At 70.2% G+C, this 56,465-nt stretch carries 50 protein-coding genes and 1 tRNA gene (1 of these 51 only partly in view); 28 read left to right on the forward strand and 23 right to left on the reverse strand.

Annotated features, from left to right (window positions below; all coding sequences use genetic code 11):
• Positions 1 to 583 precede the first annotated feature (583 nt).
• Both CHR28_RS18805 and CHR28_RS18810 read left to right on the forward strand, forming a co-directional pair.
• Positions 584 to 2,854 carry a transglycosylase domain-containing protein gene (locus CHR28_RS18805; RefSeq protein WP_094054926.1) on the forward strand — a complete coding sequence of 757 codons (2,271 nt, stop codon included), beginning with the start codon at positions 584 to 586 and terminating at the stop codon, positions 2,852 to 2,854.
• 119 nt (positions 2,855 to 2,973) lie between these two features.
• Entirely contained in the window at positions 2,974 to 4,485 is a 1,512-nt protein-coding gene (locus CHR28_RS18810) for a glycosyltransferase family 87 protein (RefSeq protein WP_094054811.1), read from the forward strand.
• A gap of 97 nt (positions 4,486 to 4,582) precedes the next feature.
• Here the strand turns inward: CHR28_RS18810 and CHR28_RS18815 are convergent, their stop codons facing one another.
• The 3 genes from CHR28_RS18815 to CHR28_RS18825 all read right to left on the reverse strand — a co-directional run bounded on the left by CHR28_RS18815 (position 4,583) and on the right by CHR28_RS18825 (position 7,323).
• On the reverse strand, positions 4,583 to 5,614 hold the full coding sequence (locus tag CHR28_RS18815) for an alanine racemase (protein ID WP_094054812.1): 1,032 nt from the start codon (positions 5,612 to 5,614) through the stop codon (positions 4,583 to 4,585).
• A 116-nt stretch (positions 5,615 to 5,730) separates the two neighbouring features.
• Entirely contained in the window at positions 5,731 to 6,852 is a 1,122-nt protein-coding gene (femX, locus tag CHR28_RS18820) for a peptidoglycan bridge formation glycyltransferase FemX (RefSeq protein WP_031115197.1), read from the reverse strand.
• A 165-nt stretch (positions 6,853 to 7,017) separates the two neighbouring features.
• Positions 7,018 to 7,323 carry a hypothetical protein gene (locus tag CHR28_RS18825; RefSeq protein WP_094054813.1) on the reverse strand — a complete coding sequence of 102 codons (306 nt, stop codon included), beginning with the start codon at positions 7,321 to 7,323 and terminating at the stop codon, positions 7,018 to 7,020.
• Positions 7,324 to 7,587: 264 nt separating this feature from the next.
• Between CHR28_RS18825 and rpsF the strand changes: the two genes are divergently transcribed.
• From rpsF to rplI, 4 genes are all read left to right on the forward strand, one after another.
• Positions 7,588 to 7,878 (forward strand): 30S ribosomal protein S6, encoded by a 291-nt coding sequence (gene rpsF, locus CHR28_RS18830; RefSeq protein ID WP_030237450.1) that lies wholly within the window; start codon positions 7,588 to 7,590, stop codon positions 7,876 to 7,878.
• Between the two features lie 71 nt (positions 7,879 to 7,949).
• A complete protein-coding gene (locus CHR28_RS18835) occupies positions 7,950 to 8,534 on the forward strand; it encodes a single-stranded DNA-binding protein (RefSeq protein WP_094054814.1) in 585 nt (194 codons plus the stop codon).
• Between the two features lie 45 nt (positions 8,535 to 8,579).
• The gene (rpsR, locus tag CHR28_RS18840) at positions 8,580 to 8,816 is read left to right on the forward strand and encodes a 30S ribosomal protein S18 (RefSeq protein ID WP_003949403.1); all 237 of its coding nucleotides are present in this window, start codon (positions 8,580 to 8,582) and stop codon (positions 8,814 to 8,816) included.
• An 18-nt stretch (positions 8,817 to 8,834) separates the two neighbouring features.
• Entirely contained in the window at positions 8,835 to 9,281 is a 447-nt protein-coding gene (gene rplI, locus CHR28_RS18845; RefSeq protein WP_094054815.1) for a 50S ribosomal protein L9, read from the forward strand.
• A gap of 210 nt (positions 9,282 to 9,491) precedes the next feature.
• Here rplI and CHR28_RS18850 read toward each other — a convergent pair whose 3' ends face one another.
• The gene (locus tag CHR28_RS18850; RefSeq protein ID WP_094054816.1) at positions 9,492 to 10,829 is read right to left on the reverse strand and encodes an MATE family efflux transporter; all 1,338 of its coding nucleotides are present in this window, start codon (positions 10,827 to 10,829) and stop codon (positions 9,492 to 9,494) included.
• Between the two features lie 460 nt (positions 10,830 to 11,289).
• Here CHR28_RS18850 and dnaB point away from each other — a divergent pair, with 460 nt between their 5' ends.
• Both dnaB and CHR28_RS18860 read left to right on the forward strand, forming a co-directional pair.
• Positions 11,290 to 12,771: a replicative DNA helicase gene (dnaB, locus tag CHR28_RS18855; RefSeq protein WP_094054817.1), complete on the forward strand. Its 1,482-nt coding sequence runs from the start codon at positions 11,290 to 11,292 to the stop codon at positions 12,769 to 12,771.
• Positions 12,772 to 12,830: 59 nt separating this feature from the next.
• Positions 12,831 to 14,216 carry a serine hydrolase domain-containing protein gene (locus tag CHR28_RS18860; protein ID WP_094054818.1) on the forward strand — a complete coding sequence of 462 codons (1,386 nt, stop codon included), beginning with the start codon at positions 12,831 to 12,833 and terminating at the stop codon, positions 14,214 to 14,216.
• A gap of 125 nt (positions 14,217 to 14,341) precedes the next feature.
• Here CHR28_RS18860 and CHR28_RS18865 read toward each other — a convergent pair whose 3' ends face one another.
• Both CHR28_RS18865 and CHR28_RS18870 read right to left on the reverse strand, forming a co-directional pair.
• A complete protein-coding gene (locus CHR28_RS18865) occupies positions 14,342 to 14,794 on the reverse strand; it encodes a GNAT family N-acetyltransferase (protein ID WP_094054819.1) in 453 nt (150 codons plus the stop codon).
• 32 nt (positions 14,795 to 14,826) lie between these two features.
• Positions 14,827 to 15,291, reverse strand: coding sequence for a MarR family winged helix-turn-helix transcriptional regulator (locus tag CHR28_RS18870; protein WP_094054820.1), 465 nt, complete (start codon positions 15,289 to 15,291; stop codon positions 14,827 to 14,829).
• A gap of 142 nt (positions 15,292 to 15,433) precedes the next feature.
• Between CHR28_RS18870 and CHR28_RS18875 the strand changes: the two genes are divergently transcribed.
• On the forward strand, positions 15,434 to 16,642 hold the full coding sequence (locus CHR28_RS18875) for an MFS transporter (RefSeq protein ID WP_094054821.1): 1,209 nt from the start codon (positions 15,434 to 15,436) through the stop codon (positions 16,640 to 16,642).
• A gap of 74 nt (positions 16,643 to 16,716) precedes the next feature.
• A complete protein-coding gene (locus CHR28_RS18880; RefSeq protein ID WP_094054822.1) occupies positions 16,717 to 17,139 on the forward strand; it encodes a GlcG/HbpS family heme-binding protein in 423 nt (140 codons plus the stop codon).
• A 150-nt stretch (positions 17,140 to 17,289) separates the two neighbouring features.
• Here CHR28_RS18880 and CHR28_RS18885 read toward each other — a convergent pair whose 3' ends face one another.
• Entirely contained in the window at positions 17,290 to 18,156 is an 867-nt protein-coding gene (locus tag CHR28_RS18885; protein ID WP_094054927.1) for a GNAT family N-acetyltransferase, read from the reverse strand.
• Between the two features lie 593 nt (positions 18,157 to 18,749).
• On the opposite strand from CHR28_RS18885, the gene CHR28_RS18890 reads away from it, so the two are divergent.
• The gene (locus CHR28_RS18890; protein ID WP_256984299.1) at positions 18,750 to 20,282 is read left to right on the forward strand and encodes a globin domain-containing protein; all 1,533 of its coding nucleotides are present in this window, start codon (positions 18,750 to 18,752) and stop codon (positions 20,280 to 20,282) included.
• 13 nt (positions 20,283 to 20,295) lie between these two features.
• Here the strand turns inward: CHR28_RS18890 and CHR28_RS18895 are convergent, their stop codons facing one another.
• The 5 genes from CHR28_RS18895 to CHR28_RS18915 all read right to left on the reverse strand — a co-directional run bounded on the left by CHR28_RS18895 (position 20,296) and on the right by CHR28_RS18915 (position 24,028).
• Complete coding sequence (locus CHR28_RS18895) at positions 20,296 to 20,778, reverse strand: NUDIX domain-containing protein (protein WP_094054824.1); 483 nt, start codon at positions 20,776 to 20,778, stop codon at positions 20,296 to 20,298.
• Between the two features lie 90 nt (positions 20,779 to 20,868).
• A complete protein-coding gene (locus CHR28_RS18900) occupies positions 20,869 to 21,774 on the reverse strand; it encodes a LysR family transcriptional regulator (protein ID WP_094054825.1) in 906 nt (301 codons plus the stop codon).
• A gap of 197 nt (positions 21,775 to 21,971) precedes the next feature.
• On the reverse strand, positions 21,972 to 23,156 hold the full coding sequence (locus CHR28_RS18905; protein WP_094054826.1) for a cystathionine gamma-lyase: 1,185 nt from the start codon (positions 23,154 to 23,156) through the stop codon (positions 21,972 to 21,974).
• On the reverse strand, positions 23,153 to 23,644 hold the full coding sequence (locus tag CHR28_RS18910) for a low molecular weight protein-tyrosine-phosphatase (RefSeq protein ID WP_094054827.1): 492 nt from the start codon (positions 23,642 to 23,644) through the stop codon (positions 23,153 to 23,155). Before CHR28_RS18910 ends, CHR28_RS18905 begins: the two co-directional genes overlap by 4 nt.
• A 6-nt stretch (positions 23,645 to 23,650) precedes the next feature.
• Positions 23,651 to 24,028 (reverse strand): phage holin family protein, encoded by a 378-nt coding sequence (locus CHR28_RS18915; RefSeq protein WP_094054828.1) that lies wholly within the window; start codon positions 24,026 to 24,028, stop codon positions 23,651 to 23,653.
• 60 nt (positions 24,029 to 24,088) lie between these two features.
• Between CHR28_RS18915 and CHR28_RS18920 the strand changes: the two genes are divergently transcribed.
• The 4 genes from CHR28_RS18920 (at position 24,089) to CHR28_RS18935 (ending at position 26,342) form a co-directional block, all read left to right on the forward strand.
• Positions 24,089 to 24,406, forward strand: coding sequence for a cupin domain-containing protein (locus tag CHR28_RS18920; protein WP_094054829.1), 318 nt, complete (start codon positions 24,089 to 24,091; stop codon positions 24,404 to 24,406).
• A gap of 155 nt (positions 24,407 to 24,561) precedes the next feature.
• Positions 24,562 to 24,774: a DUF5326 family protein gene (locus CHR28_RS18925; RefSeq protein ID WP_094054830.1), complete on the forward strand. Its 213-nt coding sequence runs from the start codon at positions 24,562 to 24,564 to the stop codon at positions 24,772 to 24,774.
• A 320-nt stretch (positions 24,775 to 25,094) separates the two neighbouring features.
• On the forward strand, positions 25,095 to 25,808 hold the full coding sequence (locus tag CHR28_RS18930; protein WP_094054831.1) for an IclR family transcriptional regulator: 714 nt from the start codon (positions 25,095 to 25,097) through the stop codon (positions 25,806 to 25,808).
• Between the two features lie 99 nt (positions 25,809 to 25,907).
• The gene (locus tag CHR28_RS18935) at positions 25,908 to 26,342 is read left to right on the forward strand and encodes an SsgA family sporulation/cell division regulator (protein ID WP_094054832.1); all 435 of its coding nucleotides are present in this window, start codon (positions 25,908 to 25,910) and stop codon (positions 26,340 to 26,342) included.
• 145 nt (positions 26,343 to 26,487) lie between these two features.
• On the opposite strand, the gene CHR28_RS18940 is transcribed toward CHR28_RS18935, so the two are convergent.
• Positions 26,488 to 28,131 (reverse strand): YibE/F family protein, encoded by a 1,644-nt coding sequence (locus CHR28_RS18940; RefSeq protein ID WP_094054833.1) that lies wholly within the window; start codon positions 28,129 to 28,131, stop codon positions 26,488 to 26,490.
• 254 nt (positions 28,132 to 28,385) lie between these two features.
• Between CHR28_RS18940 and thiC the strand changes: the two genes are divergently transcribed.
• Positions 28,386 to 30,188 carry a phosphomethylpyrimidine synthase ThiC gene (gene thiC / locus CHR28_RS18945; RefSeq protein WP_094054834.1) on the forward strand — a complete coding sequence of 601 codons (1,803 nt, stop codon included), beginning with the start codon at positions 28,386 to 28,388 and terminating at the stop codon, positions 30,186 to 30,188.
• Between the two features lie 303 nt (positions 30,189 to 30,491).
• Here the strand turns inward: thiC and CHR28_RS18950 are convergent, their stop codons facing one another.
• Positions 30,492 to 31,295: a hypothetical protein gene (locus tag CHR28_RS18950; RefSeq protein WP_143655859.1), complete on the reverse strand. Its 804-nt coding sequence runs from the start codon at positions 31,293 to 31,295 to the stop codon at positions 30,492 to 30,494.
• A 1,287-nt stretch (positions 31,296 to 32,582) separates the two neighbouring features.
• Here CHR28_RS18950 and CHR28_RS38405 point away from each other — a divergent pair.
• The gene (locus CHR28_RS38405) at positions 32,583 to 32,819 is read left to right on the forward strand and encodes a hypothetical protein (protein ID WP_256984301.1); all 237 of its coding nucleotides are present in this window, start codon (positions 32,583 to 32,585) and stop codon (positions 32,817 to 32,819) included.
• A gap of 83 nt (positions 32,820 to 32,902) precedes the next feature.
• On the opposite strand, the gene CHR28_RS18960 is transcribed toward CHR28_RS38405, so the two are convergent.
• The 3 genes from CHR28_RS18960 to CHR28_RS18970 form a co-directional block, all read right to left on the reverse strand.
• Positions 32,903 to 33,772: a hypothetical protein gene (locus tag CHR28_RS18960; RefSeq protein ID WP_094054836.1), complete on the reverse strand. Its 870-nt coding sequence runs from the start codon at positions 33,770 to 33,772 to the stop codon at positions 32,903 to 32,905.
• Positions 33,773 to 33,955: 183 nt separating this feature from the next.
• Positions 33,956 to 35,047 carry a metallophosphoesterase gene (locus tag CHR28_RS18965; protein ID WP_094054837.1) on the reverse strand — a complete coding sequence of 364 codons (1,092 nt, stop codon included), beginning with the start codon at positions 35,045 to 35,047 and terminating at the stop codon, positions 33,956 to 33,958.
• Positions 35,048 to 35,325: 278 nt separating this feature from the next.
• A complete protein-coding gene (locus tag CHR28_RS18970) occupies positions 35,326 to 36,438 on the reverse strand; it encodes a LacI family DNA-binding transcriptional regulator (RefSeq protein ID WP_094054838.1) in 1,113 nt (370 codons plus the stop codon).
• Between the two features lie 431 nt (positions 36,439 to 36,869).
• On the opposite strand from CHR28_RS18970, the gene hisC reads away from it, so the two are divergent.
• The 5 genes from hisC to CHR28_RS18995 all read left to right on the forward strand — a co-directional run bounded on the left by hisC (position 36,870) and on the right by CHR28_RS18995 (position 45,548).
• Entirely contained in the window at positions 36,870 to 37,949 is a 1,080-nt protein-coding gene (gene hisC, locus CHR28_RS18975) for a histidinol-phosphate transaminase (protein ID WP_094054839.1), read from the forward strand.
• 241 nt (positions 37,950 to 38,190) lie between these two features.
• On the forward strand, positions 38,191 to 39,696 hold the full coding sequence (locus CHR28_RS18980; protein WP_094054840.1) for a cytochrome ubiquinol oxidase subunit I: 1,506 nt from the start codon (positions 38,191 to 38,193) through the stop codon (positions 39,694 to 39,696).
• 20 nt (positions 39,697 to 39,716) lie between these two features.
• Positions 39,717 to 40,721 (forward strand): cytochrome d ubiquinol oxidase subunit II, encoded by a 1,005-nt coding sequence (gene cydB / locus CHR28_RS18985; protein WP_094054841.1) that lies wholly within the window; start codon positions 39,717 to 39,719, stop codon positions 40,719 to 40,721.
• Between the two features lie 37 nt (positions 40,722 to 40,758).
• Positions 40,759 to 44,253, forward strand: a complete 3,495-nt coding sequence (gene cydD / locus CHR28_RS18990) for a thiol reductant ABC exporter subunit CydD (RefSeq protein ID WP_094054842.1) — start codon at positions 40,759 to 40,761, stop codon at positions 44,251 to 44,253.
• A gap of 212 nt (positions 44,254 to 44,465) precedes the next feature.
• Entirely contained in the window at positions 44,466 to 45,548 is a 1,083-nt protein-coding gene (locus CHR28_RS18995; RefSeq protein ID WP_094054928.1) for a M23 family metallopeptidase, read from the forward strand.
• 4 nt (positions 45,549 to 45,552) lie between these two features.
• Here the strand turns inward: CHR28_RS18995 and CHR28_RS19000 are convergent, their stop codons facing one another.
• The 4 genes from CHR28_RS19000 to CHR28_RS19015 all read right to left on the reverse strand — a co-directional run bounded on the left by CHR28_RS19000 (position 45,553) and on the right by CHR28_RS19015 (position 50,011).
• A complete protein-coding gene (locus CHR28_RS19000; protein WP_179272489.1) occupies positions 45,553 to 46,452 on the reverse strand; it encodes an HAD-IIB family hydrolase in 900 nt (299 codons plus the stop codon).
• An 86-nt stretch (positions 46,453 to 46,538) separates the two neighbouring features.
• The gene (locus CHR28_RS19005; protein ID WP_094054844.1) at positions 46,539 to 47,441 is read right to left on the reverse strand and encodes an LLM class flavin-dependent oxidoreductase; all 903 of its coding nucleotides are present in this window, start codon (positions 47,439 to 47,441) and stop codon (positions 46,539 to 46,541) included.
• Between the two features lie 84 nt (positions 47,442 to 47,525).
• Complete coding sequence (locus CHR28_RS19010; protein WP_094054845.1) at positions 47,526 to 48,074, reverse strand: RNA 2'-phosphotransferase; 549 nt, start codon at positions 48,072 to 48,074, stop codon at positions 47,526 to 47,528.
• A gap of 179 nt (positions 48,075 to 48,253) precedes the next feature.
• Entirely contained in the window at positions 48,254 to 50,011 is a 1,758-nt protein-coding gene (locus CHR28_RS19015) for an SDR family oxidoreductase (RefSeq protein WP_094054846.1), read from the reverse strand.
• Positions 50,012 to 50,179: 168 nt separating this feature from the next.
• On the opposite strand from CHR28_RS19015, the gene CHR28_RS19020 reads away from it, so the two are divergent.
• The 6 genes from CHR28_RS19020 to CHR28_RS19045 all read left to right on the forward strand — a co-directional run bounded on the left by CHR28_RS19020 (position 50,180) and on the right by CHR28_RS19045 (position 54,570).
• Complete coding sequence (locus CHR28_RS19020; RefSeq protein ID WP_094054847.1) at positions 50,180 to 51,148, forward strand: ABC transporter ATP-binding protein; 969 nt, start codon at positions 50,180 to 50,182, stop codon at positions 51,146 to 51,148.
• The gene (locus tag CHR28_RS19025) at positions 51,138 to 52,055 is read left to right on the forward strand and encodes a hypothetical protein (protein WP_094054848.1); all 918 of its coding nucleotides are present in this window, start codon (positions 51,138 to 51,140) and stop codon (positions 52,053 to 52,055) included. Before CHR28_RS19020 ends, CHR28_RS19025 begins: the two co-directional genes overlap by 11 nt.
• A complete protein-coding gene (locus tag CHR28_RS19030; protein WP_094054849.1) occupies positions 52,052 to 52,963 on the forward strand; it encodes an ABC transporter ATP-binding protein in 912 nt (303 codons plus the stop codon). The genes CHR28_RS19025 and CHR28_RS19030 overlap by 4 nt, the downstream gene beginning before the upstream one ends.
• A 9-nt stretch (positions 52,964 to 52,972) precedes the next feature.
• Positions 52,973 to 53,692 carry an ABC transporter permease subunit gene (locus tag CHR28_RS19035; RefSeq protein WP_094054850.1) on the forward strand — a complete coding sequence of 240 codons (720 nt, stop codon included), beginning with the start codon at positions 52,973 to 52,975 and terminating at the stop codon, positions 53,690 to 53,692.
• Between the two features lie 113 nt (positions 53,693 to 53,805).
• The gene (locus CHR28_RS19040; RefSeq protein WP_094054851.1) at positions 53,806 to 54,060 is read left to right on the forward strand and encodes an SGM_3592 family protein; all 255 of its coding nucleotides are present in this window, start codon (positions 53,806 to 53,808) and stop codon (positions 54,058 to 54,060) included.
• Between the two features lie 423 nt (positions 54,061 to 54,483).
• Positions 54,484 to 54,570, forward strand: a tRNA-Ser gene (locus CHR28_RS19045).
• A 20-nt stretch (positions 54,571 to 54,590) separates the two neighbouring features.
• Here the strand turns inward: CHR28_RS19045 and CHR28_RS19050 are convergent.
• Both CHR28_RS19050 and serS read right to left on the reverse strand, forming a co-directional pair.
• Positions 54,591 to 55,409 carry an HAD family hydrolase gene (locus tag CHR28_RS19050; RefSeq protein ID WP_094054852.1) on the reverse strand — a complete coding sequence of 273 codons (819 nt, stop codon included), beginning with the start codon at positions 55,407 to 55,409 and terminating at the stop codon, positions 54,591 to 54,593.
• Positions 55,406 to 56,465: the 3' portion of a serine--tRNA ligase gene (gene serS / locus CHR28_RS19055; protein WP_094054853.1), read on the reverse strand. The gene runs 218 nt beyond the window's last position; the window shows 1,060 of its 1,278 coding nt (coding positions 219-1,278); its start codon lies beyond the right edge, outside the window — the gene reads right to left on this strand; the stop codon is at positions 55,406 to 55,408. The genes CHR28_RS19050 and serS overlap by 4 nt, the downstream gene beginning before the upstream one ends.

Genomic DNA, 56,465 nt, shown 5'->3' on the forward strand with positions numbered 1-56,465 from the left:
GTGCGTAGTCTGTGCGCCATGCACATCACCGGGAACCGAGTGACGCCCGAGAGCGTCGTGGTCTTCGGTGTAGTACGGGTGCATGCGGGACCGATGAATGCGGAGCCGACCGCATCCGTACTTCGGGGGGACCGGAAACCAGCCGCCGTTTCCAGGCGCGCAGGAGTGCGCCTGCCCGAGGAGTAGTCGTTCGATGAGCGAGCACCGTCGCAAACCGCCGCAGCCGCAGGAAGGCGGACGTGCCGCGGCCCGACGCGGCCAGTCCGGCTCGTCCTCCGGCCGCCGCGCGGCACCGCGAGGCGCCACCGGGTCTCCGTCCGACTCCTATGGGTCGGACTCCTACGGCTCAGGGGGTGAAGAGCGTTCGTACGGCGGCCGTGCCGAGGCCCGGCGTGCGGCGCAGAGAAGTGGGGGCGGCCGGCGGAGAGCGGCCGACCCGCCGCGAGGCGGCCGGCGTGGCGCCGCCATGGGCGCCGCCGGGGCTGCGGCCGCCGGCCGGGGCCGGGGACGCGCGGCCGCCGTCCCCGACAAGAAGAGGCTGATCGACTATCCGCGGGCCGGCAAGTACGGCTGGCAGCGCTGGATGCCGTCCTGGAAGCTCGTCTCCGGTCTGTGCATCGGCTTCTTCGGCAGCCTGGTGGCCGTGGCCGGCATCGGGTACGCCATGGTGGGCGTCCCGAACGAGGAGAACGCGGCGGCCCTGTCGCAGAACAACGTCTACTACTGGTCCAACGGCCAGCAGATGGTCGCGACGGGCAGTGGCCAGAACCGGCAGAACGTCACGATCGACCGGATCCCGAAGGCCATGCAGGAGGCCGTGATCTCGGCCGAGAACAAGACCTTCTACGAGGACTCGGGCGTCGACCCCATGGGCATCGCGCGAGCCCTGGCGAACATGGCCCGGGGCGGTGACACGCAGGGTGGATCGACGATCACCCAGCAGTTCGTGAAGAACACGTACCTGAGCCAGGAGCAGACGGTCTCCCGGAAGTTCAAGGAGATGTTCATCTCCATCAAGGTGGGCACGAAGCTCACCAAGCAGGAGATCCTCCAGGGCTACCTCAACACCTCGTACTACGGGCGGGGCGCCTACGGCATCCAGGCCGCTGCCCAGACGTACTACGGCAAGGACGCCCACGAGCTCGAGCCGAGCGAGTGCGCCTTCCTCGCCGCCCTGCTCAAGGGCCCGACATACTACGACCCCGCGGGCAACGCGAGCCTCGACTCGTCGGCGAGCGCCAAGGCCAACCGCAAGCGGTCGGAGGAGCGCTGGGGCTGGATCCTCGAGCAGATGCACAACGACGACAAGCTCACGGACGCCCAGTACCAGAAAGCGATCAAGAAGTACCCCGAGCCGCAGGGCCGCAAGGCGACCAAGGGCATGAGCGGCCAGATCAGCTACCTGGTGGACACGGCCAAGAAGTACGTCCTGAATCACTCCGACATCACGGAGCAGCAGTTCGACCAGGGCGGCTACCAGATCCGGACGACCTTCGAGAAGAGCAAGGTCGAGGCGCTGGCCAAGGCCGTCAAGAAGGTCGAGAAGGAGAAGCTGGACCCGGAGAAGCGTGAGCTGGACAAGCACGTCCAGTTCGGCGCGGCGTCGGTGAAGCCCAAGGACGGTGCGATCGTCGCCCTCTACGGTGGCGCCGGCTACGAGAACGGCCACTTCAACAACAACGCGGACACCTCGGGTGTCCCCGTCGGTTCGACGTGGAAGCCGTTCGTGCTCGCCGCCGCCATGGAGTACGGGACCTACCGCAGCGACGGTCCGCTCTCACCGATGAGCAAGTACAACGGCAACGACCGCCTGAAGGTCCTGAACAACGACGGCTCGTACGTCCTGAAGAAGGACAACACGCCGTTCCTGCAGAAGAACGAGAGCGACCGCGCCTGGGGCTACATCACCTTGCGCAAGGCGATGGAGCAGTCCGTCAACACGCCGTTCGTGCAGCTCGGCATGGACGTGGGGATGAGGAACGTGCGGGACGTGGCCGAGAAGGCCGGGATCCTGGACGGCAGCTTCGCCACGCTCAACCCGTCGTTCGCGCTCGGTACCTCCACCCCCAGCGCGATCCGCATGGCCGACGCCTACGCCACGTTCGCCGCAGCCGGCAAGCAGGCCGCTCCGTACTCGGTGACCAGCGTCAAGTTCAACGGGCAGGAGATCGACGGCTTCGACAAGCCGAGGATCACGCAGGCGATGCCCGAGAACGTGGCGAATAACGTCACCGACGTCCTGGAGAACGTCATCCAGAACGGTACGGGTAAGAACGCGCTGTCCCTCGGCCGTACGGCGGCCGGCAAGACCGGTACGACGGACGAGAACAAGTCGGCCTGGTTCGTCGGCTACACCCAGCAGCTGTCGACCTCGGTCGCGATGTTCCGCGAGGACCCCAAGAGCGCCAGGCTGCTGTCCATGAACGGCACGGCGGGCGAGGAGTCCATCCACGGTGGTGACGTCCCGACGCTGGTGTGGACCGAGTACATGAAGGCCGCGCTCAAGGGCAAGCCCGACCTCGGCTTCCCGGAGGCCGAGCCGATCGGTGACGTCCAGGACGCGGTGGGTGCCCCGTCGCCGACGCCGACTCCCAGTGAGACGCCGAGCGAGACGCCGAGCGAGACTCCCAGTGAGACGCCCAGCGAGACCCCGACCGCTCCGTCGCCGTCGCCGAGCGACACCTGTGGCTTCTTCGGCTGCGAGGAGGACAACGGCGGACAGAACGGTGGTGCGGACAACGGGGGCACGGACGGAGGAGCAAGTACCGAGCCCACGCCGACCGATACGAATCTGGACGGCGGCAGCACCAGAGGAAACGGCAACGGAGGCATCTTCGGAGGCCCCGCCGGATAGCCGGCCGATCGCCCGGCTTGGGTGTTTCACGTGAAACACGCCGTTTCACGTGAAACAAGGGCCGCCGTACCCGCTCGGGTACGGCGGCCCTCGCCGTTTTGCCGGACACGTACGGCAGGATGTGCGACATGCCCAGTGCAGAAACGACGCCAGGGAGCGTCCACGAGCCGGACACGGTGCGGCCGACCCAGGAGGACAAGGTCGCCGCGGCCGGCAGCGAGCTGATCGGCGGCCCGCTCGGGCGGCGCGCCCTGCTCGGGGCGTCCTGGTGGACTCCCGTCCGGGTGATCGCCCTGGTGGCGATCGGGATGTTCGCCCTCGGCCTGGTCCAGAAGGCGCCCTGCTACAACGGCGCCTGGTTCTTCGGCGCCAGCTCGCAGTACACGCACGCCTGCTACTCGGACATCCCGCACCTCTATCAGGGGCGCGGTTTCGCCGACGGGCTCGTGCCGTACTTCGACCGGCTCCCCGGCGACATGCAGTACCTGGAGTACCCGGTGCTGACCGGTGTCTTCATGGAGGTCGCGTCCTGGCTCACGCCCGGCAGCGGCACCATCCAGGACCAGGAGCAGTGGTACTGGATGGTCAACGCCGGGATGCTCATGGTCTGCGCGGCGGTCATCGCCGTCTGCGTGACCCGCACCCATGCCCGGCGTCCCTGGGACGGCCTCCTGGTCGCCCTGGCGCCCGCTTTCGCGCTGACGGCGACGATCAACTGGGACCTGCTGGCGGTCGCTCTGACGGCCGCGGCGATGCTGATGTGGTCCCGGGGCCGCTCCCTCGCCTTCGGCGTCCTGCTGGGGCTCGCCACGGCCGCCAAGCTCTATCCCTTCCTGCTGCTCGGGCCGCTGCTGGTGCTGTGCTGGCGGGCCGGCCGATGGCGGGAGTTCGCCACGGCCGTGGGCGGGGCGGCCATCGCCTGGGTCGTCGTGAACGGGCCGGTGATGCTCTTCGCCTTCGAGGGCTGGTCGAAGTTCTACACGTTCAGCCAGGAACGGGGCGTCGACTTCGGCTCCTTCTGGCTGATCATGGCCCAGAACTCGGACGACCCGCTCGCCACCGACACCGTCAACACCCTCGCCACTCTGCTGATGCTGGTGTGCTGCGCGGGAGTCGCGGCCCTCGCCCTGACCGCTCCACGCCGTCCCCGGTTCGCCCAGCTCGCCTTCCTGATCGTCGCGGCGTTCATCCTCACCAACAAGGTCTACTCGCCGCAGTACGTGCTGTGGCTCGTTCCGCTGGCCGCCCTCGCCCGGCCCAAGTGGCGGGACTTCCTGATCTGGCAGGCCTGCGAGGTGGCGTACTTCCTGGGGATCTGGCTGTACCTCGCGTACACGACCAGCGGGGACGCTCACAAGGGGCTGCCCACCGACGGCTACCACTGGGCCATCGCGCTGCACCTGCTGGGCACGCTCTATCTCTGCGTGATGGTCGTGCGGGACATCTTCCTGCCGGAGCGGGATCCGGTGCGCCGCTCCGGGGACGACGACCCTTCGGGCGGGGTGCTCGACGGTGCCGAGGATGTCTTCGTCCTCGGACCCGCGGCCCGCTCCCGGCGCCAGGCGACCGCGCACTTCACGGAGCAGCCCATCGAGTGGGGCAAGCAAGGCACCGCGGGCGGTTCACTCTGAGCGAACGGTGCCGGGTGTCCGCCCGACGCCGCCCCCCAGTCAGACGGAAGGCCGTACAGGGAGACCCCTGTACGGCCTTCTCGCTGTACTCCGGCGGTCAGCGGTCCACGAGCCGGTCGAACTGCGTGGTGGTGTGCCGCAGATGGGCCACCAGCTCCTCACCGACCTGCGGCTCGGGCGCGTCCGCGGGCACGAACAGGATCGACACCTGCATGTGCGGCGGTTCGGCGAACCAGCGCTGCTTGCCGGCCCAGACGAAGGGAGAAAGGTTCCGGTTCACCGTGGCGAGGCCGGCGCGAGCGACGCCCTTGGCGCGCGGCATGACGCCGTGCAGCGCCTTGGGGGCCTCCAGACCCACCCCGTGCGACGTTCCGCCCGCCACGACCACCAGGAAGCCGTCCGAGGCCGCCTTCTGCTGCCGGTAGCCGAAGCGGTCGCCCTTGGCGACGCGGGTGACGTCCAGGACGGCGCCGCGGTACTCGGTGGCGTCGTGGTCCCCCAGCCACAGCCGCGTGCCGATGCGGGCCCGGAACCGGGTCTGCGGGAACTGCTGCTGGAGCCGGACGAGCTCCTCGGACTTCAGATGGCTGACGAACATCGTGTGCAGGGGCAGCCGGGCCGCGCGCAGCCGGTCCATCCAGCCGATGACCTCCTCGACCGCGTCCGAGCCGTCGGTGCGGTCCAGGGGCAGGTGGAGGGCGAAACCCTCCAGGCGGACGTTCTCGATGGCGGCGTGCAGCTGGGCCAGGTCCTGCTCGCTGATGCCGTGCCGCTTCATCGAGGACATCACCTCGATCACCACACGGGCACCGACGAGGCCGTACACACCGTCTATCGAAGACACCGAGCGGATCACCCGGTCCGGCAGCGGCACCGGCTCCTCACCGCGCCGGTAGGGCGTCAGCACCAGCAGGTCCCCGCCGAACCAGTCCTTGATCCGGGCGGCTTCGTACGTCGTGCCGACGGCGAGGACGTCCGAGCCCAGCCGCGTGGCCTCCTCCGCCAGCCGCTCGTGCCCGAAGCCGTAGCCGTTGCCCTTGCAGACCGGCACGAGGCCGGGGAACTGCTCCTGCACGTGCTTGTGGTGCGCCCGCCAGCGCGCGGTGTCGACGTAGAGCGTGAGCGCCATGGCCGGACCTGGAACCTTTCTCGTGGTTGCCGTGAATCAGCGGTTGCCGTGTGTCAGCGGTTGCCGTGTGTCAGCGGTTGCCGTGTGTCAGAGGTATAGAAGCACTGAACGGGACATCAGCGACGCGACATGTAGATGTCGAGCGCCTTGTGCAGCAGCTTGTTGAGCGGGAAGTCCCACTCGCCGAGGTACTCGGCGGCCTGGCCGCCCGTGCCCACCTTGAACTGGATCAGGCCGAAGAGGTGGTCGGTCTCGTCCAGCGAGTCGGAGATGCCGCGCAGGTCGTAGACGGTCGCGCCGAGCGCGTAGGCGTCGCGCAGCATCCGCCACTGCATGGCGTTCGACGGCCGGACCTCGCGGCCGATGTTGTCGGAGGCGCCGTAGGAGTACCAGACGTGGCCGCCGACGATCAGCATCGTCGCCGCCGACAGGTTCACGCCGTTGTGCCGGGCGAAGTACAGCCGCATCCGGTTGGGGTCCTCGCTGTTGAGGGCCGTCCACATGCGCTGGAAGTACGACAGCGGGCGCGGCCGGAAGTGGTCGCGCACGGCCGTGATCTCGTACAGCCGCTGCCATTCCTCGAGGTCCTGGTAGCCGCCCTGGACGACCTCGACACCGGCCTTCTCGGCCTTCTTGATGTTGCGGCGCCACAGCTGGTTGAAGTTCTTGTGGACCTCTTCCAGGGAACGGTTCGCCAGCGGCACCTGGTAGACGTAGCGCGGCTGGACGTCGCCGAAGCCGGCGCCGCCGTCCTCGCCCTGCTGCCAGCCCATGCGGCGCAGCTTGTCGGCCACCTCGAAGGCACGCGGCTCGATGTGGTCCGCCTCGATGTCCCGCAGGCGCTTGACGTCCGGGTTCTGGATGCCCTGCTTGATGGAGGCGGCCTCCCAGCGGCGGATGATCACCGGCGGGCCCATCTTGACCGAGAAGGCACCCTGCTGCTTCAGGTGCGCCAGCATCGGCTCGATCCATTCCTGCAGATTCGGCGAGAACCAGTTGATGACCGGGCCCTCGGGCAGGTAGGCGAGGTACCGCTTGATCTTGGGAAGCTGCCGGTAGAGGACCAGACCCACGCCGACCAGCTCGCCGGTGCGGTCGTCGAACCAGCCGAGGTTCTCCGAGCGCCATTCCGCCTTGACATCAGCCCAGGCCGGGACCTGCATGTGGCTCGCCGACGGCAGGCTCTGGATGTAGGCCAGATGCTGCTCTCGACTGATGGTCCTCAGGGTCAGGCTCATTCGGGGCGCTCCTCGGGCTGGTGTGTCCCCATGGGTTCAGGGGCTCCGGCTCTCGCGCGAAGCCTACTGCGCCGTGGGAGCGCGCCGGTTGGGCGTACGGAAGCTGCGCCCCGGCCCGAGGACGGCCGGGGCGTCGTCCGGTGTTCGAAAGGGGGTGCTCTGGCGTCAGCCGATGAGACCGCCGTGCATCATGCCCAGGAAGAATCCGACGCCCGAGGCGCCCAGGCCCAGGATCAGGCCGAAGCGCTCACGCGTCGTCTCCGAGATCCACTGGCCGTAGGCGCCCGTGAGAATGCCCGCCAGGCCGGCCCAGGAGCTGAGCACGTGCAGGTCGTCGCTGATGATCGCCGTGAGGAACGAGGTGAGGCCCAGCACCAGGGTCACCGCGAGCAGCGTGTCCTGGAGGGGGTGGGGCTTGCCGTCCGTGGCGAAGAGGCCGCTGGCGGTGTTGGGTCGCAATGCCTGTGCCATAGGGCACCTCCTGCGAAAGTCGGCGCATCGTAGCGCCATGCACACCCGATGCGTACAGATTGGCTGCCCTCACGACCGGATTTCAACCGGAAGCCACCGTGCGGGTACTCTGTACCGTCCGCACCGGTGTCTGCCCATGTCATGGCGAGGGCTTCTCCACGGAACCCCTGATTGTCAGTGGTGGCCGATACCGTTGCCTACGCATCACAACCCTCCTGCCACGGAACGACCGTGGCCGCTGAGTCCAAAGGAGGTGGGTTCCACATGCGTCACTACGAGGTGATGGTCATCCTCGACCCCGACGTCGAGGAGCGCGCTGTCTCCCCGCTGATCGAGAACTTCCTCTCTGTCGTCCGTGACGGCGGCGGAAAGGTCGAGAAGGTCGACACCTGGGGTCGTCGTCGTCTCGCGTACGAGATCAAGAAGAAGCCCGAGGGCATCTACTCGGTCATCGACCTGCAGGCCGAGCCTGCGGTCGTCAAGGAGCTCGACCGCCAGATGAACCTGAACGAGTCGGTCCTCCGGACCAAGGTCCTCCGTCCCGAGATGCACTGAGCTTCCACGCTCAGCTGATCCCGGGATTCGAGTAGCAAGCAGCCAGAGCAAACCCGCCGAGAGGTTCCCCCATGGCAGGCGAGACCGTCATCACGGTGGTCGGCAATCTTGTCGACGACCCCGAGCTGCGCTTCACCCCCTCCGGTGCGGCCGTCGCGAAGTTCCGTGTCGCGTCCACTCCCCGCACCTTCGACCGCCAGACGAACGAGTGGAAGGACGGCGAGAGCCTGTTCCTGACCTGCTCGGTCTGGCGTCAGGCGGCGGAGAACGTCGCGGAGTCGCTCCAGCGAGGCATGCGCGTCATCGTGCAGGGCCGGCTGAAGCAGCGGTCCTACGAGGACCGTGAGGGCGTCAAGCGCACGGTCTACGAGCTGGACGTCGAGGAAGTCGGCGCCAGCCTGCGCAATGCCACGGCCAAGGTCACCAAGACCAGCGGCCGCGGTGGCCAGGGCGGTTACGGCGGCGGCGGTGGCGGCGGCCAGGGTGGCGGCGGCTGGGGCGGCGGCCCCGGTGGCGGCCAGCAGGGCGGCGGAGCTCCCGCCGACGACCCGTGGGCGACCGGCGCTCCCGCCGGTGGCAACCAGGGCGGTGGCGGCGGCTGGGGTGGAAACTCCGGCGGCGGTGGCGGCGGCTACTCGGACGAGCCCCCCTTCTAAGGGCGGGTTCGCACCCACACTTCTTGATCACACAGGAGAAACACCATGGCGAAGCCGCCTGTGCGCAAGCCGAAGAAGAAGGTCTGCGCGTTCTGCAAGGACAAGGTCACGTACGTGGACTACAAGGACACGAACATGCTGCGGAAGTTCATTTCCGACCGCGGCAAGATCCGTGCCCGCCGCGTGACCGGCAACTGCACGCAGCACCAGCGTGACGTCGCCACGGCCGTCAAGAACAGCCGTGAGATGGCGCTGCTGCCCTACACGTCCACCGCGCGATAAGGGAAGGGTGACCGACACATGAAGATCATCCTCACCCACGAGGTCTCCGGCCTCGGTGCCGCGGGCGACGTCGTCGACGTCAAGGACGGTTACGCTCGCAACTACCTGATCCCGCGGAAGTTCGCTATCCGCTGGACCAAGGGTGGCGAGAAGGACGTCGAGCAGATCCGTCGTGCTCGCAAGATCCACGAGATCCAGACCATCGAGCAGGCCAACCAGGTGAAGGCCCAGCTCGAGGGCGTCAAGGTCCGTCTGGCTGTCCGCTCCGGCGACGCCGGTCGTCTCTTCGGTTCCGTCACCCCGGCCGACATCGCTTCGGCGATCAAGGCTTCCGGTGGCCCCGAGGTCGACAAGCGCCGCATCGAGCTGGGCTCGCCGATCAAGACGCTGGGCGCTCACGAGACGTCCGTGCGTCTGCACCCCGAGGTGGCCGCCAAGGTCAACGTCGAGGTTGTCGCGGCCTGAGTGCCGTGCTCGCTGGAGCAGTGAGCGGTGGGGCCGTCCCCTTCGGGGGGCGGCCCCACCGTCATGTGCGCCGACCGGCTTCGTTGCTCAGCCAGGCTGGGTTACGGGCCTGAGCGGGGAGTTGTGCGACGCCGTGTTTCACGTGAAACAGCTCGTTCCACGGAGGACTCCTCGTTTCACGTGAAACCGTCGATGTTTCACGTGAAACGGTCAGCGCGTGGCGCCCGTAACGATCCAGCGCCCGGAGCGGGCGCGCAGCCACAGGGTCAGCATCCGCACGGTCATCATCAGCGTCATGGTGGCCCACAGCGCGGTGAGCCCACCGCCCATCACCGGTACCAGCAGCGCTGCAGGGGTGAACACCGCGAGGGTGAGCAGCATCGCCCAGGCCAGGTAAGGGCCGTCGCCGGCGCCCATCAGAACGCCGTCCAGCACGAAGACGATGCCGGAGATCGGCTGGGAGAGGGCGACGATGACCAGGGCGGGCAACGCCACGTCCATCACCGCCGGGTCGCTGCTGAACAGGGGCAGGAACACCGGACGGGTGAGGACCACCAGGACGCCGAGGACGACCCCGACCGCGATGCCCCACTCGACCATGCGACGGCAGGCGTCTCGGGCGCCCTGGGCGTCTCCGGCTCCTAGATAGCGGCCGATGATGGCCTGTCCCGCGATGGCGATGGCGTCGAGAGCGAAGGCGAGCAGACTCCAGAGGGACAGGATGATCTGATGGGCGGCGATGTCGGCGTCTCCCAGCCGGGCGGCGACCGCTGTGGCGATCATCAGGATCGCCCTCAGGGAGAGGGTGCGCACCAGCAGGGGCACACCCGCCTGCGCTGAGGCCCTGATCCCGGCGGCGTCCGGACGCAAGGAGGCGCCGTGCTTGCGGGCGCCCCTAAGGACCACGACGAGGTAGACCGCGGCCATGCCGCACTGTGCGATGACCGTGCCCCAGGCAGAGCCGGCGATTCCCAGATCGGCGCCGTAGACGAGCCCCACGTTGAGGACGCCGTTCGCGACGAAGCCGGCGATGGCGACGTACAGCGGGGTCTTGGTGTCCTGAAGACCGCGCAGGACGCCGGTCGCGGCGAGGACCACGAGCATGGCGGGAATGCCGAGCACGGAGATGCGCAGGTAGGTGGTGGCGTACGGGGCAGCCGCCTCCGACGCTCCGAAGAGGCTCACGAGGTGGGGCGCCGTGGGCAGGGCGACGGCGACGACGGCGGCACCGAGACAGAGCGCCAGCCAGATGCCGTCCATGCCCTGGCGGATGGCGGCCTGCAGATCACCTGCCCCGACCCGGCGGGCGACCGCTGCGGTGGTGGCGTAGGCGAGGAAGACGAAGACACTGACGGCGGTCATCAGCAGGGCCGAGGCGACACCGAGTCCGGCGAGCTGGGCCGTGCCCAGATGGCCCACGATGGCGGTGTCGGCGAGGAGGAAGAGGGGCTCGGCGACGAGAGCGCCGAAGGCCGGCACGGCCAGCGCGACGATCTCTCGGTCGTGTTGTCTCCGGCCGTCTCGACGGCGCGCGGGGGCCTGTGTCATGTGCACCAATCTAATCGTCCACAGGTAAGAGATGCAAAGCTTTATCACCCCTTACTTTGCGTTCCGCGATGCGCACTGCTGTGCACCTTTCGAAGCGATCTTGCGCCGGTTGGGGAAGTTTTTCTTCTGCACAGCCGGTGGATGGCAAAGGCGCAGGTCAGAGTCTTAGTGGCGGGAGAGGGTGGTGCTTGTTCACAGGCCTGTCCACCGGGTCGTGCACAGGTTTCACGGAGTTCTCCACAGCATCTGGGCCGTCGTCCACATGGCCTGTGGATAACCAGATTGGCTGACGGTGCCGAGGGGCCTACGGTGGTCCGGCGCCCGCTCCGTCCGCCGGTTTTCAAAACCCCACAAAACCGGCGCCGACCAACCGGAGTTGGGCCTCTCATTTGTCAGTGCCGTGCCGTAGAAAAGAGGGGCACGGCGAGGTCTGCTGCGGCGGACGGGAGGAGGTGGCTCGGTGAGCATTTCCGAGCCCTTGGACGACCCGTGGGCCGACAGCGGGCCCAGTGATCGTCTGCCCTCCTCCCGGCGCAGGGGCGACAGTCCCCGGGGCCGTGACGAACAGCACGAGCGCGGCCGGGACAACGGAGCGTGGGACAGCGGCTCGGGCACGTCGTTCGAGCGGGTCCCGCCGCAGGACATCGAGGCGGAGCAGTCGGTCCTCGGCGGCATGCTGCTGTCCAAGGACGCCATCGCCGACGTCGTCGAGATCCTCAAGGGCCACGACTTCTACAAGCCGGCGCACGAGACGATCTACCAGGCCGTCCTCGACGTCTACGCCAAGGGCGAGCCGGCCGACCCGATCACGATCGCGGCCGAGCTCACCAAGCGCGGCGAGATCAACAAGGTCGGCGGGGCCTCCTATCTGCACACCCTCGTCCAGACGGTGCCCACGGCGGCCAACGCGGCCTACTACGCGGAGATCGTCCACGAGCGAGCGGTCCTGCGCCGCCTGGTCGAGGCCGGCACGCGGATCACGCAGATGGGATACGCGGCCGACGACGACGTCGACGAGATCGTCAACCGCGCCCAGGCCGAGGTCTACGCCGTCACCGAGCAGCGCACCAGCGAGGACTACCTGCCGCTCGGCGACATCATGGAAGGCGCCCTCGACGAGATCGAGGCGATCGGCTCGCGCAGCGGCGAGATGACCGGCGTGCCCACGGGCTTCACGGACTTCGACTCGCTCACCAACGGTCTGCACCCCGGCCAGATGATCGTCATCGCGGCCCGTCCCGCCATGGGCAAGTCCACGCTCGCGCTGGACTTCGCACGGGCCGCCTCGATCAAGAACAACCTGCCGAGCGTGATCTTCTCGCTGGAGATGGGGCGCAACGAGATCGCGATGCGTCTGCTGTCCGCCGAGGCCCGGGTCGCCCTGCACCACATGCGCTCCGGCACGATGACGGACGAGGACTGGACACGCCTGGCCCGGCGGATGCCGGACGTTTCGGCCGCCCCGCTCTACATCGACGACTCCCCGAACCTGTCGATGATGGAGATCCGCGCCAAGTGCCGCCGCCTCAAGCAGCGCAACGACCTCCGCCTGGTCGTCATCGACTACCTCCAGCTGATGCAGTCCGGCGGGTCCAAGCGGGCCGAGAGCCGTCAGCAGGAGGTCTCGGACATGTCCCGTAACCTCAAGCTGCTCGCCAAGGAGCTGGAGATCCCGGTCATCGCGCTCTCCCAGCTGAACCGTGGCCCCGAGCAGCGCACGGACAAGAAGCCGATGGTCTCCGACCTGCGTGAGTCCGGCTCCATCGAGCAGGACGCCGACATGGTCATCCTGCTGCACCGCGAGGACGCCTACGAGAAGGAGTCGCCCCGTGCGGGCGAGGCGGACCTGATCGTGGCCAAGCACCGTAACGGCCCGACGGCGACCATCACCGTCGCCTTCCAGGGTCACTACTCGCGGTTCGTGGACATGGCGCAGACCTGATCCACGCCGCGCGGTGAAAAGAGGTCGACTCCCGCGACCGGGCCGGATGGACTGGGCCCATGACGACACCTCAGGATGAGTTGCTTCCCGCCACGCGTCGCGCCCTGCTGCACCGGATCGCCGTGGCACAGGCTGAGGGACGGGCGCCGTCGCTGGTCGCGGCCGTCGTCCGGGACGGCCGGGCGGTATGGCACGGGGCCCGGACCTCGGTGGAGGGGCACGGGCCCGACGAGACCGTGCAGTACCGGATCGGTTCCATCACCAAGACCTTCACCGCCGTCCTGGTGATGCGTCTGCGCGACGAAGGCCTGCTCGGGCTCGGCGACCCGCTGGAGAAGCATCTGCCGGGTACGGGGGCGGGGGAGGCCACCATCGCCGAACTGCTCGCGCACACAGGGGGGTTGGCGGCGGAGGCGCCCGCGCCGTGGTGGGAGCGCACCTCGGGATCCCTGCGGCCGGAACTGTCCGACGTCCTCGGCGAGCAGCCCTTGCTGCACCCCGTCGGCCGGCGGCACCACTACTCGAACCCGGGCTACACGCTGCTGGGCGCGCTCGTGGAGGAGCTACGGGGGACCTCCTGGGAGGAGGCACTGCGGCGGGAAGTGCTCGAACCCCTGGGGCTGGACCGGACGACCGTGCGACCGCGGGCCCCGCATGCGGGCGGCTGGGCGGTGCACACCTGGGCCGACGTGCTGTTGCCGGAGCCCGCCGAGGACCTCGGCCGTATGGCGCCCGCCGGTCAACTCTGGTCGACCACCGGGGACCTGGCCCGGTTCGCGGCGTTCCTCATGCGCGGCGACGAGCGGGTCCTGAGCCCCGAGTCCCTGCGGGAGATGCGGACTCCGTCGGCACCGGCGGAGGCCGTGGACGTGATGTCGGGCGACGCCTACGGCCTCGGCCTGCAGATCCAGCACCGGCACGGCCGGCTGCTCGTGGGGCACAGCGGATCCCTGCCGGGCTTCCTGGCGAATGTGAGCATCGGCGTGGAGGACGACGTGGCGGCGGTGGTGCTGGCCAACTGCACCTCGGGACCCCTGGTGGCGACCGTCGCCGCCGATCTCGTGCGGATCGTCGCCGAGGCGGAGCCGCGCATCCCGGCCCCGTGGACGCCGATGCGTGAGGTCGAGCCGGCCGAACTGGAGCTGGCGGGCCAGTGGTACTGGGGGACGTACGCCTTCGCCCTGCGGCTCACGGCCGACGGGCTGGCCTCGCTGGAGCCGCTGTCCGGCAACGGGCGCCGCTCGCGCTTCCGTCCGAACGGGGACGGCACCTGGACCGGCCTGGAGGGGTACTACGCCGGAGAGCTGCTCACGGCCGTACGGAGGCCGGACGGGTCGGTGAGCCATCTGGACCTCGGCTCGTTCGTGTTCACGCGGCAGCCGTACGACGAGACGGCTCCGGTGCCGGGAGGGGTCGACCCCGAAGGCTGGCGCGGGATCGGCTGAGCGAGATCGCTGAGGGAGAACGCTGAGCGAGATCGCTGAGCGAGATCGACTGAGCCGGAGCAACTGAGCGAGGTGCGAAAGAGCGCCCGTGTTTCACGTGAAACACGGGCGCTTCGGTGTACCGGTCAGAGCTGGAGCTTGAAGCCGGTGTGGGAGGCCGTGAAACCGAGCCGCTCGTAGAAGCGGTGGGCGTCGGTGCGGGACTTGTCCGTGGTCAGCTGCACCAACTGGCAGCCCTCCTTCCGGGACTCGTCGATCGCCCACTCGATGAGACGGGACCCCAGCCCGCTGCCGCGCTCCTCGGCATGGATGCGCACGCCCTCGATGAGCGACCTGGTCGCGCCGCGCCGGGACAGCCCGGGGATGAACGTGAGCTGGAGCGTGCCGACGACGCGGCCCTCGCGGACCGCCACGACCAGGCGCTGGTTCGGGTCGGAGCTGAGCCGCTCCAGCGCGGTCACGTACGGGGTGAGGTCGTCCGGTGACTCGCGCTGCGCGCCCAGCGGGTCGTCGGCGAGCATGGCCACGATCGCCGGGACGTCGTCGGTGACGGCGGTGCGTATCTCAAGATCTCCCATGGGCGCACCCTACGCAGCGGCGGCCGGCGGGGTTATGCGGGCACCGGCGCCTTCAGCGTCTCGACGACCCGGACCAGCGGGGCCAGCTCGGGGTTCTTCGCGGCCTCGTCGAGGGCCTCGCGCAGGGCCGCGTCATTGGTCGGCCGGGCCTCTTCCAGCAGCTTCAGGCCCGCTTCGGTGACGTTCGTGTAGATGCCCCGCCGGTCGGTGGGGCACAGATAGCGCTCCAGGAGGCCGCGGTCCTCCAGGCGGGTCACCAGGCGGGTGGTGGCGCTCTGGCTGAGGACGACCGCGTCGGCGACCTGCTTCATCTGCAGATGGCCTCCGTCGCCGTCGTGCTGCCGGCTGAGCACGTCCAGCAGGGAGTACTCCCGTGCGCTGAGGTCGTGCTGGGCCTGCAGGGCGCGCTCGATGTGGGCCTCGATCCTCCCGTGCAGCAGGGAGAGGGCGCACCAGCCCTGGGCGAGGGCGGTGAGCGCGGGGTCCGTCGCTGTCATTGGCGTTTCCTCCGTCCCGGGGCGGCTGACATCCAGGATAGAGCAACCGCGCAATAGACGGCGTTTGCATATAGCCCGCGTCTGCAACTATTGTGGACGCACGCAAAGCGCTCCTGCAATCTTCTGGGAAGGTAACCCCTCCATGCCTCTCGCGCTTCTGGCCCTCGCGATCGGGGCCTTCGGGATCGGAACGACAGAGTTCGTGATCATGGGCTTGCTGCCCGAGGTCGCGGGCGACTACGGGGTCTCCATCCCCACGGCCGGGTATCTGGTCACCGGCTATGCGCTGGGCGTCATGTTCGGCGCCCCGCTGATGACCGTCCTCGGCACCAAGGTCTCCCGCAAGCGGATGCTGATGCTGCTGATGGGCCTGTTCATCGCCGGCAACCTGCTCTCGGCGCTCGCCCCCGCCTTCGGCGTCATGCTGATCGGCCGGATCGTCGCCTCGCTGGCCCACGGCGCCTTCTTCGGCATCGGCTCGGTCGTCGCCGCCGACCTGGTCGCCCCGGACAAGAAGGCCGGAGCCATCGCGATGATGTTCACCGGGCTGACCGTCGCCAACGTCGTCGGCGTCCCGCTGGGCACGCTCGTCGGGCAGTCCGTCGGCTGGCGCGTCACCTTCGGCATCGTCGCCGCCCTCGGCGTCATCGGCCTGATCGGCATCGCCCGGCTCGTCCCCGACATGCCCAAGCCGGAGGGGGTGCGCCTGCGGCACGAACTGGCCGCCTTCAAGAACGTGCAGGTGCTGCTCGCCATGGCGATGACCGTCCTCGGCTTCGGCGGTGTCTTCGCGGCCATCACCTACATCGCGCCGATGATGACCCATGTCGCCGGCTTCGCCGACGGCTCGGTCACCTGGCTGCTGGTCCTGTTCGGCCTCGGCATGGTCGGTGGCAACCTGATCGGCGGCAAGTTCGCCGACCGCGCCCTGATGCCCATGCTGTACGTCTCCCTGGGCGCCCTGGCCGTCGTCCTGGCGCTGTTCACCCTCACCGCGCACGACAAGGTCCTGTCGGCCGTCACAATCGCGCTGATCGGTGCTCTGGGCTTCGCCACCGTCCCGCCGCTGCAGAAGCGGGTCCTCGACCAGGCGCACGGCGCCCCGACCCTGGCCTCCGCCGTCAACATCGGTGCCTTCAACCTGGGCAACGCCCTGTCCGCCTGGCTCGGCGGCCTCGTGATCGCGGCGGGCCTCGGTTACACCGCCCCCAACTGGGTCGGTGCCGCCCTCGCCGCCGGCGCCCTGCTCCTGGCCGTTGTCTCGGCCGCCCTGGAGCGCCGTGACGGTGCCCCCAGCAGCGTCGTCACCGGGTCCGCTTCCGCCGAGCAGCGGGCCGCCGTCCACCACTGAGCCGTCGGGCCACCCCGACCCCACCCCCCCCCCCCACGTCCTGACGTCCTCACGTCCTCTAGGAGAACCACCCCATGAGCACCACCACCGCTGTCGCCCCGCTCACCACCCAGGACGCCGACGCCCTGGTCGCCGCCGCGAGCCGTGCCGCCGAAGCCGCGGGTGTCACCGTCAGCGTCACCGTCCTGGACGCGGGCGGGCATCTGCTCGCCTTCCGGCGGGACGACCGTGCAGTGCTGATCTCCGGCGAGACCAGCACCCGCAAGGCCTACACGGCGCTCCAGCTGAACGCGCCCACCGCCGACCTGGTCGACGCCGTACAGCCCGGAGGCCTCTTCCACACGCTGCCCACCGCGCTCGACCGGCCGCTGCTGTTCATCGCCGGTGGTGTGCCGGTGCACCGTGACGGCCGACTGATCGGCGCGATCGGCGTCGGTGGCGGGGCCCCCGAGCAGGACCACGCCTTCGCCACGGCCGCCGTGGAGGCCCTCGCCTGACCGGGCAGGGCCTCGACAGACCGTGCAGGGCCTCGACAGACCTGGCACCTCGCCTGACCAGCAGGGGCCTCGCCAGACCCCTGCAGGCCCGCCCAGCCGACGCCGGTTCCCCGTTGCCCGGGGAGCCGGCGTTCGGCGTGAGAAGGCCCGTCAGCCCGCCGCGACGGTGACCGGGGCGAAGCGCCGGCTCCAGTCTCCGGGCAGCTCCGTGATGCCGTACGTCATCACCGCGTTGAAGGCGACGGGGGCCAGGCCGCGCTCCTTCACCCAGGTGAGCAGTTCCTCGTGCCGTACGTCGATGTCGGTGCGCAGCGGTAGGTCGGTGTGGGCGGCCAGAGACGCGATGAGGGCCCGGGCCACCGCCGTGTCCCGGGCGATGAGCGGACCGATGACCTGTGTGTCCATGTTCGGCCAGGCGGCCGCGTAACCGACGATCCGCCCGTTCTCCTCGGCCACGCGCAACTGGTCCGCGAAGGCGGGCAGTCGGGTGACGATGTGCGTGCGGTCGGTCCCGAAGACCTGCTCGTCGAGTCGGAGGATCGTCGAGAGGTCCTCGGCGGTCGCGGCACGGGTGGCGACCTCCGGCTCCGGTCCGCCGGGAGTGAAGTGCCCCCTCAGCATCTCCGCCCGCCCGGTGACCTTGAAGCCGAGTTCCTCGTAGAGCGGGCGGCCGTACGGCGTCGCGTGCAGGGTGAGGGGCGTGGTGCCCATCGCGGAGATCACGTGGCGCATCAGCCGGCGTCCGACACCCTGCCTGGCGTGCCGTCCGGCGACCAGCACCATGCCGATCGCGGCGAGAGCGGGGCGTTCGTGCGGTCCGTACTCGGTGACGACACAGGCACTCACCAGACCGCCGTCGGGGTCGTCGATGCCCCAGCCCTTTCCGGCCGTGAGGAGGAATCCCCACTTGTGCTCTTCCCGTGGCCACCCCCGGTCCTCGGACAAGTCGGCGCAGGCGGTGAGGTCACGGAGCGTCAGACGGCGGATGGGCAGAGCGGCAAGGGAAGGAGTCGACACGCAGGCCAGGCTGTCCGACACAAGCCCTTGGCGTCCACCTGTTTCAGCAGAGACGAACGAGCTTTTGGCCAGTTGCAGTCGCATGCGGGGCGAGTGAACACGCGTCGGCCGTTTCACGTGAAACACATGGGAACAGCAGGTGACCGATGAGGACGGTCAATGCGACTATTCCGCACGTCAGTTGGTCCGCATGATGATGCGCGTGCTGCCCGCATTCGTGAGGGGGGCAGGGGGGACTTGTGTGCACGGCGCGGGCCGGTAGGGTCGACTCCGGTTCGCGTCAGGGACGGGTGACCCGTCTTGTGTGAGCCAACTGCAGGGCAATGCAGCCTAAAGGGACGGAGAGATCGAAGACCCGCGTTTCCGGTAATGCGACGAGAACCGTCCAGGCGAGTGGGAAGCTCGGAGAAAGTACTGCGGGCAATGTCACACTCTCGCCTTACTTGTCCGTACAGCGCCGGATCACGGGTTGAATGTGGCCGCATTGGCCGCGACAGGGCTGGGAACACGGCCCGTCCAACGGGGGAAAGCAGGCACCTTCCGACCAAGGAAGTGCGCAGACCGACCGAAAGATGCTCGAGGCGAGGCACACCATGGACGCTCCGACCACCACGTCGGCCGACAACGGCACTTCCGGCGGCGGGGGCGGCTGGTTCACGCCCCGCAACAAGCCGGAGCCGGGCAGCGAGCCCGGTCCGGCGGAAGCCCCCGGTCCGGCGGAAGTGCGTCGCCCGGCGGCGATACGCCCGGTGGGCCGGCCCACGCCCCCGCCCCAGCCACCGGCCGACAGCACGGCACCCCCGCCCGGACCCACGTCCCCCGCACCGGCCGCGTCGTCGGGTCCCCTGCCCACAGCGCTGACCCCGGCACCCTTCGCCTCGGCCGTGGCACCTCCCGCCTCGGCCGTGGCGCCTCCCGCCTCGGCCGTGGCGCCCCCCGCCGCGTCGCGTGTCCCCGCCCAGCGGCCCGCGCCGGCGCCGTCCCAGGGCCGGGCTGCCTCCGCTCCCGCGGCCTCCCCGGACGCCGTCCTCGTCCGCCGCGCCATGGCCGAGGTCACTCCCGTGGCCGACAAGGTCACCTCGTACTTCTACGCCCTGCTGTTCGTCCGGCACCCCGATCTGAGATCGCTGTTCCCCGCCGCGATGGACACCCAGCGGGACCGGCTGCTCCGGGCGCTGCTCACGGCCGCCGAGCACATCGACAACACTGACGTCCTCGTCGACTACCTCCAGAACCTCGGCCGGGGCCACCGCAAGTACGGCACCCGGCCCGAGCACTATCCGGCCGTCGGCGAATGCCTCATCGGCGCGCTGAGCAAGTACGCCGCCGGGGTCTGGAACGAGGAGATGGAGGCGGCCTGGGTCCGGACCTACACCACCATCTCCCAAATCATGATCGACGCGGCGGCCGCGGACGAGCTGCGGTCCCCGGCCTGGTGGTACGCCGAGGTCGTCACCCACGAGCTCAGAACCCCGGACATCGCGGTCGTCACCGTCCGCCCCGACCAGCCGTATCCCTTCCTCGCCGGGCAGTACACCAGCGTGGAGACCCCCTGGTGGCCGCGGATCTGGCGGCACTACTCCTTCGCCTCGGCGCCGCGCTCCGACGGTCTGCTGTCGTTCCACGTGAAGGCCGTCCCGGCCGGCTGGGTGTCCAACGCCCTGGTGCACCGCGCACGCCCCGGTGACATCATCCGGCTCGGTCCGCCCGCCGGGTCCATGACCGTGGACCACACCACCGACAGCGGCCTGCTCTGTGTGGGCGGCGGCACCGGCATCGCGCCCATCAAGGCCCTGGTCGAGGATGTCGCCGAGCACGGGGAGCGCCGCCCGGTCGAGGTCTTCTACGGCGCCCGGACCGACCACGACCTGTACGACATCGACACGATGCTCCGCCTGCAGCAGACCCACCCCTGGCTCTCGGTCCGCGCGATCATCGACCAGCAGGCGCACCAGCAGCTTCCGGACGCCGTGCGGGCCTACGGGCCGTGGAACGAGTACGACGCCTACCTCTCGGGCCCGCCGGGGATGATCCGCAGCGGTGTGGACGCCCTGCGGGACAGCGGCATCCCGTCGGACCGCATACGGCACGACTCCGTCGAGGAACTGGTCTCGGCCGGGAACTGAGCCGCGGCCCGGCTCAGCCCAGGTCCGGCGCGTGCATGGCCCGAACGCCCTCGATGTTGCCGTCGAGGTAGTGCCGCAGCGACAGCGGAACGAGGTGCACGGAGGCGATTCCGACCCGGGTGAAAGGCACGCGCACGATCTCGTACGAACCGATGGGCTCGTCGACCTCGGGGCCGTGGCGGAGAGAGGGATCCATGGTCTCCAGCCGGCAGACGAAGAAGTGCTGCACCTTCACCCCGGTCGCGCCGCCGTCCTCCCCGATGTGCTCCACGGTGTCCACGAAGCAGGGCACCACATCGGTGATCTTCGCGCCGAGTTCCTCGTACACCTCACGGTGGAGGGCGTGGACGACGGTCGGATCGTCGGGCTCGACCCCGCCGCCGGGCGTGACCCAGTAGGGATCGATGCCCGGCTTGGTGCGCTTGATCAGGATCAGGTCGTCACCGTCCAGCAGAACGGCGCGGGCGGTGCGCTTGACCACGGGTCGGACGGTCATGGGGGAAATGTGGCCCGGCTGGTTCCACGTGAAACATCGCGACTTGTCACCGGGTGAGTGCCCGGAGTGAAGGGCCCTCGCGCGCGACCCTCAGCACCACTCGCTCGCCGCCCGCTGCAGCCAGTCGTGGGCGCGCGCGATGTGCGGCATGGCCATGGTCCCGGTCCGGACCACCAGGAAGTACGTCCGCAGGGGCGGCACCGCCGGCTCGTGCAGCGCGACGACGTCACCCCGCTCCAGCGCGGCCGCGCACAGATACCGCGGCAGCACCGCCAGACCCGCGCCCGCGACCGCACAGGCGAGGACCGCGCGCAGGTCGGGGACGACGACGGTGCCGGGAGCGGCCGGGCGCGAGTCGAAGACGGACGCCCAGTAGCGGGAGACGAAGGGCAGCGACTCGTGCACCTCCACCACGGGCACCTGCTCCAGGGACGGCTCAGGCTTGCGGTCCGGCTGTCCGGCGCCGATCTGTTCGGCCCAGCGCGGGGCGGCGACCAGAACGTGCTCCTCGTCGCAGAGCGCAGTCGCCGTGAGCAGGGCGCCCCGCGGACGGGCCGTGCTGATGGCCAGATCATGATGTCCGGCGGAAAGCCCTTCCAGGGTCTCCTCGGCGTTCCCGAAGGAGGCGCGCAGTGCGAAGCCCTGCCCGTCCTCGCCGGTGAGTTCCGTGAGCGCGGGCAGGGCTCGTTCGGCGGTGAACTCCGGGGGCCCCGCGAGATGCAGTGTCCGTAAGGAGGAGTCGTCGTGGAGGCCGGTCTCGGCGATCTCGACCAGGGCGTCGAGATGCGGCGCGGCCTTGTGGGCGAGTTCGTCGCCGATGCTGGTCGGGGTCACGCCCCGGGCCTGCCGCAGGAACAGGGGGCGGCCCAGCTGCCGTTCCAGGGTTCTGATCTGCGAGGTGACGGCCGGCTGGGAGAGACCGAGCAGGGCGGCGGCGCGGGTGAAGGAGCCGGCCCGGTGCACGGTCACGAAGGTCCGCAGCAAGGCCAGATCCACTGACACTCTCCCCTCGTCGGCCCCCGCTCCCGGCCCCCGGCCGCGCCCAACTATAAATAAGTCGATAGGTCTCTGTCGCTACTGTGATTGGACACTGACAGAGAGTCAACTAGCCTTGGTCGCGCGGTTCTTGCGCGCAGAACCGGGGGGACGGTCCGAGCCACGAGGGGGGAGGCTCGGACCGTCCGCGGGGGAGGTCAGGCGGCCGACGCGTCCAGGGCGTGCAGCAGGTCCGCCACCAGATCGTCCGGGTCCTCGGCCCCGACCGACAGGCGGACGAAGCCCTCCGGCACGGCGTCCCCGCCCCAGCGTCCGCGCCGTTCGGCCGTGGACCGCACTCCGCCGAAGCTCGTCGCGTCGTCCACGAGCCGCAGGGCGTCGAGGAAACGGTCGGCACGCGCGCGCGAGGGCAGCGTGAACGACACCACGCAGCCGAAGCGCCGCATCTGCTGAGCGGCGATCTTGTGCGAGGGGTCCTCGGGGAGCCCCGGGTAGCGCAGCCCGGTCACCTCGGGCCGCGCGCGCAGCGCCTCGGCGACCGTCAGGGCCGTCGCGCACTGCCGGTCGACCCGCATCTGCAGCGTCGCGATCGAACGGTGGGCCAGCCAGGCCTCCATGGGCCCGGGGATCGCTCCGACGATCTTGCGCCAGCGGCGCACGGCGGCCATGGCCTCGGCGTCCCGGCCCACGACATAGCCGAGCAGGATGTCGCCGTGGCCGGTGAGCTGCTTGGTGCCACTGGCCACCGCGAAGTCGGCGCCGAGCTCCAGCGGACGCTGGCCGAGCGGGGTCGCGAGGGTGTTGTCGACGGCGACCAGCGCACCACGCGCGTGTGCGGCCTCGGCGAGCCGCCTGATGTCGCACACGTCGAGCCCCGGGTTCGACGGCGTCTCGATCCACAGCAGCTTCGCGCCGTCCAGCGCGTCGAGCTGGGCGTCACCGCCGGTCGGCGCGGTGCGCACCTCGATGCCGAACGCCTCCAGCTGGGCCCGGACCAGCGGCAGCGCCTGATAGCCGTCGGAGGGCAGCACGCACACGTCACCGGCGCGCAGCTGGGAGAAGAGCACCGCCGAGGTCGCGGCCATGCCCGAGGCGAAGACGAGCGTCTCGGCGTCGTCCCGGCCGGGCGCCTCCAGCTCGCCGATGGCGCGCTCCAGCAGCGTCCAGGTCGGGTTCTCGTCCCGGCCGTAGGTGTAGGGGCCGGTCGGCTCGCCCGGCAGGTGGAAGTGGGCGGCGAACACGGGACCGGGCAGGGTGGGCTCGTACTTGACCGCCTCGGGCAGTCCCGCCCGCACCGCGCGCGTGCCGTCGCCGGGACCCGGGGCCGTCCGGCCCGTGCCGTCCGCCGTGCCGCCCTGGTCACCCGTCGCGGATTCGCTCATGCCGCTCTTCCCTCCATGTCCTCGCGCACTGCGGCGAGCAGATGGCTGCTCGCCGCCTCCACCATCTCAAGACACTCCTCGAAGCCCTCCGGGCCCCCGTAGTACGGGTCCGGCACGTCGAGGTCGTCGCCGGCGGCGGGGTCGTAGGAGCGCAGCAGCCGCACCTTGCGCGCGTCCTGCTCCGTGGGCGCCAGGCGGCGCAGGGCTCCGAGGTGGCCGGAGTCGAGGGCGATCACCAGGTCCAGGCGGGAGAACCACGACGGCTGGAACTGCCGGGCCGTGTGGCTCGTGGAGTAGCCGTGGTCCTCCAGGACGGCCACCGTGCGCGGATCGGCGCCGTCGCCCTCGTGCCAGCCGCCCGTGCCGGCGCTGTCCACCTCGACCCGATCGTCCAGCCCGGCCTCCGCGACCCGCGCGCGGAAGACGACCTCGGCCATCGGGGAGCGGCAGATGTTGCCCGTGCAGACGAAACAGACGCGGTACGTCATGGCCGCTCAGTCCTCGTCGGGCAGGACGACGTGCAGCGCCCAGGAGACGACCGAGATGATCAGACCGCCCAGGACGGCCGTCCAGAAGCCCTCCACGTGGAAGCTGAGGTCGAGCACACCGGCCAGCCACGAGGTGAGCAGCAGCATCAGCGCGTTGACGACCAGGGTGAACAGGCCCAGCGTCAGGATCAGCAGCGGCAGGCTGAGGAGCTTGACGACCGGCTTGACCAGGAAGTTCACCAGGCCGAAGAGCAGCGCGACGACTATCAGGGTGCCGGCCTGCCTGCCCGTGCTGTCACCGGTCAGGGTGATCTTGTCGAGCAGCCACACGGCGACCGCCAGGGCACCCGCGTTGGCGATCGTCTTGACTACGAAATTCTTCATGTGTCTGATCGTGGCAGACCTGATCGGACACGGGCACAAGAGGCAGGGGCGGACAAGGCGATGAAGGCATTCCGGCTGGACGAACTGGAGGCGGAGCGCGCCGCCCACGACGGCGCCTACCTGCAGTTCCTCCGCGAGAAGAACATGTCGGTCGGCCTGTACGCCCTGGACGCGGGCGCCCAGGATCCACAGAAACCGCACCATCAGGACGAGGTCTACTTCGTTGTGAGCGGGCGGGCCGCGATCACCGTGGGCATGGAGACGACCCAGGTGGCGCGCGGCAGCGTGGTCTACGTGCCGGCCGGTGTCGCCCACAAGTTCCACCACATCACCGAGGACCTGAGGGTGCTGGTGGTCTTCTCTCCGCCGGAGAGCTGAGGGACCGACCCCGGGTTCCCTAGGGGTTCGGTCAGGGGAGGACAAGGGGTGCGAGGCCCCCGTGGCACCCCGTCCCGGACCTAGCATCGGGTGCAGGACATCAAGGACCGACAGGACCCGGCACTCGAACGGGCGGAGAGGTAAGGACGAGGGCGATGCGAGAGATCTTCACGGGACTGCCGTGGTGGGTGAAGTGGATCGCGGTGCCGGTCATCGCCCTCGTCGTGTTCGGGGGACTGATCGCCAGCGTGGTGGGCTTCGTCATCGGACTGCTCTTCAAGCTGCTGGTCTTCGTGGCACTGGTCGGCGGACTCATCTACGTCGTACGGAAGTTCACGGCCGGGTCCTCGTCACGCAGCGACTGGTGAGACCGGTGGGAAACCGGTGGGGGTAACAGGAAACGCCTGGAATCGCCGGTTCCCTCGGCCGGGGGAAGTTTCCCGTCCGGGCCGTCTGCGTGCGGTGGCAGACGAATAGAGTCCGGAACTCGACGCGGGGACTTCCCCGCGAGCGGCGTACATCCCCACCCGTGTTCCTCCGCACGGGCTGCCCCCTCGCGCCTCGGGAGTGACCCTTGGTCCCGGCTGACACCGCCCCTGTCCACCTCCACACCGTGCCCGCCCAACCCCGTTCGGCACCCCCGCCCCCCTCTCCGCCGGCAACCCTCATCGGTTCCGTGCAGCGCGCGATGCGCCTGCTGGAGACCGTCGCCCGGCACGAGTACGGCGCCCCCGCCAAGCAACTGGCCCGCGAGACCGGGCTGGCGCTGCCGACGACGTACCACCTGCTGCGCACCCTCGTGCACGAGGGCTACCTGCGCCGGGACAAGGGCCTGTTCTTCCTCGGTGAGGCGGCCGAGCTGCTGAGCAGCAGCGGAGCGCGGCAGAAACGTCGCAGCACGGTCGTCGACGCCCTCGCGCGCTGGCGGGACGCGCTCGGCGTCCCCGTGTACTACGCGGTCTACCGCGAGGGCGAGATCGAGGTCATGTGCGTCTCCGACACCCCCGGCAACCCGGCGGTCGAGGAGTGGGCCGGCTTCCGGGAGACGGGGCACGCGCACGCCATCGGGCAGTGCCTGCTGTCCCAGCTGGACGAGGCGTCCCGCCGCGACCACCTCGACCGCTACCCGGTGCAGCCCCTGACGCCCTACACGGTGCGGGACGACCACGCTCTGCTCAGACGCCTGGAGCGGATCCGCCGCATGGAACCGGTGATCGAACGTCAGGAGTACGCGCTGGGCGCGGTGTGCGCGGCGATTCCGCTGACGCTGGGCACCACCGCCGCGACGGTGGCCATCTCCCTGCCCGCTCACCAGTCGGATCGTCTGCTGCCCGCGGCCCGGCAGTTGCAGCACGAGATCGGACGGCTGCTCGGGTCGCTCGCGCTCTCTATCAGTATGTGAAAACTCACTCCTTGTGATCTGCTGTGTACGTTCAGCAAGATTCCATCTGATGTCAGAGGTTCGTACCCGGCCAGTCGACGGCGAATGACGGGGTTAGCGATGCGCGAGTCCGTACAAGCAGAGGTCATGATGAGCTTTCTCGTGTCCGAGGAGCTCTCCTTCCGCATCCCGGTGGAGCTGCGCTATGAGACCAGTGATCCCTATGCCGTGCGGCTGACCTTTCACTTGCCCGGTGATGCCCCGGTGACCTGGGCTTTCGGCCGGGAGCTGCTGATCGACGGCGTGGGCCGGCCGTGCGGCGAGGGCGATGTGCGGGTCACACCGGTCGAACCGGACGCGCTGGGCGAGGTGCTGATCCGCCTTCAGGTGGGCACCGACCAGGCGCTGTTCCGGTCGTCCACGGCACCGCTGGTCGCGTTCCTCGACCGCACGGACAAGCTGGTCCCGCTGGGCCAGGAGGGTTCGCTCGCCGACTTCGACGCGCATCTCGACGAGGCCCTCGACCGCATCCTCGCTGAGCAGGGCGCCGGGTGAGACCTCAGCCGGCGGCCCGGTGGAGGAACGCTTCACCGGATGCCGCCGAGCTGTGCAGGAACGCTTCTCCGTGCCCCTGCGCGTCCTTCCGCGCCCTTCTGTGCCCTTCCGTGCCCACGGGGTCAGTCAGCGCTTACGGGGTCTGTCAGCGCTTGCGGCGCCGGCCCCGCCCCGCTCGCGCCACGGCGGGCTCCGCGACGGGTTCCGTCCCCGGGCGGTCGGCCGAGACCACCAGCGCGGCCAGGGCCGTGGTGACCGGCACCGACGCGACCAGGCCGATCGAACCGATCAGGGTCCGCACGATCTCCTCCGCGACCAGTTCGCTGTTGGCGACCGTGCCCACACTGCTCTGCGCGATGGAGAACAGCAGGAGCAGCGGCAGCGCGGCACCCGCGTAGGCGAGGACGAGCGTGTTGACGACCGAGGCGATGTGGTCGCGGCCGATCCGGATGCCGGCGCGGTAGAGGCCCCGCCAGCCCATCGCCGGGTTGGCCTCGTGCAGCTCCCAGACGGCGGAGGTCTGGGTGACCGTCACGTCGTCGAGGACACCGAGCGAGCCGATGATGACACCGGCGAGGAGCAGACCGCTCATGTCGATCGTCGGATAGAGCCCGTGGATCAGCCCGGTGTTGTCGTCGGTGTTGCCGGTGAGCGCGGCCCAGCCGATGAACACCGAGCCCAGGACACCGATCAGCAGCAGCGAGACGAGGGTGCCCAGCACCGCCACGGACGTCCGGGCGGACAGGCCGTGACACAGGTACAGGGCGATGAGCATGATGGCGCTCGCCCCGACCACCGCCACGACCAGCGGGTTCGAGCCTTGCAGGATCGCGGGCAGGATGAACTGGTTCAGGACGAGGAAGCTGATCGCCAGCGCGACCAGCGCCATGACGCCCCGCAGCCGCCCGACGGCCACCACGGCGAGCGCGAAGATGCCGGCGAGCAGCGCGAGGGGCACCCGCCGGTTGACGTCCGTGACGGAGTACTGCAGATCCCTGGGCGCCGAGGGCTCGTAGGCGACCACGACCTCCTGGCCCTCGTGCAGCTGGCGGGACTGGTCGGGCTGGACGATCTCGGTGAAGGTGCGGCCCTTGTCCTTGCCGCTGTCCACCCGGATCGTGGCCCGCTTGCAGGTGCCGTTCTCCTGCTGAACGGCCGAGGAGCCCTCGGCCGTGGAGGTGTCGCCGGTCGGCGGGACCCCCGAGGCACCGGCCTCCTTGCAGCTGATGTCCACGACCTCGGTGACCGTGGCCTGCTGGGTCTGCCGGTCGAAACCGACGCCGGTGCGCTCGTGCGGCGGGGCGCCACCGGGCCACAGCACGGCGAGACCGACCAGCACCGCCGCGGCGAACGGGATCAGGATGGCCGCGATGACCTTGCGCAGGTGCATCGAGACAGGCGTGGCCGGGCCGTGGCTGTGCGAGTGCCCGTGCCCACCGCCCGGCGCGGACCCGTGGTCGTGCCCGTCGCCTCCACCGGATCCGCGACCGCCGCCTCCCCGGCCGTCGCCGTGACCGTCGCCTCCCCGGCCGTCGCCGTGACCGCCGCCGCCCGGGCCGGAACCCGGACCCGGGGAGTTCGAGCCGTATCCGTCACCGGAGCTGTATCCGTCACCGGAGCCGTATCCGGAACCGTCGTTCTGGCGGCCGGTGTCGCCCGGGCCGAGTCCGCCGCGGTCGCCGTGGCCGTACCCGCCGCCGTCGCGGGGCGCGTACCCACCCTCCGGCCGTGACCCGTATCCGCGGGGCGGTTCGGGCGGAGGGTACGGGGGGCGCTGTGTCGTGGTCACCGACCGATCATCGCAAGAACGACGGGGGCCCTCTGTTCACCGCGCCAAGATTGCCGCTAGCGTGGAGGCACCTTTTGTACACGCGGGAGCTCGGAGCACCGGGCTGAGAGGGCGCTGACCTCCGTCCCGGCGATGTTTCACATGAAACATCGCCGGAGTCGAGTGATGTTTCACACGAAACGTCACCGGACGGAAGCCGCTGCGTCGACCGCCGAACCTGTTACCGGGTAATGCCGGCGTAGGGAGTAGGTCTCATGACCAACAAGGACGCACGCACGCCTGCCTCCGTTCAGGACGGACAGTCCGAGGAGGCCGGGAAGTCCATCGGCTGGCACAAGGCGTACGTCGAGGGCACCCGCCCCGACCTGCGGGTGCCGGTCCGTCAGGTGCACCTCACCAACGGGCAGTCGGTCACGCTGTACGACACATCCGGCCCGTATACCGATCCGCTCGTCGAGACCGACGTCCGCAGGGGCCTGCCGCCGCTGCGCGAGAACTGGATCATCGCCCGCGGCGACACCGAGGAGTACGCGGGCCGCCCCGTCCGGCCCGAGGACGACGGCATCAAGCACACCTCACCCCGCGGCGGCCTGCGCAACCTCGACGCCGTCTTCCCCGGGCGGCCCCGGCAGCCGCGCCGCAGCCGGGACGGCAAGGCCGTCACTCAGCTCGCGTACGCCCGCCGCGGCGAGATCACGCCCGAGATGGAGTACGTCGCCATCCGGGAGAACGTCTCCCCGGAGGTCGTGCGCGACGAGATCGCGGCCGGCCGGGCGGTGCTCCCGGCCAACGTCAACCACCCGGAGATCGAGCCGATGATCATCGGCAAGCGGTTCCTGGTGAAGGTCAACGCCAACATCGGCAACTCGGCCGTGACGTCCTCCATCGAGGAGGAGGTCGAGAAGATGACCTGGGCGACCCGCTGGGGCGCCGACACCGTGATGGACCTCTCCACCGGCCGCAACATCCACACCACGCGCGAGTGGGTGCTGCGCAACTCCCCCGTCCCCATCGGGACCGTGCCGCTCTACCAGGCTCTGGAGAAGGTCGACGGCCGGGCCGAGGAGCTGACCTGGGAGATCTACAAGGACACGGTCATCGAGCAGGCCGAGCAGGGCGTGGACTACATGACGGTCCACGCGGGCGTCCGCCTGGCGTACGTGCCGCTGACGGCGAACCGCAAGACCGGCATCGTCTCGCGCGGCGGTTCGATCATGGCCGCCTGGTGCCTCGCGCACCACAAGGAATCGTTCCTCTACGAGAACTTCGAGGAGCTCTGCGAGATCCTCGCCGCGTACGACGTCACGTACTCGCTCGGCGACGGCCTCAGGCCCGGTTCCATCGCCGACGCCAACGACGAGGCGCAGTTCGCGGAGTTGCGCACGCTCGGGGAACTCAACCGGATCGCGAAGCGTTTCCACGTACAGACGATGATCGAGGGCCCGGGCCACGTCCCGATGCACAAGATCAAGGAGAACATCGACCTTCAGCAGGAGATCTGCGATGAAGCTCCGTTCTATACGCTCGGCCCGCTGACCACGGACGTCGCGCCCGCGTACGACCACATCACCTCCGGCATCGGTGCCGCGATGATCGCCTGGTGGGGCACGGCGATGCTCTGCTACGTCACGCCCAAGGAGCACCTGGGCCTGCCGAACCGTGACGACGTCAAGACCGGCGTCATCACCTACAAGATCGCCGCCCACGCGGCCGACCTGGCCAAGGGGCACCCGGGCGCGCAGGAGTGGGACGACGCCCTGTCCGACGCGCGCTTCGAGTTCCGGTGGGAGGACCAGTTCAACCTGGCCCTCGACCCGGACACGGCACGGGAGTTCCACGACGAGACCCTGCCGGCGGAACCCGCCAAGACGGCCCACTTCTGCTCGATGTGCGGCCCGAAGTTCTGCAGCATGAAGATTAGCCAAAGCATCACAGAGCGGTTCGGTGGTGCAGCCGCTGAGGGAGCCTCGTCCGAGGAGATCGCTGAGGGGATGCTGCGCAAGTCGAAGGAGTTCGCGGAGGCGGGCCACAAGGTCTACTTGCCGATCGCTGACTGAGCCTCACCTGAGAGCGGTACGTGCTCCCGACTGGCCCAAGCTCGGTCGGGAGCACGCACCGCCTGTTGGTTCACGCGAGGCTGTTGAGGCGCCACCACCGCAGTGGCACTTCTCTATCGAACCTTAGGCATGCGACTTTCGGCGATGCCGCCAAACCGAGACTGAAATCAGTCCGATGAGTGCCACGAACCAGATCGTGATTTCAACCTGACCAAAGCCGGACCCCAGAGTCAGCAGTAGAGCCAGGAAGATAGCAATGATCAACGCTATCTGTCCGATTAGAGATTTCATGTTAGCTCCCTGCTAGGCGCCGCTGCCGTCATACTTGGTCTTGCCCGTACCATAGACCTTCACCTGGGCCCACGGGTAGAGGGTTGCGTAACAACCATACTTGACAGCGCACAGCTGCACTTTTCGCTTCATCTTGGAAGTGGCCGAGGATGCGGGGACTCTGGACTTTGCGTTGGTAATTCTCTTATTGTCCACCTCCACGACGTCCTGCTCATTCGAGAAGTCGTCGTAGCGGGAGCCCCAAGCGCGCACCTTACCACTGCCGTAGTTGAACTCTGCATAGGTGTGGTACTTGAAGATCACCGAGCCGAAGTAGCTGCGATGGGTGTGTGTGATGTGAGTCATCTTCCACTTGCCGCCCTTGACGCCTGCAGTCGCGGCGAACGTGGCGAGCGTTGCGCCATCGGCCTCAGTCTCTTCGGGCGTGATGACCTCTTCCGCCTCGTTGCTTGGTGTTGCACTGGTGGGTGGCATGATTCGGGCCACCTGCTCCGGCGTCAGCGGTTTGCCGTCAGAGCTCACAGCCTTCCCGTCATCCGTGATGACGGCTTCTTCGATGGTCGTTTCCGTGCGACTCGGATCGACGACAATCTTTGCAAGTTCCGGCTCGCGCTTCACAGCGTCTATGTCAGCCGCATTTCCGGTTCCGTCGCTCACTCTCTTCAGCAGCGCGGCAGTAAGCACCGAATTCCATGTGGGAGGGTCCGACTTCTCTACGGCTGTAGCTGAAGGCGTCAGTGTTGCAATCAATGCTGTCGCGGTAATGGCCACCCCGGCCAGAGTCCCCCGCTGGCGACGGCTGTGCAACTTAAGCATTTATTTTCCTTTTTTGGTCAGTGGTCGTACGCGAGCTCGTTCGTGTCATGGACACGCCCCCGGCTTTGCGCAGTGCGATCTTATGAGCTGTGTGATCAAGTTGCAAGAGATCAGTTGAGAGAGTGGTGACGATGTGTGCGGCGACGTCTGTAGGCCTGGGATGTGGCGAGGAGTTCGTTTCCTCAAATCAGGCTCAAATTGCCAGCCTCATTACTCAAGGGAAGCTCAAATGATGCCTCTTTCCGTAAGCGCCCTTAACCGGTCGCGTACTGAGTCCTTGGTGAGACGAAGGCATGTGCTGGTGCTGGGGCCCGTTGGCCGCGCTTCTGGCGGCCCTTCGCTCAGGGGCGGTGACGCAGGTACGGTCAACGTGTGTCTGGCGCACGTGGGTTGGTCACCCGTAGGCGTGCGCCAGTTGATCGCGCGCGACTAGGGGAGCTGGTACGGGCATGGCGCTTGACGCTGCTCGCGAGCGGCAACCGCGTCTACCTGCCGATCGCGGACTGACCGGGCCTCACGACCGCGTCACGGAAAGAGCACGGCGGCGCCCGCCCGGCCCCAAGATCCCTAAGGTCGCTGACATGGACGGGATCGATGTGGTCAACGGCGTCGTGGGCGCCGCCCTCGGCATGCTGTTCGCCGTGCTGTTCCAGCAGCCGTTGCAAGACGCGTGGTTCCGCCTGCGCAGACGCTCGACGAGCGCGCTTCGCAGTCTCGGACGCGGGGACGAGTCGGCGCCCGCCTGGCGGGCGTTCTCCCTCGGCCCGCTCCAGACGACCGCGCTGATCGTCGAGGGCGACGGCGAACTGCCCATATCACCCGACACGGTTCATGTGCACGTACTCGACGAGGAGGTGACGCTGCCCCCGGACATGGCGGGCTGGCGGGACGAGATCGCGGCGGAGAGCGAGCAGGTGCGCGCCGAGGGGCGGACCCCTCTGTGGAACGGCCCCCGGTACGCGGTCGAGTCCCTCGACATCTCGCGCACGGCGCTGGAGGAGCGGCCCGAGGTTCACCTGCGCCTGCGGCCGACGGACTACTACACCTTCCTCGCCGCCCAGCAGCTCGACCGCCGGCTCCCGGACGGCACGACACCCCGGTCGCGCTACCTGGACCCGGACGAGCCGCTCAAGGCCCCGGCCTTCCTCCAGTGCAGCCTGGGGTCAACATCGCGGTGGTCAGGAACTCTCCCTGGAGGCCGACGAGTACACGCTCGACCTGCTGGCCTTCGTTCTGGACGTCGAGAGGAGGGGGTGGAGCGCCCACTTCCATGCCAGGCTGCGCGAGGTGCGGAGCACGGATCTGCAGACCCGGATGAGCAGGGGTGTGGCCGACCGCTGGGAGCACCGGATGATCGACTTCGTCCCCTTCCGCCCCGCGACGGTCGTCCGGTACCTGCTGCGCGACGACCGGGTCCACCGGTGGGCGCCGACGGCTCCAGCGCTTTACCACCTCGCGCTGGTGCACGCCTTCAGCCGCCGCACGGTCGAGCGGGTGGAGGCACAGATCCTGCGACGCCTGTAGTCGCGCACACGCCAAGCCAAGCCGGCCCACGCCAAGCCGGCCCACGTCCAGCCGCCCGTGCCGGTCCCAGGCCGACAGCTCGGCTACTCCGGCTGGTGTTCCGGTCCTCCGAAGTCCGGGCTGGTGTAGTCCGGGCTGCTGAAGCTCGGCCGTGAGCCGCGGCTGCCGTCGTCCGGGCTGGAGAAACCCGGGCGGTCGTAGCCGAGGTGCGGCATGCGGCTGACCGGGGCGGTAGTGGACGTGGGGTGCAGCGCGGCGGCCGCGCCCGGATCGGCGAGCGCCTCCCGCAGGAAGGGCAGGATGCCGCGTTCCAGCAGGGCCTGACGCCAGTCCTCTCTGGCCTGCTCCACCTCCCCGCGCAGTTCGCCGTAGGGGCCGCCTTCGGCCGTCGGCTTGTTGCGCAGGGCGGTGAGCAGCAGTCCCACGGCGGCGACGAGGATCGCCACCGCGGTCACGGCGCCGAAGACCCAGCCCGTGGTGAGCATGGTCCGGGCGAAGCCCTGCTCCGGGTCGATCATCTGCAGGATGTAGCCGACGAGCAGGAAGATCGCCGCGGCGGTTCCGGCCAGGACGGGCGCGAGGACGGCGACGACGGCGACGGCGCCCGCACCGGCGGTCTCGGCGGCGACCTCCCCCATGGTGGCGGCGAGCCCCGAACCGCCCGCGCCCGGCTCGGCGGAACCGGACTCGCGCACGGACGGCGAGCTCGACGACGCCGGCTGGCGCAGCTCGTCGCGGACCTTGACGTAGTGCTGGTACTCGGCCGACGCGGCGGCCGTGATGAGCGCGGTGGCGTTCAGTGCCATGGTGCGCAGCTGTTCGGAGTTGAGCCGCTGTCCGACCGCGGCCAGCTCCGGGCGGTGTGGTGCGGAGCGCAGCGCCTCATCGAGGATCCGCTCGTATTCCTGGCGGTCCTCGCTCAGCAGGTGCTGCGGAACGCTGTTCATGTGCATCCCCCGATGCTCCGTAGGGCTTGTGGCTCGGCATGCTGACGAGCCGTCGGGCAGAAACGGAGGGGAGCCTGCTACGGATAAGCCGATGGTAGAGCGGTGACGGTGGGGGGTGACAGGGGGTTTACCGAAATTGGCCCTTCACCGGTCCGGTCCTGTGACGGGACCGGCCTGCCCGGTGAACGCTCAGGGAGCCAGCGGCAGTTGCTGGACCAGCAGTTTCCCGGCCATGGTCACGCCGCCGTCCATCGCGATGGCCAGTCCGTCGGCGTAGACGTGCGGTCCCTCGACGACGGGGTCGGTGCGCTCCTCGTCCTCCTCGGAGCCGACCTCGCCCAGCAGATACGGAATCGGGCTGTGGCCGTGAACGATGCGGGTGCCCCCGTACGTATCGAGCAGGGTGCGCACGGCGTCCGCGCCGCCCTCGTCGCGGAAGGAGAACCGCTTGGTGAACTTGCGGAACAGGTCCCAGACCTCGTCCGCGTCATTGCGCGTGAGCGTCTCGCGGACGGTGTCGTTGACCTCTTCGATGGAGCGGCCGTAGTCGAGGTAGGCGGTGGTGTCCGAGTGCACGAGCAGGTGGCCGTCGACCTCCTCGACGGCGTCCAGCCGGGCCATCCACTGCAGGTGGTGGTCCTGGAGACGGTCCATGTCGGTCTTCTGGCCGCCGTTGAGCAGCCAGGCCGCCTGGAAGGTGGCCGTGCCCGCGCCGGAGTTCACGGGGGTGTCGCCGAACCGCTTCGCGCCGAGCAGCAGCAGCTCGTGGTTGCCCATGAGCGCCTTGCAGTAGCCGCCGGCCGCGGCGGCCTCGGCGGACAGCCGCATGACCAGGTCGATGACGCCGATGCCGTCCGGCCCGCGGTCGGTGAAGTCGCCGAGGAACCACAGCCGGGCGGTGCCGGCGCACCAGTTCCCGGCGGCGTCCAGCAGGCCCTTCTCCTGGAGGGCGGCCACCAGCTGGTCGAGGTAGCCGTGGACGTCACCCACCACGTACAGCGGGCCCTGCCCGGTGGCGGCGGGCGCGGCGGCGGCGGTCTCGGGATCGACGGTCACCTGGACAGTGTCGCCCCGGTTGACGACGGGGAGGTCACGCTGGGTCGGCGTGTATCCCTCGGGATAGGTCTCCTCGGACGGCGGCGCGACGTCGCCGGGGTGGACGCTGTGGACGTACGGACCGGTCTCGTGGACGTACGCGGGCACCCGGAAGTCGCGCAACGTCGCCGTCCGCTCCACCTCGGGTCCCTGACCGGCCCCCTGAGTCATCGACCCCTCCACCATCGCGCCGCATCTGCACCGCATCGGACTGCCTGGTCGTAGCGGTCCGCCGGTGTCGTGGGCCCATCATAGGAATGCGGATCGCGCCATGTGATGACCCAGGGGTGGTGAATCAGAGCAAGAGTCCAGTTCACCGCGGCTTTCGCCCCGATTGCGCCGGGCTTCGACCACCGTGTGACCGTCCTCGCTCGTCTTCTCTTCGCGAGAACGCTGCCGTCTCTCCGGGGGACCGGCCCCGTTTCTCCCCAGGAGAGCGACCTTCCCCCGGCCCGGGCGGGGGCCTACGTCTCCTCGGGCGAACGCGGCGGGCTGACCGTCGTGCGCGGCGGGCGTCGCTGGGACGAGGTGCGCACGATCAGCTCCGTCGGTATCACCTGCTCCACCGGGTGGTCGGATTCCACGCCCTCGATGGCGTCGATCAGCAGCTGGACCACCGCCGTGCCGATGCGGCGCGGCTTCAGGGAGAGCGTGGTGATCGGCGGTTCGGTGTTGGCGTACACGGTGGACTCGCTGCAGCAGACCAGCAGCAGGTCGTCGGGGACGCGCAGGCCGTAGCGGCGGGCGGCGGCGAGCAGGTCGGTGCCGTTCGGGTCGAACAGTCCGTAGACCGCGTCGGGGCGGTCCGGCCGGGCCAGCAGCCGGTCGGCGGCGACGGCGCCCGCGCACGGATCGTGCGCCGGGTAGGCCTCGTACACCGGGTCCTGGCCGACGCGCTCGCACCAGCGCAGGTAGGCCGTGGTCGACAGATGGGTGTACGTGTCCGTGGTTGTGCCGGTCAGCAGGCCGATGCGGCGGGCGCCGGCGTCGGCCAGGTGGTCGAGGATGCCGAGGACGGCGGCCTCGTGGTCGTTGTCCACCCAGGCCGTGACCGGCAGCGCGCCGGCCGGGCGGCCGTCGGAGACGACGGGGAGACCCTGCCGGACGAGTTCGCTGACGACCGGGTCCTGGTCGGAGGGGTCGATGACGACCGTGCCGTCCAGGGCGACGTTCGACCACACGTCGTGGCGGGAGGTCGCGGGCAGGATCACGAGGGCGTACCCGCGGGCGAGCGCGGCGGAGGTGGCGGCGCGCGCCATCTCGGCGAAGTACGCGAACTCCGTGAAGGTGAAAGGTTCATCCCCGTAGGTGGTCACGGTCAGGCCGATGAGGCCCGACTTGCCGGTACGGAGCGTCCGGGCGGCGGCCGAGGGCCGATAGCCCAGCCGGTCGGCGACCTCGCGGACATGACGCCGGGTGGCGTCCGGGAGCCGGCCCTTGCCGTTGAGGGCGTCGGAGACGGTCGTGATGGAGACTCCGGCGGCGGCGGCCACGTCTCTGATACCCGCCCGACCCGGCCGGCTGCCTCGCCGTGAGGTTTCCGCGCGGCTCACCTGGTGCTTCCCTGCTGCTGTCATGGCGAGCCGATAGTAGGGCTCATGCGGTGGGGTAGTGCGGACGCATATGCACGCGTTGACAGGCACGTTTCTGCATGATCAATAAGGCCCAATTACCTTGGAAGGCAAGGGTGTTGAGCGCTCCCATGCCAGTACGTGACGTGTCGGCGCGCACCGGCCTGCCAAGGGGTCGAGGTTGCGAAGAGGTCTCAACTCACCTGCACGGGGGATGCGCGCCACGGCGTGCACCACCGGCGCGTAGATATATGTGCGGCGCGCCCCTGAATTCGTACGCCTTCGTACGGTGATGCCCCTGATGCCGGTGGGACAGGCGAGGCCGACGCCCGTGGGTTCGCTGTGGCTATACGCAGCGGTGCCGAATCCTCATAAGGTGAGGAGCATTGGATGTCGGCGGCGGTCAGGGGCCGCCGGTCTTCGCGAGGAGGACTGCGGTGAGCGAGACGAGCCCGAAGCTGCGCGCCGAGCTGGAGGGAATCCCCACCTACAAGCCGGGCAAGCCGGCCGCGGCCGACGGGCCGGTGGCCTACAAGCTGTCCTCGAACGAGAACCCCTACCCGCCGCTGCCGGGTGTGATGGAGACCGTGACGGCGGCGGCCGGCTCCTTCAACCGCTACCCGGACATGGCCTGCACCGGGCTGATGAACGAGCTGTCCGAGCGCTTCGGCGTGCCGCTGACCCACCTGGCCACCGGCACCGGTTCGGTCGGCGTCGCCCAGCAGCTCATCCAGGCCACCTCCGGCCCGGGCGACGAGGTGATCTACGCCTGGCGGTCCTTCGAGGCGTACCCGATCATCACGCAGATCAGCGGCGCGACCTCGGTGCAGGTGCCGCTGACCCCCGGTGACGTGCACGACCTGGACGCGATGGCCGACGCGATCACCGACCGGACCCGGCTGATCTTCGTCTGCAACCCCAACAACCCGACCGGCACGGTGGTGCGCCGGGCGGAGCTGGAGCGCTTCCTCGACCGGGTCCCCGGTGACGTCCTGGTGGTGCTCGACGAGGCCTACCGCGAGTTCATCCGCGACCCCGAGGTGCCCGACGGCGTCGAGCTGTACCGCAAGCGGCCCAATGTGTGCGTCCTGCGGACCTTCTCCAAGGCGTACGGTCTGGCCGGGCTGCGCGTCGGTTTCGCCATCGCCCATGAGCCGGTGGCGGCGGCGCTGCGCAAGACGGCGGTGCCGTTCGGCGTGACCCAGCTGGCCCAGGAGGCGGCGATCGCCTCGCTGCGGGCCGAGGACGAGCTGCTGGGCCGGGTCGGCTCGCTGGTGTGCGAGCGCGCGCGTGTGGTCGACGGGCTGCGTGCCCAGGGCTGGACGGTGCCGGAGACCCAGGCCAACTTTGTGTGGCTGCGGCTGGGGGAGCGCACGGTGGCCTTCGCGGGGGCGTGTGAGCAGGCGGGTGTCGTCGTCCGGCCGTTCCCGGGCGAGGGTGTGCGGGTGACGGTCGGGGAGGCCGAGGCCAACGACATCTTCCTGAAGGTGGCGGAGGGATTCCGCAAGGAGCTCTAGCGGCTGAGCACGGGATGTGAGAGGAGCCGGTCGGCGCTGGGCGCCGGCCGGCTCGCTGCGTATCCGGGCGCTTGTTTCAGCGGAACCGGCGCCCTTGTTTCACGTGAAACCGGCGCTCTCACGCCCAGGCCGACCGGGTTGACGAGCGTCACATGGGGCCCCCTCCATTCGTCGAAAGTGCGTGCTGCATAATGGCTTGTGAATGTGAACGCTTTCACAAGCGTATGTAAGGAGCGGCGACGTGGACCTGGCTTTGGCGCCGGAGACCCTGGCGCGATGGCAGTTCGGCATCACCACCGTCTATCACTTCCTGTTCGTTCCCCTGACGATCTCGCTGGCCGCGCTGACGGCCGGGCTGCAGACCGCCTGGGTGCGGACGGAGAAGGAGAAGTACCTCCGGGCGACCAAGTTCTGGGGCAAGCTCTTCCTGATCAACATCGCCATGGGCGTGGTCACCGGCATCGTGCAGGAGTTCCAGTTCGGGATGAACTGGTCGGACTACTCGCGCTTCGTCGGTGACGTCTTCGGAGCGCCGCTCGCCTTCGAGGCCCTGATCGCCTTCTTCTTCGAGTCCACCTTCATCGGCCTGTGGATCTTCGGCTGGGACAAGCTGCCCAAGAAGATCCACCTGGCCTGCATCTGGATGGTCTCGATCGGCACGCTGCTGTCGGCGTACTTCATCCTCGCCGCGAACTCGTGGATGCAGCACCCGGTCGGCTACCGGATCAACGGCGAGAAGGGCCGGGCCGAGCTCACCGACTTCTGGCTGGTGCTGACCCAGAACACGACGCTCAACCAGGTGTTCCACAGCTTCTCCGCGGCGTTCCTGACGGGCGGCGCCTTCATGGTGGGCATCGCCGCCTTCCACCTGCTGCGCAAGAAGCACATCCCGGTGATGCGTACCTCGCTCCGGCTCGGCCTGGTCACCGTCGCCGTCGGCGGGCTGCTCACCGCGGTCAGCGGCGACACGCTGGGCAAGGTCATGTACGAGCAGCAGCCGATGAAGATGGCGGCTGCCGAGGCGCTGTGGGACGGCGAGAAGCCGGCGCCCTTCTCGGTGTTCGCCTACGGGGACGTCGACAAGGGGCACAACAAGGTCGCCCTGGAGATACCCGGCCTGCTCTCCTTCCTGGCCCACAGCGACTTCGAGTCGTACGTGCCGGGCATCAACGACACCAACAAGGCACTGCAGGAGAAGTTCGGTCCCGGCGACTACAAGCCCATCGTCCCCGTCGCCTACTGGGGCTTCCGCTGGATGATCGGCTTCGGCATGGCGTCGTTCTCGATCGGCCTGCTGGGGCTGTGGCTCACCCGGAAGAAGTTCCTGCTGCCGGCGGCCTTCCGGACCGGGGACGACGAGGTGCCGCATCTGGTGCTGTTCCGCAAGCCGCTCCGGCCGCGGCTCACCCGCCTGTACTGGCTGGTGGCGGTCTGGACGATGGCCTTCCCGCTGATCGCCAACTCCTGGGGCTGGATCTTCACCGAGATGGGCCGCCAGCCGTGGGTCGTCTACGGCCTGTTCCAGACGCGGGACGCGGTCTCCCCCGGCGTCTCCCAGGCCGAGGTGCTCACCTCGATGATCGTCTTCACCGTGCTCTACGCGATCCTCGCCGTCATCGAGGTCAAGCTGCTGGTCAAGTACGTCAAGGCGGGGCCGCCCGAGCTCACCGACTCCGACCTCAACCCGCCCAAGAAGATCGGCGGCGACCTCCGTGACGCCGACAAGCCGATGGCCTTCTCCTACTAGGCCGAGGGAGCTGCACCGTCATGGAACTGCACGACGTCTGGTTCGTCCTGATCGCCGTCCTGTGGACCGGCTACTTCTTCCTGGAGGGCTTCGACTTCGGGGTCGGGGTGCTCACCAAGCTGCTCGCCCGCGACCGGCCCGAGAAGCGGGTGCTGATCAACACGATCGGGCCCGTCTGGGACGGCAACGAGGTGTGGCTGCTCACGGCGGGCGGCGCGACCTTCGCCGCCTTCCCCGAGTGGTACGCCACGCTGTTCTCCGGCTTCTACCTGCCCCTGCTGCTCATCCTGGTCTGCCTCATCGTCCGGGGCGTGGCCTTCGAGTACCGCGTCAAGCGGCCCGAGGAGAACTGGCAGCGCAACTGGGAGACGGCGATCTTCTGGACCTCGCTGTTGCCGGCCTTCCTGTGGGGCGTGGCCTTCGGCAACATCGTGCGCGGCGTGAAGATCGACCAGGACTTCAACTACGCCGGTGGCGTCCTGGATCTGCTCAACCCGTACGCCCTGCTGGGCGGTCTGGTGACGCTGTCGCTGTTCACGTTCCACGGGACCGTGTTCGTCGGGCTCAAGACCGTGGGCGAGATCCGGGAGCGGGCGCGGAAGCTGGCGCTGCGCGTCGGCGCGGTGACCGCCCTGCTGGCCCTCGCCTTCCTGCTGTGGACGCAGTCCGAGCAGGGTGACGGGGCGTCGCTCGTCGCCGTGGTCGTGGCCGTGGCCTCGCTGGTCATGGCGCTGGTCGCGGCCCGGGCCGGGCGCGAGGGCTGGGCGTTCACCCTGTCCGGCCTCACCATCGTGGCCACGGTGGCGGTGCTGTTCCTGACGCTGTTCCCGAACGTCATGCCGTCGACGCTGAACCCGGACTGGAGCCTGACGGTCACCAACGCCTCGTCCAGCCCGTACACGCTGAAGATCATGACGTGGTGCGCTGCGGTCGCGACGCCGGTCGTGATGGTCTACCAGGGTTGGACCTACTGGGTCTTCCGCAAGCGGATCGGTACGCAGCACATCGCCGATCCCGTGCACTGAGCACAAAGCCGATCCCGTGCACTGAGGTGTGTTTCACGTGAAACCAATCGATCCGCGTCTGCTCCGCTACGCCCGTGCCACCCGCGGCTTCCTGGTGGCGGTCGTCGCCCTGGGGGCGCTCGGGGCCGGGCTGGTCATCGCGCAGGCGATGCTCATCGCCGAAGTCGTCGTCGGCGCCTTCCAGCACGGCCTGGCGGTGTCCGAGCTGAGCACTCCCCTGCTGCTCCTGGTCGCCGTGGCGGTCGGGCGGGCGCTGGTCGGCTGGCTCACCGAGCTCGCCGCGCACCGGGCGAGTGCGGCGGTGAAGTCGGAGCTGCGGGGGCGGCTGCTGGAGCGGGCCACCCGGCTGGGCCCGGGCTGGCTGAGCGGGCAGCGGACCGGATCGCTGGTCGCCCTGGCCACCCGGGGTGTCGACGCCCTCGACGACTACTTCTCGCGGTACCTGCCCCAGCTGGGTCTGGCGGTGGTCGTACCGGTGGCGGTGCTGGCGCGGATCGTCACCGAGGACTGGGTCTCGGCGGCCATCATCGTGGGCACGCTGCCGCTCATCCCCGTCTTCATGATGCTGATCGGCTGGGCCACCCAGTCCCGGATGGACCGTCAATGGCGGCTGCTGTCGCGGCTGTCCGGGCACTTCCTGGACGTCGTCGCCGGACTGCCGACGCTGAAGGTCTTCGGGCGTGCCAAGGCACAGGCCGAGTCCATCCGCCGGATCACCGGCGAGTACCGGCGGGCGACGATGCGGACGCTGCGGATCGCCTTCATCTCCTCCTTCGCGCTGGAGCTGCTCGCGACGATCTCGGTGGCCCTGGTCGCCGTCACGATCGGCTTCCGGCTGGTGCACGGCGAGATGGACCTGTACATCGGCCTGGTCATCCTGATCCTGGCGCCGGAGGCGTATCTGCCACTGCGGCAGGTCGGGGCGCAGTACCACGCGGCGGCGGAGGGGCTCGCCGCGGCCGAGGAGATCTTCGAGGTCCTGGAGACGCCCGTGCCGGCGTCCGGTTCCCGGGCCGTGCCCGAGGGCACGCTGGCCCTCGAGGGCGTGACCGTCCGGTACCCCGGGCGGTCGGGTGACGCCGTCTCCGGGGTGACCTTCCGGGTCGAGCCCGGGGAGACGGTCGCGCTGGTCGGCCCGAGCGGCGCCGGCAAGTCGACGCTGCTCGGCGCCCTGCTGGGGTTCGTCACCCCGGCCGAAGGGCGCGTCCTGGCCGGGGGAGTCGATCTCGCCGAGGCGGACCTTGACCAGTGGCGGTCCCGGATCGCCTGGGTGCCGCAGCGGCCGCATCTGTACGCCGGGACCATCGCCGAGAACGTACGGCTGGCCCGGCCCGGCGCGGACGACGAGGCCGTGCGGCGGGCGCTGCGGGACGCCGGGGCGCTGGAATTCGTGGACGCGCTGCCCGAGGGCGCCGCGACCGTGCTCGGCGAGGACGGGGCGGGACTGTCCGCCGGGCAGCGGCAGCGGCTCGCGCTGGCCCGGGCGTTCCTCGCGGACCGGCCCGTGCTGCTGCTCGACGAGCCGACGGCGGCCCTGGACGGGGCCACCGAGGCCGAGGTCGTGGCGGCGGTGCGGCGGCTGGCGGCCGGAAGGACCGTACTGCTGGTGGTGCACCGGCCGGCGCTGCTTCAGGTGGCGGACCGCGTGGTGCGGCTGGCGGAGCCGGAGACCTCCGGGGTGTCCGCCGCGGCTGCCCCGGGCCACGCGGCACGGTCCGCCGAGCCCGGCGCGGCCGACACGACCACGGCCGCCCCGGCCGCGTCCGCCGGCGCGCCCGCCTCCGGCGGTGTCCTCGCACGCGTCCGTGCCCTGTCCGGCGCCCGGCGCGGGCGGCTCGGACTCGCCCTGCTGCTCGGGAGTCTCGCGCTCGGCAGTGCCGTGGGGCTCATGGCGACGTCCGGGTGGCTGATCTCCCGGGCCTCGCAGCAGCCGCCCGTGCTGTACCTGATGGTGGCCGTGACGGCGACACGGGCCTTCGGTATCGGGCGGGCCGTGTTCCGGTACGCCGAGCGGCTGGTGTCGCACGACGCCGTGCTGCGGATGCTGGCGGACACCAGGGTCGCGGTGTTCCGCAGGCTGGAGCGGCTCGCACCCGCGGGCCTGCGCCGCACGCGCCGGGGCGATCTGCTCGCGCGGCTCGTGACGGACGTGGACGCGCTGCAGGACTACTGGTTGCGGTGGCTGCTGCCGGCCGGGGCGGCCGTGGTCGTGTCGGCCGCGTCGGTCGGCTTCACGGCGTGGCTGCTGCCCGAGGCCGGGGCGCTGCTCGCGGCCGGGCTGCTGGCCGCGGGCATCGGAGTGCCGCTGCTCACCGCCGCCGTCGCCCGGCGGGCCGAACACCGGCTGGCCCCGGCCCGCGGGGTGCTGGCGACCCGGGTGGCCGATCTGCTCACCGGTACTGCGGAGCTGACCGTCGCCGGTGCCCTGCCCGCGCGGACCGCCGAGGCCCGTGACGTCGACAGGGCGCTCACCCGGATCGCCTCGCGCGCCGCCACGGCCACGGCCCTCGGCGACGGGCTCACCGCGCTGATCTCCGGCCTCACCGTCACGGCCGCCGCCCTGGCCGGCGTGCAGGCCGTCGCGGCCGGGCGGCTGGACGGCGTCGCCATGGCCGTCGTCGTCCTGACCCCGCTCGCCGCGTTCGAAGCGGTGCTGGGCCTGCCGCTCGCCGCGCAGTACCGGCAGCGGGTGCGCCGCAGTGGCGAGCGGGTCTTTGAGGTGCTGGACGCGCCGGAGCCGGTGGCGGAGCCCGAGCGGCCCCGCAACGCGCCCGCGTCGCCGTTCCCGGTGGTCGTCAAGGGACTGACCGCACGGCACGCGGGGCAGGACCGGGACGCCCTCGCCGGGCTGGACCTCACGCTCGGCGAGGGCCGCCGGATCGCCGTGGTCGGACCGTCCGGCTCCGGCAAGACGACGCTGGCCCAGGTGCTGCTGCGGTTCCTCGACGCCCGCACGGGCTCGTACACGCTCGCCGGGGTGGACGCCCATGCGCTGCCCGGCGACGACGTCCGCGCGTTCGTCGGGCTGTGCGCGCAGGACGCGCACCTCTTCGACAGCTCGCTGCGCGAGAACCTCCTGCTGGCCAGGAAGGACGCCGGTGAGGACGACCTGCGGGCCGTGCTCGGCCGGGCCCGGCTGCTGGACTGGGCCGACAGCCTGCCCGAGGGGCTCGACACCCTCGTCGGCGAGCACGGGGCGCGGCTGTCCGGAGGGCAGCGGCAGCGCCTTGCCCTCGCCCGGGCGCTGCTCGCCGACTTCCCCGTCCTGGTCCTCGACGAGCCGGCCGAGCACCTCGACCTGCCGACGGCCGACGCGCTCACCGCCGACCTGCTGGCCGCCACCGAGGGCCGCACGACGCTGCTCATCACCCACCGGCTGGCGGGCCTGGAGGCGGTGGACGAGGTGCTCGTGCTGGACCGGGGACGGGTGGTGCAGCGCGGGCGGTACGAGGAACTGGTGGCGGTGGACGGGCTGCTGCGGAGGATGGCGGAACGCGAGGCGGCCTCGGAGTCGCTCGTCGCGGTGCCCTAGAGGGTCCCCGGGGACGGGCCAGGTGGGCCGGAGCGCTCGTCGCGGTGCCCTAGAGGGTCCCCAAGGGACGGGCCAGGTGGCGCGGAGTTGCTCGTCGCGGTGCGGCCAGAGGGGCCCGGTAGGGCGCCGGGCTGAGCCGTTCGGCTCAGCCGGTCCCCCGGCCGTACGCGATGAACGCGACCGGGCCCCGCCCCTGGGTCACGATCGCTGACATGCGCTCACTTCGCCGCCACCGCGTGGTCGTTCCCGTTCTGCTGTGCGTGCTGGCGGTCCTCGGAGCCCGGCCCATGGCCGCGGACGAGGAGCCCGCCGACCCCGCCGACGGCCCCGAGACGCACAGCGGCCCTGTGGCGACGGGTCTGAGCGCCGAGGTGGTGCGGTTGTACGAGGAGGCCGCGGTGGCGACGCAGCGGTACGAGGCGGGCCGCGCGGAGGCCGAGGAGCAACGGGCCAAGGCCCGGCGGGCGGAGGAACTCCTCGACACGCAGCGGCGGCACATCGCCGCCCTGCACGAGGATCTGGGCCGCATCGCCCGCGCCCAGTACCGCACCAGCGGTGGTCTGCCGGTGGCCGCGCAGATGATCCTGGCCGACAGCCCCGACGGCCTGATGCGGGGTCACCACGCCTTCGCGCAGGCCGACCTCGCCGTGAACAACGCAATCTCCAAGAACCGCCGGGCCGAGGCGCGCCTGTCCGCGGACGAGGCGAAGGCCGCCGCCGAGTGGGAGGCGCTGGAGAAGCGGAACGCCCAGCTGGCCGCGCTGAAGGCGGACATCGAGGAGAAGCTGGAGTCGGCCCGTGAGGAGCTGCAGGGCCGGGCGGACGCCGCGGTCGCCGCCGGGGCGTGCCGGGGGGCGGTCCGGCTCGACCAGCCGGAGACGGAGTTCACGAGCGCGTGGGTGGCTCCGGTGGAGACGTACGTCCTGTCCTCGTCCTACGGCAGCGGCGGTGCCCGCTGGGCGAACCGGCACACCGGCCAGGATTTCGCGGTGCCGATCGGCACGCCGGTACGGGCCGTGGGAGCGGGGCGGGTGGTGAGGGTGTCCTGCGGCGGGCCCTTCGGCATCGAGATCGTGCTGCGGCACGCGGGGGGCTACTACACGCAGTACGCCCACCTCGCGTCCGTGGCGGTCGACCAGGGCGAGCAGGTCGTTCCGGGTCAGTGGATCGGCCAGTCGGGCACCACGGGCAACTCCACCGGGCCGCACCTGCACTTCGAGGCGCGGGTCACATCGGAGTCCGGTTCGGCGGTGAACCCGGTGTCCTGGCTCGCGGCCCGGGGAGTGTCGCTCTGACCGGTCAGCCGCGCGGCCGGAGCCGTTCGGCCACCAGGCGCTCGATCACGACCGCGACCCCGTCCTCGTTGTTGGCGACGGTCCGCCCCGAGGCCGCGGCGACGACGTCCGGGTGGGCGTTGCCCATCGCGTACGACCGGCCCGCCCAGGTGAGCATCTCCACGTCGTTGGGCATGTCGCCGAAGGCGACGACCTCTTCGTGCGAGATGCCGCGCTCGGCGCAGCACAGGGCGAGCGTGCTGGCCTTGGACACGTCGGGGCCGCTGATCTCCAGCAGGGCGCTGGGGCTGGAACGGGTCACGTTGGCGCGCTCCCCGATGGCGAGCCGGGCCAGGGTGAGGAAGGCGTCGGGGTCCAGCTCGGGGTGGTAGGCGAGGATCTTCAGCACCGGCTCGCCGGCCGCCCGGTGCCCTGCCGACAGCAACTCCTCGGCGGGGGCGAGGCTGTCGGGTATCTCCATGTGGAGCTTCGGGTACGCCGGTTCCTGGTAGAAGCCGTACGTCTGCTCCACCGCGTACACCGTGCCGGGCGCGGCCTCGCGCAACAGCCGTACGGCGTCGAGGGCGTTCTCCCGGGCCAGCTCACGGACCTTCACGAACCGGTGGGCCCCGGGGCCGCCGTGCAGGTCGACGACGGCGGCGCCGTTGCCGCAGATGGCCAGGCCGTGGCCGTGCACATGCTCGCTGACGACGTCCATCCAGCGGGCCGGCCGGCCGGTGACGAAGAAGACCTCGATGCCCGCTTCCTCGGCGGCGGCCAAGGCCGCGACCGTGCGCGGGGACACCGACTTGTCGTCGCGCAGCAGGGTGCCGTCGAGGTCGGTGGCGATCAGCCGCGGGGGGAGGGTCTCGGCCGCGGTCTCGTGCTGTCGGGTCGCTGAGGTCACCCGGCCATTGTCCCGCATATGCCTGCACGGGCGTGCGGGACCGTGCACAGGTGAGTGGATCCCGCCCCCACCAGGGCTTCCCGGCCGGAGGCCCGCCGGTGGGTTCAGCGCAGCTGCGCCGGGGCCTCCATGGCGATCTGCTCGAAGACCTTCTCGTCCGCCGCGAAGTCCGAGTCGGGGATCGGCCAGTGGATCACGAGCTCCGTGAAGCCCAGCTCGGCGTGGCGTCCGGCGAAGTCGACGAAGGCGTCGAGCGACTGCAGCGGGCCCGTGCGCTCCGGGGTGAACCCGGTGAGCAGGATCCGGTCGAGGTCGCTCATGTCGCGGCCGGTCTCGGCGCAGATGTCGGCGAGCCTGTCGGCCTGTCCGCGCATGGCCTGAAGCGACTGTTCCGGTGTGCCGTTCTCGTACAGCTTGGGGTCGCCGGTGGTCACCCACGCCTGCCCGTGCCGGGCGGCGAGGCGCATCCCGCGGGGCCCGGTCGCGGCCACCGCGAACGGCAGCCGGGGGCGCTGCACACACCCGGGGATGTTGCGTGCCTCGTGGGCCGCGTAGAAGTCCCCCTCGTACGACACCGCGCCCTCGCTGAGCAGCCGGTCGAGGAGCGGGACGAACTCGGCGAAGCGGTCGGCGCGCTCACGCGGGGTCCACGGTTCCTGGCCGAGCGCGGTGGCGTCGAAGCCGGAGCCGCCCGCACCGATGCCCAGCGTGATCCGCCCGCCGGAGATGTCGTCGAGGGAGATCAGCTCCTTGGCGAGGGTCACGGGGTGCCGGAAGTTCGGTGAGGTCACCAGCGTGCCCAGCCGGAGCCGGTCGGTGACGGTCGCGGCGGCGGTGAGGGTGGGCACGGCCCCGAACCAGGGACCGTTCCGGAAGGTGCGCCAGGAGAGGTGGTCGTAGGTGTACGCGGTGTGGAAGCCGAGCTGCTCGGCACGGGTCCAGGCCGCACGGCCGCCTTCGTGCCAGCGGCGGTACGGGAGGATCACGGTGCTCAGACGCAGACTCATGCCATCGAGCCTAAAGGAGCCCGGAGGGTCCCCCGTGTTTCACGTGAAACACCTCACCGCTCGCAGTCGAAGGAAAGCGGCAGGTCAGCGGGGATCGGGAAAGCGCAGATAGCGCGAGGGAACGGCCTGGGTCAGCCATACGCCGTTCGCGCTGATGTGGAAGACGTGGCCGTCGCGGTGCATGGCGCCGGCGTCCACCGTCAGGACGACCGGGCGGCCGCGGCGGGCGCCGACACGGGTCGCCGTCTCACGGTCGGGCGAGAGGTGCACGGCATGCCGGTTCATCGGCCGCAGCCCTTCGGCCCGGATCGCGTCCAGATGGCGGGCGACCGTGCCGTGGTAGAGGTGCGCGGGCGGGGTCGCCGTCGGCAGGCCGAGGTCGACCTCGATGCTGTGGCCCTGGCTGGCGCGGATGCGGGTGCCCTCGATGGCGAAGCGCCGCTTGTCGTTGGTGGCGACCACGTGATCGAGCTCGTCGCGGGTGAACCGGAAGCCGTGGGCGGCGGCCGCTTCGATGAGGGTGTCGATCTCCACCCAGCCGGCCTCGTCGAGCGTGAGCCCGATCCGCTCCGGCTGGTGGCGCAGGTGCTTCGACAGGTACTTCGACACCTTCACGGTGCGTCTCTCGTCCATCCCGCCAGGGTTGTCCGTCCCACCCAGTTTGTTCATGCCACCAGAGTGGGGGAGAGACGTGAATCACGCGATCGAGTTTCACTCTTCGGGTTTGATCCACAACCAAGTGGTGTTATCCACAGGGAATATGGCCGACGCTGTGGACAACTGGCCCTCACCGCACGGTGTTTGGCGAGGCGTCACACCGGAGGCCGGACCCGGGCGATCATCCGCAGCACCCCCGGCGCGAGCCGCGAGAGCACCCGGGCGGTCCGGGCCTCCGGGGTCACCGCGACCACGGGTTCGTCGCGCGCGACCGCCCGCAGAACGGCCCGGGCGACCTTCTCCGGCGGATAGGCGCGCAGCCGGTACAGGCGGGCGGCGCGCTGCTGGAGCCGCTTCTCCTCCGGCCCGTCGACCCCGGCGAAGCGTGCCGTCGACGTGATGGCGGTGTTGACGAAGCCGGGGCAGACCGCCGTCACGCCGATCCCCTGCCCGGCGAGTTCCGCGCGCAGGCACTCGCTGAGCATCAGCACGGCCGCCTTGGAGGTGCTGTAGGCGGGCAGGGCCTGGGACGGCTGGTAGGCGGCGGCGGAGGCCACGTTGACGATGTGACCGCCCTGCCCCCGCTCGGCCATCCGCCGGCCGAGGAGCCGGCAGCCGTGGATCACGCCCCACAGGTTGACGTCGAGGACCTTCTTCCAGTCCTCCGTCGTGGTGTCGAAGAACGAGCCGGACAGCCCGATGCCGGCGTTGTTGACCAGGACGTCCACCACGCCGTACGCGCTGGTGACCTTCTCGGCGAGCTTCTCCATGGCCTGCTCGTCGGAGACGTCGGCCGGTTCCGCCCAGGCCTCCGGCGCGCCGGCCCGGCGGGCCGACTCGGCGGTCCGGGCCGCCGCCTCGGCGTTCCGGTCGACGGCCACCACGCGCGCGCCCGCCGCGGCGAATGCCAGCGCCGTGGCCCGCCCGATGCCGCTGCCCGCGCCGGTGACCAGCACCAACTGCCCGGAGAACCGCTCGGCGTGCGGCCCGCTCGCCACCGCCGGCGTGCCGCCGCTCTCCACGGACGTCACGAACTCCCCGATCCAGGCGGCCACCCGGTCCGGGCGGGTCCGCGGGATCCAGTGACCCGCCTGGATCGTCCGGCGGGTCAGCCGCGGAACCCACCGCTCCAGCTCCTCGTCGAGCCGCTCCGACAGGAACCGGTCCTCCAGCGGCGTGATGACCTGGACGGGCGCGTGGGCGTACGCGTCCGGGCGCGGGCCGCGCATCCGGGGCCGGACGTTGTCCCGGTACAGCCAGGCCCCGTGGGCGGCGTCCGAGGGCAGGGACGCGGTGGGGTAGTCGCCCCGGGGCACCCGCTCGACCCGCTCCAGGACCTTCGGCCAGCGCTTGCCGAGGGGGCCGCGCCAGGCGAGCTCGGGCAGCACGGGCGTGTGCAGCAGGTACACGTACCAGGACCGGGCGCCCTGCCCGAGGAGCTGGCCGACCTTGCGCGGGGTGGGGCGCTTCACACGCCGGTCGATCCAGTGGGCGAAGTGGTCCAGGGACGGCCCGGACATCGACGTGAAGGAGGCGATGCGGCCCTCGGTGCGCCGGACGGTGGTGAACTCCCAGGCCTGCACCGATCCCCAGTCGTGCCCGACCAGGTGCACCGGGCGGTCCGGGCTCACCGCGTCCGCGACGGCCAGGAAGTCGTCCGTCAGCTTCTCCAGCGTGAATCCGCCGCGCAGGGGCCGCGGAGCCGTGGACCGGCCGTGGCCGCGGACGTCGTAGGCGACCACGTGGAAGTCCCCGGCGAGCCGTGCGGCGACCTCGGACCACACCTCCTTGCTGTCCGGGTAGCCGTGCACGAGGACGACCGTCGGCCGTCCCGGATCACCCAGCTCGGCCACGCACAGCTCGACTCCGCCGGTCCGTACCCTGCGCTCCCGCGCGCCCGTGAGCAACGTCATCCGGCGAATCTGGCAGTTGTTAGAGAGTTCGTCAATAGCGCCTCCCCGGCCGTGGTAACTCTCAGGAACCAGGTCCCCTAAGGGCGCGTAATACTCGAGGCTGACCCCAAGACAGCTCTGCGGAGTGACGACCGCCACGCGCCCGGCCCCTACCGTCGTAGCGTGACTGTGATCGCGACCGAAAGCCTGAGCAAGCGGTTCCCCCGGGTGACCGCGCTTGACCGGCTCTCCGTGGACGTCGGGCCCGGTGTGACCGGACTCGTCGGAGCCAACGGAGCCGGCAAGTCCACACTGATCAAGATCCTGCTGGGTCTGTCCCCCGCCACCGAGGGCCGCGCCGAAGTGCTCGGCCTGGACGTCGCCACCAAGGGCGCCGCCATCCGCGAGCGGGTCGGGTACATGCCCGAGCACGACTGCCTGCCGCCGGACGTCTCGGCCACCGAGTTCGTCGTCCACATGGCGCGCATGTCCGGCCTGCCGCCCACGGCCGCGCGCGAGCGCACGGCCGACACCCTGCGCCACGTCGGCCTGTACGAGGAGCGCTACCGCCCCATCGGCGGCTACTCGACCGGCATGAAGCAGCGCGTGAAGCTCGCGCAGGCCCTCGTCCACGACCCGCAGCTGGTCTTCCTCGACGAGCCGACCAACGGCCTGGACCCGGTCGGCCGCGACGAGATGCTCGGCCTGATCCGCCGGATCCACACCGACTTCGGCATCTCGGTCCTGGTCACCTCGCACCTCCTGGGCGAACTGGAGCGCACCTGCGACCACGTCGTCGTCATCGACGGCGGCAAGCTGCTGCGCTCCAGCTCCACCACGGACTTCACACAGATCACCACGACCCTCGCGATCGAGGTCACCGACACCGACGAGCACCCGGACGGCACCCGGGCGGTCCGCGAGGCGCTGCACGCGCGCGGGGTGAGCGTCGAGGACGGCAGCGGCCTGCCCGGCGCGGGTCACATCCTGCACCTGACCGCACAGGGCGAAGAGACGTACGACCTGGTCAGAGACGTGATCGCCGACCTCGGCCTCGGCCTGGTGCGCATGGAACAGCGCCGGCACCACATCTCCGAGGTCTTCACGGCCGACGATCGGAACGAGCAGCGGAAGGAGGCGGTCGGCCATGGCGGTTGAGCACTCCACGGGGACATCCGTCCCGGCACCGGGTGACCAGACCCGCATCCACAACATCGGCTACCGCAGCTACGACGGCCCGCGCCTGGGCCGCGCCTACGCCCGCCGCTCCCTGTACTCGCAGTCGCTGCGCGGCGCCTACGGCCTGGGCCGCTCGGTGAAGTCCAAGGTCCTGCCGATGCTGCTGTTCGTGGTGATGTGCGTGCCCGCGGCCATCATGGTCGCCGTCGCGGTCGCCACCAAGGCCAAGGAACTGCCCCTGGACTACACGCGCTACGCGATCGTCATGCAGGCGGTCATCAGCCTGTACGTCGCCTCGCAGGCACCCCAGTCCGTCTCGCGCGACCTGCGCTTCAAGACGGTCCCCCTCTACTTCTCGCGGCCGATCGAGACCGCCGACTACGTCCGCGCCAAGTTCGCGGCACTGGCCTCGGCGCTGTTCGTCCTCACGGCCGCTCCCCTGCTGGTGCTCTACGTCGGCGCTCTGCTGGCCAAGCTCGACTTCGCCGACCAGACCAAGGGATTCGCACAGGGACTCGTCTCCGTGGCACTGCTCTCGCTGCTCTTCGCCGGCATCGGCCTGGTCATCGCCTCCTTCACCCCGCGCCGCGGCTTCGGCATCGCGGCCGTGATCGCCGTGCTGACCATCAGCTACGGCGCGGTCTCCACCCTCCAGGCCATCGCCGACGCCCAGGGCAGCGGCGACGCCGTGCCGTGGATCGGGCTGTTCTCGCCGATCACCCTCGTCGACGGTGTGCAGTCGGCGTTCCTGGGCGCGACCGCGGCCTTCCCCGGCGGGGTGGGCCCGAGCACCGCCGAGGGCGTCGTCTTCGTCCTCGTCGCCCTCGGCCTGATCGCGGCGAGCTACGGCCTCCTGATGCGCCGCTACAAGAAGGTGGGACTGTGACCACGCTCTCCATCGACCACGTCTCCCGCTGGTTCGGCAACGTGGTCGCCGTCAACGACATCACCATGACCATCGGCCCCGGCGTCACGGGCCTGCTCGGCCCCAACGGCGCCGGGAAGTCCACCCTCATCAACATGATGGGCGGCTTCCTGGCCCCCTCCACCGGCACGGTCACCCTCGACGGGCAGCCGGTCTGGCGCAACGAGGAGATCTACAAGCACATCGGCGTCGTCCCCGAGCGGGAGGCGATGTACGACTTCCTCACCGGCAAGGAGTTCGTCCTCGCCAACGCCGAACTGCACGGCCTGGGCGCCAAGGCGGCCCAGCGGGCCCTGGCCACGGTCGAGATGGAGTACGCGCAGGACCGCAAGATCCAGACGTACTCCAAGGGCATGCGCCAGCGCGTGAAGATGGCCTCCGCGCTCGTGCACGACCCGTCGCTGCTGCTGCTCGACGAGCCCTTCAACGGCATGGACCCGCGCCAGCGCATGCAGCTGATGGACCTGCTGCGCCGCATGGGGGACGAGGGCCGCACGGTCCTGTTCTCGTCCCACATCCTCGAAGAGGTCGAGCAGCTCGCCTGGCACATCGAGGTGGTCGTCGCCGGGCGGCACGCGGCCAGCGGCGACTTCCGCAAGATCCGCCGCCTGATGACTGACCGGCCGCACCGCTACCTGGTGCGTTCCAGCGACGACCGCGCCCTTGCGGCCGCGCTGATCGCCGACCCGTCGACGTCCGGCATCGAGGTCGACCACGCCGAGGGCGCGCTGCGCATCCAGGCCGTCGACTTCGGCCGCTTCACCGCGCTGCTGCCCAGGGTCGCCAGGGACCACGGCATCCGGCTGCTCACGGTCTCGCCGTCCGACGAGTCCCTCGAGTCCGTCTTCTCGTACCTGGTCGCGGCGTAGGAGGCCCTGATGTACGACCCCACAGTCGCCCGGCTCACCTACCGGGCCCTGCTCGGCCGCCGCCGGGCCCTCATCCTCGGCGCGCTGCCGCTGCTGCTGATCGTGATCGCCGTGGCGGTGCGCGGCCTGGCCGGAGCGGACGACCAGACGGCGTCCGACCTGCTCGGCGGCCTCGCCCTGGCCACAATGGTGCCGATCATCGGCGTCATCGCCGGCACCGGCGCCATCGGCCCGGAGATCGACGACGGCTCGGTGGTGTACCTGCTGTCCAAGCCGATCAAGCGGCCGACCATCATCTTCACCAAGCTGATCGTCGCCATCGCCGTGACCATGGTGTTCTCCGCGGTGCCGACGCTCATCGCCGGTTTCATCCTCAACGGCAACGGCCAGCAGGTCGCCGTGGCCTACACGGTGGCGGCCCTGGTCGCGTCCATCGCCTACGCGGCCCTGTTCCTGCTGCTCGGCACGGTCTCGCGGCACGCCGTGGTGTTCGGCCTGGTCTACGCCCTGGTCTGGGAGGCCCTGTTCGGCTCCCTGGTGCCGGGCGCGCGCACGCTGAGCGTCCAGCAGTGGTCGCTGGCGGTGGCGCAGAAGGTGGCCGGCGGGGAGCTGGTGACCTCGGACGTGGGCCTGACCACGGCGACGGTGCTGCTGGTCGCCGTCACGGTGCTGGCCACCTGGTACGCCGGTCAGAAGCTGCGCTCGCTCACGCTGGCCGGCGAGGAGTGACGTGCCCGGGCCCTGACGGGGGCTTCACCTCCGTCAGGGCACACTGAGCGAACGGGACACAGGTACGGGACACAGGTACACCGCAGGGAGTCGTACGGCAGGGAGGGACAGGCATGGCGGACGGAAGCGCTCGGTACGACGACCGCGAGCAGCCGGGATCCGGGCCGGGGGACGACACCTGGGGCGAGCTGGTCCTGGACGACGACTTCATACGCTCCGCGGAGACCTCCGAGCCGTCGGCCCGGGCCCGGATGCTCGCCGCGCGCTGGCGCCGCGAGGCACCGGAGCCGCAGCCCTGGCGCTCCGACGAGCCGCCCGCGGGCTGGTTCTTCAGCAAGTCCCGCCGACGCAGGTGGCGCAAGCGCTAGCCGCCGCGCTCAGGTCTCCCGCCCCGGCCGCTGGAGGATCCTCCGGCCACGGCCGCCGCTCGACGGCCTTCGGCCGCGCAAGGCCTTCCGGCCACTGCCGCTCAAGGCCTTCCGGCCACCGCCGCTTGAGGGGCCTCCCGGCCACCGGCCGGTCCTGCTCAGCACGTCGATTTAATCGATGGCGTCCTTTTCGCCCGGCAGGCACAGTAGTCGTGTCCCTGCCGGGCGAGGAGCCCGGCGTCACGTCTGGGAGAGGAGCGGGACGATGTCCATGCACGGCAGTACGTCCAGCTCCCTTCAGGGCAGCCCGCGGCAGGCTCCGGAGTAGTCGCCACCTCTCCGTGGAGCCGCGCCCCGCACGGGGAGCTGCCCGGGGCGGCCGCTTCGAGCACGCGAGTCGCATCTCGCGTGGGCCGCCCACCCGGAGGATTGGCCGAGTGGTAAGGCACTGGCTTGCTAAGCCATGGTCGGGCTGGAAGGCCCGCGCACGTTCGATCCGTGCATCCTCCGCCGCACAGCGACACGAAGGTTCAGCCCAGCAACCGCTCCAGCACCACCGCGATCCCGTCCTCCTCGTTGGAGGACGTCACCTCGTCGGCCACCGCCTTCAGCTCCTCGTGGGCGTCGGCCATGGCGACACCGTAGGAGGCCCAGGCGAACATCGGTATGTCGTTGGGCATGTCGCCGAAGGCGATCGTGTCGGCCGCCTTCAGCTTGAGCCGACGGGCCGCCAGCGACAGGCCGGTGGCCTTGGACAGGCCCAGGGGGAGCAGCTCGACGATGCCCGGGCCCGCCATCGTGACGGTGACGAAACCGCCGGCGGTCCGGGTGGCCGCCTCGCACAGCTCGTCGTCCGACAGGGTCGGGTGCTGGATGTACAGCTTGTTCAGGGGCGCGGTCCACAGGTCGGACGCGTCCGTGAAGGGGGTCGCGGGCAGATTGCCGTGCGCCGCGTAGCCCGGGCCCACCAGCACCTCGCCGTCCAGGCCGTCGCGGCTCGCGGCCAGGTACAGCGGACCGACCTCCGCCTCGATCTTGGCCAGGGCCACCCCGGCGAGCTGGCGGTCCAGCGTGACCGAGGTCAGCAGACGGCGGGCGCCGGCGTCGTAGACCTGCGCGCCCTGGCCGCAGACGGCCAGCCCCTCGTAGCCGAGGTCGTCGAGGATGTGCCGGGTCCAGGGGACCGCGCGGCCGGTGACGACGATGTGCGCCGCGCCCGCCGAGGTGGCGGCGGCGAGCGCGTCACGGGTGCGCGCGGACACCGAGTCGTCGGAACGCAGCAGCGTGCCGTCGAGGTCCGTGGCGACGAGCTTGTACGGGAAGCCGCCCGAGGGAGCCGTGTCGCTCACTTGGCCACCGGCTCCAGGACCTCCCGGCCGCCCAGGTACGGGCGCAGCACCTCGGGCACGCGCACCGAGCCGTCGGGCTGCTGATGGTTCTCCAGGATCGCCACGATGGTGCGCGGGACGGCGCAGAGCGTGCCGTTGAGCGTGGCCAGCGGGCGGACCTGCTTGCCCTCACGGACGCGGATCGACAGGCGGCGGGACTGGAACTCGGTGCAGTCCGAGGTCGAGGTCAGCTCGCGGTACTTGCCCTGGGTCGGGATCCACGCCTCGCAGTCGAACTTGCGGGCGGCCGAGGAGCCGAGGTCGGCGGAGGCCACGTCGATGACCCGGAACGGCAGTTCCAGCGAGGTCAGCCACTGCTTCTCCCAGTCCAGCAGCCGCTGGTGCTCGGCCTGCGAGTCCTCCGGGGCGACATAGGAGAACATCTCGACCTTGTCGAACTGGTGCACGCGGAAGATGCCGCGGGTGTCCTTGCCGTGCGAGCCGGCCTCACGGCGGAAGCAGGGCGAGAAGCCCGCGTAGCGCAGCGGGAGGCGCTCGGCGTCGAGGATCTCGTCCATGTGGTACGCCGCGAGCGCGACCTCGGAGGTGCCGACCAGGTAGAGGTCGTCGTCCTGGAGGTGGTAGACGTCCTGGGAGGCCTGGCCGAGGAAGCCCGTGCCCGCCATGGACTGGGGGCGGACCAGGGCCGGGGTCAGCATCGGCGTGAAGCCGGCCGCCGTGGCCTGGGCCATCGCCGCGTTCACCAGGGCGAGCTCCAGCAGGGCGCCCACGCCCGTGAGGAAGTAGAAGCGGGAGCCGGAGACCTTGGCGCCGCGCTCGACGTCGATCGCGCCGAGGAGGTGGCCGAGCTCCAGGTGGTCGCGGGGCTCGAAGCCCTCGGCGGCGAAGTCGCGGATCGTGCCGTGCGTCTCCAGCGTGACGAAGTCCTCCTCGCCGCCCACGGGCACGTCCGGGTGGACGAGGTTGCCGAGCTTCTCCAGCAGCTGCTGGGTCTCGGCGGCCGCGGCGTCGCGCTCCGCGTCGGCGGCCTTGACGTCGGCGGCGAGCTGGCTCGCC

The sequence above is a fragment of the Streptomyces sp. XY006 genome (assembly GCF_002237655.1).
In the GTDB taxonomy this organism is placed as follows: Bacteria; Actinomycetota; Actinomycetes; order Streptomycetales; family Streptomycetaceae; genus Streptomyces; species Streptomyces levis.

Coding starts and splice junctions, on each gene's coding strand:
- CHR28_RS18805 (WP_094054926.1), top strand. CDS start 584: ATGCCGTCCTGGAAGCTCGTCTCCGGTCTGTGCATCGGCTTCTTCGGC.
- CHR28_RS18810 (WP_094054811.1), top strand. CDS start 2,974: ATGTGCGACATGCCCAGTGCAGAAACGACGCCAGGGAGCGTCCACGAG.
- CHR28_RS18815 (WP_094054812.1), bottom strand. CDS start 5,614: ATGGCGCTCACGCTCTACGTCGACACCGCGCGCTGGCGGGCGCACCAC.
- femX (WP_031115197.1), bottom strand. CDS start 6,852: ATGAGCCTGACCCTGAGGACCATCAGTCGAGAGCAGCATCTGGCCTAC.
- CHR28_RS18825 (WP_094054813.1), bottom strand. CDS start 7,323: ATGGCACAGGCATTGCGACCCAACACCGCCAGCGGCCTCTTCGCCACG.
- rpsF (WP_030237450.1), top strand. CDS start 7,588: ATGCGTCACTACGAGGTGATGGTCATCCTCGACCCCGACGTCGAGGAG.
- CHR28_RS18835 (WP_094054814.1), top strand. CDS start 7,950: ATGGCAGGCGAGACCGTCATCACGGTGGTCGGCAATCTTGTCGACGAC.
- rpsR (WP_003949403.1), top strand. CDS start 8,580: ATGGCGAAGCCGCCTGTGCGCAAGCCGAAGAAGAAGGTCTGCGCGTTC.
- rplI (WP_094054815.1), top strand. CDS start 8,835: ATGAAGATCATCCTCACCCACGAGGTCTCCGGCCTCGGTGCCGCGGGC.
- CHR28_RS18850 (WP_094054816.1), bottom strand. CDS start 10,829: ATGACACAGGCCCCCGCGCGCCGTCGAGACGGCCGGAGACAACACGAC.
- CHR28_RS18860 (WP_094054818.1), top strand. CDS start 12,831: ATGACGACACCTCAGGATGAGTTGCTTCCCGCCACGCGTCGCGCCCTG.
- CHR28_RS18865 (WP_094054819.1), bottom strand. CDS start 14,794: ATGGGAGATCTTGAGATACGCACCGCCGTCACCGACGACGTCCCGGCG.
- CHR28_RS18870 (WP_094054820.1), bottom strand. CDS start 15,291: ATGACAGCGACGGACCCCGCGCTCACCGCCCTCGCCCAGGGCTGGTGC.
- CHR28_RS18875 (WP_094054821.1), top strand. CDS start 15,434: ATGCCTCTCGCGCTTCTGGCCCTCGCGATCGGGGCCTTCGGGATCGGA.
- CHR28_RS18880 (WP_094054822.1), top strand. CDS start 16,717: ATGAGCACCACCACCGCTGTCGCCCCGCTCACCACCCAGGACGCCGAC.
- CHR28_RS18890 (WP_256984299.1), top strand. CDS start 18,750: ATGGACGCTCCGACCACCACGTCGGCCGACAACGGCACTTCCGGCGGC.
- CHR28_RS18895 (WP_094054824.1), bottom strand. CDS start 20,778: ATGACCGTCCGACCCGTGGTCAAGCGCACCGCCCGCGCCGTTCTGCTG.
- CHR28_RS18905 (WP_094054826.1), bottom strand. CDS start 23,156: ATGAGCGAATCCGCGACGGGTGACCAGGGCGGCACGGCGGACGGCACG.
- CHR28_RS18910 (WP_094054827.1), bottom strand. CDS start 23,644: ATGACGTACCGCGTCTGTTTCGTCTGCACGGGCAACATCTGCCGCTCC.
- CHR28_RS18915 (WP_094054828.1), bottom strand. CDS start 24,028: ATGAAGAATTTCGTAGTCAAGACGATCGCCAACGCGGGTGCCCTGGCG.
- CHR28_RS18920 (WP_094054829.1), top strand. CDS start 24,089: ATGAAGGCATTCCGGCTGGACGAACTGGAGGCGGAGCGCGCCGCCCAC.
- CHR28_RS18925 (WP_094054830.1), top strand. CDS start 24,562: ATGCGAGAGATCTTCACGGGACTGCCGTGGTGGGTGAAGTGGATCGCG.
- CHR28_RS18930 (WP_094054831.1), top strand. CDS start 25,095: ATGCGCCTGCTGGAGACCGTCGCCCGGCACGAGTACGGCGCCCCCGCC.
- CHR28_RS18935 (WP_094054832.1), top strand. CDS start 25,908: ATGCGCGAGTCCGTACAAGCAGAGGTCATGATGAGCTTTCTCGTGTCC.
- thiC (WP_094054834.1), top strand. CDS start 28,386: ATGACCAACAAGGACGCACGCACGCCTGCCTCCGTTCAGGACGGACAG.
- CHR28_RS18950 (WP_143655859.1), bottom strand. CDS start 31,295: ATGCTTAAGTTGCACAGCCGTCGCCAGCGGGGGACTCTGGCCGGGGTG.
- CHR28_RS18960 (WP_094054836.1), bottom strand. CDS start 33,772: ATGCACATGAACAGCGTTCCGCAGCACCTGCTGAGCGAGGACCGCCAG.
- CHR28_RS18965 (WP_094054837.1), bottom strand. CDS start 35,047: ATGGTGGAGGGGTCGATGACTCAGGGGGCCGGTCAGGGACCCGAGGTG.
- CHR28_RS18970 (WP_094054838.1), bottom strand. CDS start 36,438: ATGACAGCAGCAGGGAAGCACCAGGTGAGCCGCGCGGAAACCTCACGG.
- cydB (WP_094054841.1), top strand. CDS start 39,717: ATGGAACTGCACGACGTCTGGTTCGTCCTGATCGCCGTCCTGTGGACC.
- CHR28_RS18995 (WP_094054928.1), top strand. CDS start 44,466: ATGCGCTCACTTCGCCGCCACCGCGTGGTCGTTCCCGTTCTGCTGTGC.
- CHR28_RS19000 (WP_179272489.1), bottom strand. CDS start 46,452: ATGCGGGACAATGGCCGGGTGACCTCAGCGACCCGACAGCACGAGACC.
- CHR28_RS19005 (WP_094054844.1), bottom strand. CDS start 47,441: ATGAGTCTGCGTCTGAGCACCGTGATCCTCCCGTACCGCCGCTGGCAC.
- CHR28_RS19010 (WP_094054845.1), bottom strand. CDS start 48,074: ATGGACGAGAGACGCACCGTGAAGGTGTCGAAGTACCTGTCGAAGCAC.
- CHR28_RS19015 (WP_094054846.1), bottom strand. CDS start 50,011: ATGACGTTGCTCACGGGCGCGCGGGAGCGCAGGGTACGGACCGGCGGA.
- CHR28_RS19025 (WP_094054848.1), top strand. CDS start 51,138: ATGGCGGTTGAGCACTCCACGGGGACATCCGTCCCGGCACCGGGTGAC.
- CHR28_RS19035 (WP_094054850.1), top strand. CDS start 52,973: ATGTACGACCCCACAGTCGCCCGGCTCACCTACCGGGCCCTGCTCGGC.
- CHR28_RS19040 (WP_094054851.1), top strand. CDS start 53,806: ATGGCGGACGGAAGCGCTCGGTACGACGACCGCGAGCAGCCGGGATCC.